Origin of the sequence: Pseudomonas sp. Xaverov 83, from assembly GCF_019352905.1 — a bacterium.
GTDB lineage: Bacteria > Pseudomonadota > Gammaproteobacteria > Pseudomonadales > Pseudomonadaceae > Aquipseudomonas > Aquipseudomonas yamanorum.
The window spans coordinates 186,187-232,247 of sequence record NZ_JAAAFU010000002.1 but is presented as its reverse complement, the minus strand read 5'-3'; the positions used below and the strand labels follow the sequence as shown (position 1 = coordinate 232,247).

The following is a 46,061-nucleotide window of genomic DNA, read 5'->3' as shown; positions in this document are numbered from 1 at the left end:
TGGTTGCGGTCTTATCTGCGGGAGCGGTCGCGTCACCTCCGGGGTTCTTCGCAGAAGCAGGCACATCATCGACATGCGCTTTCTCGCGAACCGCCGTGTTCTGACGCGGCCCCCAGCGCATCTGCACGCCACCTTTTTTCAATCCCTCCACAGCGCCCCGAACCGCCACTGCCTTATAGCGATTCACTGCCCCCATAAAGCGCTGGAGAACGCCGAAAATACCCTTCACAAACTCAATGGCTGCCTCAACAATCCGAGCGCCATACCTGAGCGCACGCGAACTCAGATAAGCGATGCCCGCCGCTGGCAAAACAACCGTCAGCAACGCAGCCACCAACAAATCAATCAGCAACGACACCACAAAACCGGCCACCGCCTCGGCGGTACTCCCGGCAACTTCACTGGGGGGCAACGCCGACAGCCAAATCATCGCCGTGCGCAACATCAGGTACAGCGCCGCCTCATCGCTGGCCAGCAGCATCGCCTGTTCCATCACCTTTGGCGCAGTGCGAGCCAGCTCCATCAATTCGCTGGCTTTCGCCCCGAGGCTTTCAAACAGCTTGCCGGGGTCCTTGAAGATCTCCTGTACCTGCTTGATGGCGTCCCACACCCCGGTGATCGCCGCCCAACTTCCCGTCAGCACGCCATTGCCAATCGCGCTCGAAGTGGACCTTTCCCAATGCGGCCGGAAACCACCCCATTGCTTGCGAAGCCAGCTTTCCAGGTCCGCGGTCAAACCGTCGTATGACGAAAACAGTGCCTCGACGTGCTCGTCCGAAACACCGCCTTGCACCCGTATCCGGTAACGCTGGCCGGCCAGGCAATGGTGAGAGCCTTTTCCCTGTTCATCGAGCATGACGACGGTAGAGCTGCCGTCATCCAGCCCAATTACCTCAATCGGGATACCTCCCAGCGGCACGTCATACACCGACTCGAACTTGCTCTCGATCTCCAGTACGCCACTGGCCTCACAGCGCACCACCGTCGAGAAGTTGTCATCGGTCATGCTCACCGACCTGCTCGAGTCTCCCACCCGAATGATCCGGTCCATTCCCAGCAACGACGGCAAATCTGCCGCATGGCTGACCCTATCCAGCGCTTGCGAATACCAGGCGCCCACCTGCTGGCGATACACCGCCAGGCTCTGATGAAAGCCATCCAGTTCGTGTTCGATATGGGCAATGTGGGACGAAGAAGCAGTCATCCGTGACGTCTCTGCAAAGGGGAGGCGTCGGAGTCTGCAACAGCAAAATGGGGCCTGGACGAGTGGTCCGGAAAATCAGATTGGGCTTACGAGGAGGGCGATTTTTTCCGTACCGAGCGGCTGCCCGGCACTACGTAAAACAGCGATTCAGCTCATTGACGGCAGTGGCGTTTTCAGTGGTGCGCTGCATTGACCCTGAGCGTCCTTGAGGTTTGCTTCAAATTCGACCAATCCCCTGTGCATCTTCTGCAGCGCTTCGATTTGCCTCACCAGTTCCTGCTTCTTGTTGGTGATTGCCTTGTCCGCCAGCTCCCAGGGCAATCCGTCACCTGGATGCTGACCCAGAATCGCCTGCAACTCCTTGAGCTTGAAACTCAACTGCTGAGCGCACTTGATGAACGTCAGCAGCTCGACACTTTGCGTGGAGTAAATGCGATAACGACCTTCCCGCTGCGGCGGCGGCAACAGGCCGATGGCCTCATAGTGACGAATCGCTTTGATGGTTGTGCCCGATAGTTGCGCGGCTTTGCCGATGTACATGAAAAGTCCTTTTCCCAAAGAGTGCGCCAGCCCGTTTCAGCCACTGTTCCCGCTGTGCTGGCGTAGAGCCCAACACCGGCCCGAACTGCAATGTCTTGATCGTCTGGATGCCACAAAACTCCAGCGTCGTCTTGCGCATCTGATGCAGCGCGGGCATGCGGTAGAACCACCTGTAATACCACGCCGGCGTGTCCAGGGTCACCAGCAAATGCGCGGTTCGGCCCTTCAGGAGTTTGTCGGGGAAGGCCTTGCCTTTGCGGTATTTGAAGGCGAAACCGGATAGGAAAACTCGGTCGATAAAACCCTTCATCAATGCCGGAATGCCACCCCACCAGATGGGGAAAACAAATGTCAGATGATTGGCCCACAAGATGTCGGATTGGGCGTTGAGCAGGTCGGGTTCCAGTGGCTGGGCCTGGCTGTAGCCGTTGTGCAGGATAGGGTCGAAAGTCAGGTCGCCCAGGCGTAGGACGCGCACTTCATGGCCGGCGGTTCTGGCAGAGGTGATGTAGGTGTCGGTGAGGGCAGAGCAGAAGCTGGTGCTGGAAGGGTGGCCGAGGATGACCAGGATGCGTTGGCTCATGGCGGTGGAGTCCTGAAAGTTAGGATTTCAGGGTGAGGTGTGACCTTAGGGGGAGAGTCAAGAAGTGGCAGTGATTGGGAATGGCCAGGAAGACTGATCCCTTTCATTTGCAGGACGTTTCCTAGAGAATTCCAGGCGCTTGCGCCAGCAAAATCCCACGACTAGTCTGCGTTCCGTCACTGCATATTCAGTGATCGGGTTTAGTCGCCCGGACAACGCTAGGCGTACAGCGCCATCTCAAAGCCAGGTATTTATCGCCTGCACTTTATGGTGGCTGTGCGCAGGGCATCTTCGGGTGCGCCGGTGCCTAGCGGCCGGTCGACTAACCTGCGTACAGCTGCCACCTTCTGATCGTTTAGTCGCGAGAGGTTAGTGGTTTAACTCACTGCTAGGAGTTCTACCATGGTCAAAGTTACCCCCGATCCACCCACGTTCCGTAAAGCCTTACTCAGCGACAATGACGCCACTCGGCGCGCTATCGATCACTACCTCAAAGCACCTGAAGTACCGCCTTCACCCAACCCTTTTACCGTAGATGACGAACTGAGCTTCGAAGATGCACTGGCCCATGCTGCCGAGTTGCTGCATTGCGCCGTGGCGACCGCCCAGGCGTCGACCGAGCCGCTGAACGGCGCGCAGCGGGCGGTGATGCATTTGGTGGAGATGTCGAAGGTGGTGGTGGATAGGGCGTTGGATTGCTTGCAGCCGAGGTGAGGATCCTAAGCCAACACTGAGGTAACGATGCATTTGGTCAGCAACCTACTGACCAAATGCTAATCATCACGGCTCAGGGGCGCAGATCCCGGCAGACGATTGTCATCGAGTAAAGCTGTCCCCTCAGGCGTATGGCTTGAAGTCGTTGTTGTCGCGAGTGAGTAACTGCATCAGCTTGGGATGGATGAAGAGCTTTTTTCCTTGCCAACCTGAACCTTTTGCAGAACGCCGATGGCGACTAGTTCTTTGAGGTAACGGGAGGCTGCTTGACGCTGGGCAATCTGTTTGTCGACGACGTTGCTGATGCGGCAGTAGGGCTGTTCGAAAATGACGTCTACCAGCTCGCGGGTGTGCACTACGTGTCGCTATATTTTGATTTCTGCGACACGTCTTGATGTCATGTCGTTGGTAACGACAGGTATGCGAAACGTGTTCTTGGAACGGGCTTTTAGCGACGTATCAGGCGAATGTCCTGAGGATGGAAAAGACGGCTTGCGTGCCTTGGAGCGGTTGGCGCGTTCTCAAATAGCTCGATGCCTGGCAGGTGTAGCGCATTTCTTCCAGGCATTAAAAAGCCGGCTTGTGGCCGGCTTCTCGGGGACTGGTTCAGCTTATTTTTGGTAAGCCTCACCAGCCTTCAAATCGTTCACCCAGACTCGCGCCTGAGTGATAAGGGGCATCAGCGGGAACTCCTCCGCATCGCCAGGCAGGGCGGACCGGCTTCACGCCAACCCCCTACCAAATGTGCGGCGGATAATACCCACATTCGCCTCAATTTCCCAGCTCCATATCCGATTTAGAGCCTTCGTAGCCTAATAAATGCTCATCCAGCGGCACCGGCGGGCGGCGGTTATTCAGTGTCGCCCACCAGAATACCCAACCCAGAATCTCAAAGTTCTGCTCGTGCCGCTGTTCGTAGGTCAAAAACTCGTCCGGATGCTCGGCGCTGTTGTGGCTGCGCATCCGCAGGCCGCCTCCGGGGCGGTTGTAGAGGTATTTGATCCTTAGCATTCCATCGTGCTGTACCGCGTAGATTTCGCCGTCGATGATCTGTTTGCGGCCACAGTCGATGGCGAGGGTACTTCCGTCCTGGATGATGTCGATCATGCTGTTGCCGACCATGTAGGCACCGAGTGCCCGCTCCGGGCTTACGCCGATGGTTTCAAGGGCGTGCAGGGAGAGGCGGATGCTTTCGGTTGAGGTGAAGGTGGGGTGGAGGGGAATCTCCACGTCGATTTTTACCGGGCCAGAGACCGGGTGGGTGATGTAGTTGCCAGTGCTTTCCCTAGCGATACGGTGGGAGTGGTCTGCATCGGGGCCGTCCAGTTGGTAGTTGACGGGTGGATGTTTGGGGCCTTCGCCGGTACGCAGCCAACGGCTGGTGACGCACAGCAGTTCTGCGATCTCGTTGAGTCGGCCCATGGGGACGCCGCGTTTGAACCAGTTGTTTACGTGTTGAGGCGTAACATCGCGGTTCTTGGCGAAGTCGGAAGCGGAAAGATGAACTTCCCGTAATAGCACTCTTAAGCGATCACCTGATGTATTCATAAACGCAGAGTTTACTGGCCGTTAAAATAGATCAAATAAACCATGCGTTGAGTTGCCGTATGTAGGTGTTTCCTTATTGCGGGAATGTTCTACTGGTTAACTAAGTTGGTTAAACAGTTGCTGTAAATGCGTTTATTAAAATGCTCGGATGTTTATATTTTTCCCACAAAAAAAGCCCCGATTAATCGGGGCTTTTTTAGAGCGAGTAGCGGTATCAGCCTTTGTAGGCAGCGACCGACTTCATGATCTCGGCGCGGGCGGCGTCTGCGTTGCCCCAACCGTCGATCTTCACCCATTTGCCTTTTTCGAGGTCTTTGTAGTTCTCGAAGAAGTGTTTGATCTGTTCCAGCAGCAGTGGCGGCAGATCGGTGTATTCCTTCACGTCGACATACAGCTGGGACAGCTTGTCGTGTGGTACTGCGATAACTTTGGCATCGCCGCCGCCGTCGTCAGTCATGTTCAGGATGCCGACCGGGCGTGCGCGGATAACCGAGCCTGGAGTAACCGGGTAAGGGGTCACGACCAGCACGTCGAGGGGGTCACCGTCGTCTGCCAGGGTGTTGGGGATGAAACCGTAGTTGGCCGGGTAGAACATCGGGGTGGCCATGAAACGGTCAACGAACAGGCAGTCGCTGTCTTTGTCGATTTCGTATTTGATCGGCGCGTGGTTGGCCGGAATCTCGATGGCGACGTAGATGTCGTTCGGCAGGTCTTTGCCAGCCGGAATCTTGCTGTAGCTCATTGGGCGTTGCCCCCGTAGTTGGCCATGAAACATGGCCGGATTGGCCTAAAAGTGGCGGCGATTATAGGCATATTCTGACGCCGATGCCATGCGTCAGACGTCGTAGGGCGCTTGGCGTTCAGTCTGATACCGCACGTCGGCGGCCTGCAGCTGATGCAGGCGCGCCAGGGGATCCTGGCGGTAGAAGTGGCTCAGTTGTTCGTATACCTGTGGATAACTGCTGACCAGCAAATCCGGGGCACTAAAGAAATATTCGCTGGTGACGGCAAAGAACTCGGCCGGGTTTTCCGCGGCGTAGGGGTCGATGGCAGTCTCTGCGTCTGGGTTGCGGTCGAGCTGGCGGTTGAGGTCGTCGAAGGCGCTTTGCATGACGCTGGCCCATTCCTGCACCCGCATGTCGTGGTGCAACGGCGGCAGGCCGTTGGCGTCTCCGTTGAGCATGTCCAGCTTGTGGGCCAGTTCGTGGATCACCAGGTTGTAGCCTTCCCAGTTGCCGCTGGCCAGCACGCCGGGCCAGGCGAGGATCACCGGACCTTGCTGCCAGGCTTCGCCGCTGTGCTCGCCGTCCCATTCGTGTTCCACGCCGCTGGCGTCCCGATGGCGCTGGGGGCTTAGGAAGTCGTCGGGGTACAGCACGATCTCGTGGAAACCCTGGTACCAGTCGAGGTCGCCAAGGTTCATCAGCGGCAGTTGTGCCTGGGCGGCGAGCAGCAGGCGTTGTTCCTGGTGCAGTTCGACGCCGGGCAGGGCGGTGAGGTGTTTTTCGGCGAGGAACACCACGCAGGCTTCCCGCAGCCACTGGTCTTGCTCGGCAGTGATGCCGTCGAGGAAGGTCAGGTGATGGCGCACCCGTTGCCACGTTTCATCGGCAATCGGGTGCTTGGCCAGCAGGCGCCGGCGACGCCAGGCGCTGAGGGACCACATCGCAGGTTACTGCGGCTTGGCTTCGGTGGAGTTGCGGCCAAAGCGGCTGCGGAACACGCCGATGATCATCGGTACCAGCGACAGCAGGATGATGAACACCACCAGCAGCGACAGGTTTTTCTTGATGAACGGCACGTTGCCGAAGAAGTAGCCCAGGGTTACCAGGCCGCCGACCCAGAGGACGGTGCCGAACACGCTGAAACCGAAGAAGCGCGGGTAAGGCATTTTCGCGATACCGGCGACGAACGGTGCAAACGTGCGCAGGATCGGCAGGAAGCGCGCCAGGGTCACGGTTTTGCCGCCGTGCTTGTCGTAGAAGTCGTGGGTTTTTTGCAGGTAGTCGCGGCGGAAGATCTTCGAGTTGGGGTTGCTGAACAAGCGTTCCCCGGCCGTTCGTCCGATCACGTAGTTGGTACTGTCACCCAGGATGGCCGCGAGCATCAGCAGGCCGCCCAGCAATATCGGGTCCATGCCGCCGCCCGCTGCAACAGCGCCGGCGATGAACAGCAAGGAATCACCCGGCAGGAACGGCATGACCACCAGGCCTGTTTCGCAAAAGATAACCAGGAACAGAATGGCGTAGATCCACACTCCGTAGTTTCTCACCAGCATGTCGAGGTACACGTCGAGATGCAGGATAAGGTCGAGCGGGTTGAAATCCATGGATGGCACCTGTGTGAATGGCCTGGCTCAGCGGGCCTGTGCGGAGGCTTCGGGTAATAAGGGCTACAAGGTTGTGTCTTGTTTCTTACGACCCTGAAAGGTCCGCATTATACGGATAGAGTCGTGAAAAGCGTGTTGGTTTTGTAGCGGGGGATGTCGCGGCATCGATCTTATTGTAGACACAGAGTCAGTGTGGGAGGGGGGCTCCCACAACCGATGCATGAGGTTTGGTTAATAGATGTCAGTCATCGCTGATGGGCAGCACGTAGTTTTTGAACTCGGTGTCTTCCCGGAAACCAATGGATTCGTAGGTTTTCTGCGCCACCTTGTTGTCGCTGCTGGTGGAAACACGCAAGCGCACGGCATGGGTTTCCTTGGCCATCTTCTTCGCAGTACGCATCAGGTTATCGGCCACCAACTGTCGGCGCGCGTCTTCGGCCACGTAAATGTCGTTGAGTATCCATACGCGTTTCAACGATAGAGAGGAGTAGCTCGGATACAGCTGGCAGAAACCGAGCAGCTTCTTGTCGTCATCGTCGGCCAGTGCCAGATAGATCACGGATTCCTTGCGGCGCAGGCGTTTTTCCAGAAAGGCACGGCTCGAATCAGGGAAAGGCAGCGCGCCGTAAAACTCGCGGTATTTGACGAAAAGCGGAGTCAACAGGTCCAGGTGTTCCAGGGTCGCTTGAGTTATCCGCATGCCAGGCCTCAACTTCCAAATGGGGGATGACCACACAAGCGGCCGTGTTTCGATGCTGCCTAAAGCGGAGAAAAAGCGCAATCGTGCAGGGATCAGTCCTTCGGTGGGCTGAGCAGGAAGTTGCCTTTCATCAGGTCGGGATCGTCCGATTCGAGGGTTTGTACCTGGGCTTCATCCTTGAGGTTGACCCCCGACAACTGCCGGCGACAGGCCTCGCGCATCAAGTAAAGCAAGCGGTGAGCGGCCATGCCGTAGCTCAAGCCTTCCAGGCGCACATTGGAGATGCAGTTACGGTACGCATCGGTGAGCCCGACCTTGGGGTTGTAGGTGAAATACAAGCCCAGGCTGTCCGGCGAACTGAGCCCCGGCCGCTCGCCGATCAGGATCACCACCATCTTCGCCCCCAGCAACTGGCCGACTTCATCCGCTACGGCGACGCGGCCCTGTTCCACCAGAATCACTGGCGACAGCGACCAACCCTCCGCGTGGGTTTGTTCCTCCATACGTGTAAGAAACGGCAACGTATGTTTATGCACCGCCAGCGCCGACAAGCCATCGGCCACCACCACCGCCAGGTCCACACCGCCGGGATTGGCTTCGGCATAGTCCCGCAGGGCCTGGGCCGATTCATCACTGAGGCGCCGCCCAAGGTCCGGGCGTTGCAGGTAGCTGTGACGGTCGACGGCGGCGCTGTGCAGCAACAGGCTGTCACGGCCGCGTTCGGCCAGTTGGCTGCTGAGTCCTACATGGTCAAACGGCAGGTGTACGGCGTCCCGCGCCTGGGCGTGGGCGAACTGGAAATCCAGCTGCGCACCGGTAGGAATGCTGGTGCCGGTACGGCCCAAAGCAATCCGCGCCGGGGTCAGGCGGCGCAACTCAAGCCACGGGTTGTCCACGTTGTTTTCCGGGGTGTCGATGTGCACAGACGGTTCCTTCTTCATCCCAGTTGCGCCAAGGCGTGGCGGAATGCCGGTGGCAGGCTGTTGCCGAAGTGCACCTTGCCGTCGGCTTGCGTGAAGATGCCCATTTTTGCCAGCCACTGTTCGAACTCCGGCGCTGGCTTTAAACCCAATGTTTGCCGGGCGTAGAGCGCGTCGTGGAACGAGGTGGTCTGGTAGTTGAGCATGATGTCGTCGGAGCCCGGGATGCCCATGATGAAGTTGATCCCAGCCACGCCCAGCAGGGTGAGCAGGGTGTCCATGTCGTCCTGGTCGGCTTCGGCGTGGTTGGTGTAGCAGATGTCGCACCCCATCGGCACGCCCAGCAGCTTGCCGCAGAAGTGGTCTTCGAGGCCGGCGCGGATGATCTGCTTGCCGTTGTACAGGTATTCGGGGCCGATAAAACCGACCACGGTGTTCACCAAAAACGGTTTGAAGTGCCGGGCCACGGCGTAGGCGCGGGTTTCGCAGGTTTGCTGGTCGACGCCAAAGTGCGCGTTGGCCGACAAGGCGCTGCCCTGGCCGGTTTCGAAATACATCAGGTTTTGCCCGAGGGTGCCGCGATTAAGGCTCAGGCCCGCGTCGTAGCCTTCCTGCAACACGCTCAGGCTGATGCCGAAACTGGCGTTGGCCGCTTCGGTGCCGGCGATCGACTGGAACACCAGGTCCAGCGGCACGCCACGGTTGATGGCTTCGATGGAGGTGGTGACGTGGGTCAGCACGCAGGCCTGGGTCGGAATTTCGTAGCGCTGGATGATCGCGTCGAGCATTTCCAGCATGGCGCAGATTGAAGCGATGCTGTCGGTGGCCGGGTTGATGCCGATCATTGCGTCGCCGTTGCCGTAGAGCAGGCCGTCGAGAATGCTCGCGGCGATGCCCGCCGGTTCATCGGTGGGGTGGTTGGGTTGCAGGCGGGTGGACAGGCGCCCGCGCAGGCCCATCGTGCCGCGAAACTGTGTGACGACGCGGATCTTCTGCGCCACCAGTACCAGGTCCTGCACGCGCATGATCTTCGACACGGCGGCGGCCATTTCCGGTGTCAGTCCGGGCGCCAGGGCGCGCAGGCTTTGTTCGTCGGCCGCGTCGCTGAGCAGCCAATCCCGCAAACCCCCGACGGTCAGATGGCTGACCACGGAAAACGCCTGTTTATCGTGGGTGTCGATAATCAGTCGGGTGACTTCGTCGCTTTCGTACGGGATCAAGACTTCTTCGAGAAAGTGCTTCAACGGAATATTGGCCAGGGCCATTTGCGCGGCCACCCGCTCACCGTCGTTCTGCGCGGCAACACCGGCGAGGAAATCCCCGGAGCGCGCCGGGCTGGCCTTGGCCATCACGTCCTTGAGGCTGTCGAAGCGGTAGGTCAATGCACCGACCGCGTGGGAAAAGCTTGCCATACAGAGTCTCCTTTTCGGCGCGGGCAGAATGTGAGTAAAGCGCCCGCACCGAGGTTTACGGCGTTTAGTGCAAGGCGGCCTCTGCGGCCTGAATCGCCGCAAATTCTTCTTCCGGCGTGCCTGCTACCAAGTGATGCCGACTGTAGAAAGCAAAGTAAGCAATTAATACTCCATAGATGATCGCGGCGCCAATCACCACGCGTGGATCCACCAGAAAGCCCGCCACAACGGCGATGCAGGCCAGTACCAGGGCGACGCCCGAGGTGAAGATGCCGCCCGGTGTGCGGTAAGGGCGATCCATTTTGGGGCGGCGGATGCGCAAGGTGATGTGCGCGGCCATCATCAGCACGTAGGAAATGGTCGCGCCGAACACGGCCACCAGGATCAGCAAATCACCCTGGCCGGTCAGCGACAGACCAAACCCGATAATGCCGGGGATCACCAGGGCCAGGACCGGCGCCTTGCTTTTGTTGGTCTGCGACAGCTTGCGCGGCAGGTAGCCGGCGCGGGACAGGGCGAAGATCTGCCGGGAGTAGGCGTAGATGATCGAGAAGAAACTCGCGATCAGCCCGGCCAGGCCCACCAGATTGACGAAGTGGCCCATCCAGGTGGAACCGCCATAGGCTTTGGACAGCGCCTCCACCAGCGGATTGCCCGACGCCATCAGCGCATAGGCGCCGGCACCGCCCGGGGCGATCACCAGAATCAGCAGGGCGAAGCTGGTCAGCACCACAATGGCGCCAATCAGGCCGCGGGGCAGGTCGCGTTTCGGGTTCTTGGTTTCTTCAGCGGCCAGGGGCACGCCTTCGACGGCCAGGAAGAACCAGATTGCATAGGGAATCGCCGCCCACACGCCGACGTACCCGAACGGCAGGAAGCTACTGGCGCCCTTGGCCTCGGTTACTGGAATATCCAGCAGGTTGGCGACACTGAAGTGCGGCACCATCGACACCAGGAATACACCCAGGGCAATCGCGGCGACGGCAGTAATCACAAACATCAGCTTCAGCGCCTCACCCACCCCGAAGATGTGGATGCCGATAAAGATGATGTAGAACGCCAGGTAGATCATCCAGCCGCCAATGCCGAACAGCGACTCGCAATAGGCACCGATAAACACCGCGATGGCGGCGGGGGCGATGGCGTATTCGATGAGGATCGCGGTGCCGGTGAGGAACCCGCCCCAGGGGCCGAATGCGCTGCGGGCAAAGCCGTAGCCGCCGCCGGCGGTAGGAATCATGGAGGACAGTTCGGCCAGGGAGAAACACATGCACAGGTACATGGTGGCCATCAGCAGTGTGGCGAGGAACATGCCGCCCCAGCCACCCTGGGCGAGGCCGAAGTTCCAGCCGGCGTAGTCGCCGGAGATCACGTACGCAACCCCGAGACCGACCAGAAGCACCCAGCCGGCAGCGCCTTTTTTCAGTTCCCGTTGTTGGAAGTATTCGTTGCCGACCTTTTCAAAGTCGACGGAAGACCCTGTGGGTTCGCTAGGCATAAAAAGTACCTTTAGTTCTTATTGTTTTATCCCGGCTTACTTCAGCCGAATGAGAAGCGGAGGACTTATGAAGATTAACTGTGGGAGCTGGCTTGCCTGCGATGACGCCGGCAGCACAAACATATTGGCTGGATGACACACCGCTATCGCAGGCAAGCCAGCTCCCACACTTGATTGCGTTTCAAATGTGGGAGCGGGTTGTGAGTTAGAAGAAGCCCAGTGGGTTGATGTCGTAGCTCACCAGCAGGTTTTTGGTCTGCTGATAGTGATCAAGCATCATCTTGTGAGTCTCACGGCCCACACCGGACTTCTTGTAACCACCGAACGCGGCGTGCGCCGGGTACAGGTGATAGCAGTTGGTCCACACACGCCCGGCCTTGATCGCCCGGCCCATGCGGTATGCGCGGTTGATGTCGCGGGTCCACAGGCCGGCACCTAGGCCGAACTCGGTGTCGTTGGCGATCGCCAGGGCTTCGGCTTCATCCTTGAACGTGGTGATGCTCACCACCGGGCCAAAGATTTCTTCCTGGAACACCCGCATCTTGTTGGTGCCTTTGAGCAGGGTCGGCTGGATGTAATAGCCGGTGGCCAGATCGCCGGTCAGCTTCTCGACTTTGCCGCCGGTCAGCAGCTCGGCGCCTTCGCCCTTGGCGATTTCGAGGTAGGACAAAATCTTGTCGAACTGCTGCTCGGACGCCTGGGCGCCGACCATGGTGTCGGTGTCCAGCGGGTCGCCACGTTTGATCGACTCGACCTTCTTCATCACCACTTTCATGAAATCGTCGTAGATCGACTCTTCCACCAGCGCGCGGGAAGGGCAGGTGCACACTTCGCCCTGGTTGAAGAACGCCAGCACCAAACCTTCGGCGGCTTTCTCGATGAATTGCGGTTCGGCTTTCATGATGTCGGCGAAGAAGATGTTCGGCGACTTGCCGCCCAGCTCAACGGTGGACGGAATGATGTTCTCGGCGGCCGCATGCATGATGTGCGAGCCCACTGGCGTGGAGCCGGTAAAGGCGATCTTGGCGATGCGCTTGCTGGTGGCCAGGGCTTCGCCGGCTTCTTTGCCGTAGCCGTGCACCACGTTCAGTACGCCCGGCGGCAGCAGGTCGCCGATCAGCTCCATCAGCACGTTGATGCCCAGCGGGGTTTGCTCGGCAGGCTTGAGCACCACGCAGTTCCCGGCGGCCAGTGCTGGCGCGAGTTTCCAGGCGGCCATCAGCAGCGGGAAGTTCCACGGGATGATCTGGCCGACCACGCCCAGCGGCTCGTGGAAGTGATAGGCGGCAGTGTGTTCGTTGATTTCGGCGCTGCTGCCTTCCTGGGCGCGGATGCAGCCGGCGAAGTAGCGGAAGTGGTCAGCGGCCAGCGGGATGTCGGCGTTCAGGGTTTCACGAACGGCCTTGCCGTTGTCCCAGGTTTCGGTGATGGCCAGCAGTTCGAGGTTCTGTTCGATGCGGTCGGCGATTTTCAGCAGCACCAGCGAACGGTCCTGGGCCGAGGTCTTGCCCCAGGCGTCAGCGGCAGCGTGGGCGGCGTCCAGGGCCTTGTCGATATCTTTGGCCGTGGAGCGCGGGAATTCGGCGATGGGCTTGCCGTTGACCGGCGAGGTGTTGGTGAAATAGTTGCCATCGACCGGCGCGACAAATTCACCGCCGATGTAGTTGCCGTACTTGGCCTTGAACGAAACGATAGCGCCTTCAGTACCGGGGTGTGCGTAACGCATGGTGGGTATCTCCTGGCTTTTTTGTGTTTATTGGAGGACGCACGGTTGTGCTTGTTAAAGCGTAGAGCAAAGGTCGGGCCAGTGCCTTGTAGGGCCTGTGAATCAAGGGTTTAGAGGTTGTTGCAAACCGTTGCTGTGGCAGGCTTGGTACAGCCTGGGTGACAGTTTGTGCCATAAGCGGTACAGCCTGTGACCGGTGGGTCTGCCCGGGATTGCAATGGTCGGGAGGCTGGAGGATGCTGGGCACTCGCGCGCGGTAATTCACGCAGGGAGAATAATAAGAACATGCAAAACGATCATTTCAGTCGCCATGCCCAGCAAGTCCTGACGGTCACCCGTGGGCAGGACCCGTTGCACGGGCCCGGCAGCGATCCCTCCATCGCCCGCTCCTGGCTGCGTTGCCTGGAGGACTATCACCTCGACCCTGCGCTGACCATTGCGCCTACGGTGCTCGAACATGGCCGCCTGCTGGAAAGCCGCGAGCGCTTGCAACAAGTGCTGAGCATTGCCGGCAGTGAAATGAACAGCCTGCATCAACAGCTCTCCGGCGCCGGCCATGCCGTGCTGCTGACCGATGCCCGCGGGGTGATCCTCAACTGCGTCACCGCCCCCAGCGAGCGCAAGATTTTCGAGCGTGCCGGCCTGTGGCTGGGCGCCGACTGGAGCGAGGCCTGCGAAGGCACCAACGGCATCGGCACCTGCCTGGTGGAGCGCCAGTCCCTGACGATTCATCGCGATGAACACTTCCGTGGCCGACACACCGGCCTGACCTGCTCGGCCAGCCCGGTGTTCGACCCCCATGGCGAGCTGCTGGCGGTGCTGGATGTGTCTTCGGCCCGGGAGGCGGTGTCGCGCCAGAGCCAGTTCCACACCATGGCGCTGGTCAATCTTTCGGCGAAGATGATCGAGAGCTGTTACTTCCTGCGGCATTTTGAGCACCACTGGTTGCTGCGCTTTCATTTGCAGGCGGAGTCCGTGGGCCTGTTCAGTGAGGGGTTGCTGGCGTTCGATGGCGACGGGCGCATTTGTGCGGTGAACCAGAGTGCGTTGAACCTGCTTGGGCAAATCCGTGGCGGCCTGTTGGGGCAGCCGGTGGAGGCGTTTTTCGATTGCTCCCTGGACGAGTTGCTCGGGCGTGCCAGCGCGAATGCCAGCGCCAGTTGGCCTCTGCGTACCCGCGATGGCCGTGGGTTGTTCGCGGTGTTGCGCGGCCAGCCTCGCAGCGTGCCGGTGCCGATTCCCCAGGCCTTGCCCGAACGGCCTCGGTTGCCGGGCATTTGCCTGGGAGACGCGGCGTTGCAAAACGATTTCCGTAAGGCGTTACGTGTGTTTGAGCGCGACGTGCCGTTGCTGATCAATGGCGAAACCGGCTCCGGTAAGGAGGCGTTTGCCAAGGCGGTGCACCATGCCAGCCTCCGGGCCGACAAAGCCTTTATCGCCCTGAACTGCGCGGCCATCCCGGAAAGCCTGATCGAGAGCGAGCTGTTCGGCTATCGCGGCGGCAGCTTCACCGGCGCCCGCAAGGAAGGCATGCGCGGCAAGCTGCAACAAGCGGATGGTGGCACGTTGTTTCTGGATGAAATCGGCGATATGCCCCTCGCTTTGCAAACGCGCCTGTTAAGGGTTTTGGAGGATCGACTTGTCGTGCCCATCGGCGGCGAACCGCAGGCGGTGAACGTCAGAATCATCAGCGCCACCCACCGTAATTTGCTGGAGCGGGTAGAGGACGGCAGTTTTCGCGAAGACCTGTACTACCGGCTGAACGGTCTGGAAATCGCCCTGCCGCCGTTGCGTGAGCGCAGCGACAAGTCGCAGTTGCTGGACTTTCTGCTGGCGGAGGAGGCTGGCGACCAGCCGGTGTTGCTCGACAGCCCTGCGCGTCAGGCACTGTTGGCATTTGCCTGGCCGGGCAATGTGCGGCAGTTGCGCACGGTATTGCGCACGTTGGCGGCGTTATGTGACGACGGGCGGATTGGGCTCGAGGACCTGCCGGCGGTCATTCGCCAGGCGCGCCCGCAGCCTGCAGTAGTGGAGGACCGTTCGGATTCGCCCTTGGACGACGCAGAGCGCCTGGCGCTGCTCAATGCCTTGGAGCAACAGCGCTGGCACATGAGCCACACGGCGGAGCAACTGGGGGTTAGCCGTAACACCTTGTATAGAAAACTGCGCAAACACGGGATAGCCCGTTAGCTAAAGGGTGCGATTTTTTCCACCCTACGCTAACCTGCCTCGATGTTTTACGAGGTCGACTATGCACATTCATATTCTCGGTATTTGCGGCACGTTCATGGGCTCGATGGCGGTTCTCGCCAAAGAACTGGGCCATCATGTTACTGGCTCCGATGCCAATGTTTATCCACCCATGAGCACGCAACTGCAGGCCCAGGGCATTGAGTTGACCCAAGGCTACGACCCGGCGCAGTTCGACCCGGTCCCGGATCTGGTGGTGATCGGCAATGCCATGAGCCGCGGCAATCCGGCGGTCGAGTATGTACTGAATAAAGGTTTGCCTTACGTGTCTGGCCCGCAATGGCTGGCAGACCACGTGTTGCAAGGCCGTTGGGTGCTGGCGGTTGCCGGAACCCACGGCAAGACCACCACCAGCAGCATGCTGGCCTGGGTGTTGGAGCACGCGGGCATGAGCCCGGGCTTCCTGATCGGCGGTGTACCACAGAATTTTTCGGTGTCGGCGCGCCTCGGCGATACCCCGTTCTTTGTCATCGAAGCCGATGAATATGACAGCGCGTTCTTCGACAAGCGTTCCAAGTTCGTTCACTACCGCCCGCGCACGGCGATCCTGAACAACCTGGAGTTCGATCACGCTGATATCTTCCCCGATCTGGCGGCCATCGAGCGGCAGTTCCACCACTTGGTGCGCACAATCCCAAGCGAAGGCCTGGTGATTCACCCGACCACCGAGCCAGCCCTGCAGCGGGTCATCGAGATGGGCTGCTGGACTCCGGTACAAACCACCGGCGCGGGCGGCCAATGGCAGGTCAAGCTGCTGAGTGAAGACGGTTCAAAATTTGAAGTGCTGTTCGAAGGCGTCGCCCAAGGCATCGTCGATTGGGACATGACGGGCCAGCACAATGTCGCCAACGCCTTGGTCACCCTGGCGGCCGCGCGGCATGTCGGCGTGGTGCCATCCATGGGCATCGCCGCCTTGAGCGCATTCAAGAGCGTCAAGCGCCGTATGGAAAAGGTCGCCGAAGTGAATGGGATTACCATCTACGACGACTTTGCCCACCACCCGACGGCCATCGCCACCACCTTGGATGGCTTGCGCAAGCGCGTGGGTGACGCCCAGGTAATCGCGATTATCGAGCCACGCTCCAACTCCATGAAGCTGGGCGCCCACCGTGATGGTTTGCCGGAAAGCGTGAACGATGCAGACCAGGCTGTGTGGTATGCACCGGCCAACCTCGGCTGGGACTTGCCCGCCATCGCCGCGCTGTGCACGGTGCCGTCGATTTGCTGCGACTCACTGGAAGGCATCATCGAGCACGTGAAACACCAGGCCAAGCCCGGCGCTCACGTGGTGATCATGAGCAACGGCGGCTTCGGCGGCCTGCACGGCAAACTCGCCGAGGCCCTGAAGTGAGCGGCCCGGAACGCGTCACCCTGGCGATGACCGGCGCGTCTGGCGCGCCCTATGGCTTGCGCCTGCTGGATTGCCTGGTGCGCGAAGACCGCGAGGTGCACTTCCTGATTTCCAAGGCGGCGCAATTGGTGCTGGCCACCGAGACCGATGTTGCGTTGCCGCCCAAGGTGCAGATGATGCAGGCCTTCCTCACCGAGTACACCGGTGCGGCGGCGGGGCAGATCAAGGTCTATGGCAAGGAAGACTGGATGTCGCCGGTGGCCTCGGGCTCCGGCGCGCCGGCCGCGATGGTGGTGGTGCCGTGCTCCACCGGGACCTTGTCGGCGATTGCCACCGGGGCCTGCAACAACCTGATCGAGCGCGCGGCGGACGTGACCTTGAAAGAGCGTCGCCAGCTGATTCTGGTGCCGCGCGAAGCGCCGTATTCGAGCATCCACCTGGAGCACATGCTCAAACTGTCGAACATGGGCGTGACCATCTTGCCGGCGTCGCCGGGCTTCTATCACCAGCCGCAGACCATCGATGACCTGGTGGACTTTGTGGTGGCGCGGATTCTCAACCTGCTGAACATTCCCCAGGACATGCTGCCGCGCTGGGGCGAGCACCATTTGAGCAGTGATGAATAAACTACTGATGACCTTGCTGGCGCTGCAACTGACGGGGTGCGCGACGGCGCGCACGCTGGATGCGGCGCAACCTGGTGCGCCGGTGGTGTATGCCGGGACGCGCCTGGATATGTATGCCATTCAGGGTGGGTGTTGTGCGATGGACCGCTTTGGGGCCGAGGCGCCGAGCTATCCCCATGTGGACCTGCCGGCCAGTGCGCTGCTCGACACGCTGCTGTTGCCGCTGTCGGTGCTGACGGTGTTGGGGGTTGGGTTTAACGCGACGGGCGGGCTCTAGGGCCTGAGAGGGGCGGCGCCTACACCGGCCTCATCGCAGGCAAGCCAGCTCCCACATGAGACTGTGTTCGCCATGACAGCGCGGTCAATGTGGGAGCTGGGCTTGCCCGCGAAGAGGCCCGTCGCCTCACTGCAAAATTACTTGCCGAGCTTACGCAACTCATCCGACTCCACAACCCGCACCCCATCCTGCTCTTCCAGCGCCAGCCGCCACATCGCGCGCGCCAGTTCACACACTTCAATGCCGTGATATTTACCCGGAATCAGCCGCGACAATGGCCCGGCCAGTTGCTCGGCCAGGCGTGGCTCCAACCGCTCACCCAGCAACAGTGAAGGTCGGACGATGGTCAACTGCGGCCAATCCTGAGCCTTCAGCGCCTGTTCCATCTCGCCCTTGACCCGGTTGTAGAAGATCGAGGATTTCGGATCGGCACCAATCGCGCTGATCACGATCAGGTGCCGCGCACCCATTTCCCGGGCGCGCTTGGCAAAGGCCACGACCATGTCCAGGTCGACGGCGCGGAAGGCTGCTTCAGACCCGGCCTGTTTGATGGTGGTGCCCAGGCAGCAGAAGGCGATGTCCACTTGGCCGCTCAACTGCGGCAGGAACACCGCCGGGTCGCCCACCGGGTTTTCCAGGTGTGGATGCTCGGCCAGCGGCTTGCGGCTGGGCGCCAGCACCCGGGTCACGGTCGGCTCGTTGAGCAGGCGGTCCAGCAGGTGCTCCCCGGTCAGGCCGGTCGCTCCTGCGAGCAAAATATGCTGAGGCGTCAGGTACATGGTGTTTCCCCCTTTATACAGATTCAGCTTAGTTGCTCTTGGCTTCCTTGCTATTCATTGAGACGCTTTCGAGCGCCTTTCGTGCCTGCTGTTTGCGTAATAATTGCCAATGGGCGATCACGCCTTTGGGGGCCCAGATCTGCGGTTCGGAGGCTTCGAAGTTGTCGGCCTGTTCGCGTTCGGCCACGTGGGTCTGCGCCAGCTTGAAGGCTTGCTGCAAATCGTCGGTCTGGTTGAAGGCCTGGGCGAAGAGGGCGTCGCCGAAATAGGTGAAATCAGCCTCTTCAGAGCAGCCGAACGATACGCGGTCGGCCCGCGACGCGGTCATGATCAGGGTGTGTTCGTCTTTCAGGGCCGGGATGAACCCGCCGGAGTAGCAGGCCGAAATCACGATGATCTTGTCGCGATTTTTCAGCGGTGCCAGCACGGCGGCCAGTTCATCGGCCGGCAGGTCGGCCAGCTCCATGCGCGGCTGGTCGAGCACCAGTTCGTGTTCGTGGGTGCCGTGGCTGGTCAGGTAGATGAACACCAGGTCTTGCGGGCCACTGCGTTCGGCCAGGGTCTGCACCGCACGGCGCAGGCTTTCACGAGTGGCCATCGGGCGGTCGGCGATATGGTCGCGATGGTTCACCAGGCGGATCTGGCCATAGGCGCCGAAGCGGGTGGCGAGCATGTTGCTGACGTAGTCGGCTTCACGCAGGAATACGCTTTGTTTGCCGTCGCCGGCCACCACCAGGCTGTACAGCTCCACGCCCGATTTGGACGCGGGCACGGCGGCGAGGGCCTCATCCAGTAAGCGACCCTGGGCAAACAGGCCGATCTCCAATGGGTCAGGCAATAATTTGCCATCGGCGTCGCGCACGCGCATGCCGTTGACCCAAGTGCCGGCCTGTACGGTACCGTCGGTAAGCACCAGGGTGCCGCGGCCTTGATAGCTGTCGCTGTCGAAGCCGCCAATATAGAAGCTGCCGTCGGTGAGGTTCAGGCGGCCTGGGCCGGTGAAGCGCCAGTCGACGAATTGGCCGACGTAGTGGCTGCCGTCGACGCCGATCAGTTCACCCTTGCCGCTGAGGGCGCCTTCCTTGAATTCGCCGATCCACACGTCGCCGTCGGCGTTTTCATAACGGCCCTTGCCATTGAGCTGGTTCTGTTTGAAGTGGCCGATGTACATGTCGCCTTCGGCGCTGTTGAAGGTGCCGTTGCCCTCCAACTGGCCATCGACGAAGTGGCCGCTGAACTGGTTGCCGCTGTCGTCGTTGCGCTGGCCTTCGCCGTTGGGCTTGCCGTGGGCGAACTGGCCCTGGTACTGGCTGCCGTCGGCCAGTTCGAGACGGCCGAGACCGGAATACTGGTCGTCCTTGAATTCGCCGCGATAGGTCATCTGCCCTTCTTTGAGGGTGCCTTCGCCGTTGCGCTTGCCTTGCTTGAACCCGCCGACGTAGCTGTTGCCCGCGGTGGTCAGGCTGCCCTGGCCGTCAAACAGGCCTTGCTGGAACTGGCCTTTATAGATCTCGCCGTTGCTGCCATGCCATTCGCCCTGGCCGTGCCACTGGCCTTTATCGAACTGGCCGGCGTACCAACTGCCGTTGGGATAGTCCACTCGGCCCTGGCCTTGCAGCAAGCCATTGACCACATCGCCACGGTAACGACCGCCATCGGGCAGCCGCGCATCGGGCGGCAACAGCGATTCGCCGTCGCCGCACGCGGTGAGCAACAGGACAAGAGCAAGGGGAGCGAGTGGGCGCATAGCGGGATCCGGATAATTGAGCGCCGAGTATGCCGCAGCTGCGAGATCTATACATAAATTTACATGAATTGTGGTGAGCAGACGGGCTCACCACAGCCAGGCTCAGACGAAGCAGAGTGACAACGACTCGGCTATATACGCCGGTTTCTCCTGGCCATCGATTTCCAGGGTGCAGGTGGCCTTAAGCAGCCATTGTCCGGGTTTTTTCTCGGTAGCGTCGGTGAGGGTCACGGCCAGGCGCACTTTGGAGTCGACCTTCACCGGCTGAATGAAGCGCACGCTGTCCAGGCCATAGTTGACGGCCATTTTCAGGCCTTCGGGCATGATCAGGATGTCTTCGATCAGCTTGGGTATCAGCGACAGCGACAGGAAACCGTGGGCGATGGTGCTGCCAAACGGCGTCTTGGCGGCTTTCACCGGGTCGACGTGGATGAACTGAAAATCGCCGGTGGCCTCCGCGAACAGGTTGATGCGCTCCTGGTCGATGGTGAGCCATGCGGAACGTCCCAGTTCCTTGCCGACATAATCCTTGAGTTGCTCTACGGGTACTGAGGGCATTGCGACTCTCCTTCTTTGTTCGATTGGCTTCATCGTTTTGTATTTTTGGACAGGTCCAGAGAACCAATGTAGATCATCACGGGGACTTGGCCCGGTCAACCCACCATGCTTTTGGCGAATGCCGTTCCATAGAGGCGGCGTGCTTATAATGCCGACACGCTTTTGGGGGGGAAGAACGGATGCTGTTACGCGGTCTGACATGGCTGGTGCTGTTTCAATTGCTCGGCACGGCGATCAATCATTTGCTTGTCCCGGTGCTGCCGGGGCCGATTATCGGGCTGCTGCTGATGCTGGCCTTCCTGGTGTGGCGCGGCGAAGTCGGTGAACCCCTGAGCCTGGCGGCCAGCAGTCTGCTGCGTTATTTGCCGTTGCTGCTGGTGCCGCCTGCGGTCGGCGTGATGGTGTATGCCAAGGACATCGCCGCCGACTTCTGGGCCATCGTCGGCGCGTTGGTGTTGTCGTTGGTGATCGCCATGGGGTTTGTCGGCGTGCTGATGCAGCACATGGTCAAGCGCAAGGAGAAGGATCAATGATCTTCGACTGGCACGGCGCGTGGTCGGCGGTCATCCATCACCCGCTGTTCGGCATCGGCATCACCCTCGGCGCCTATCAGCTGGTGCTGGCCGGCTTCGAGAAAACCCGCTGGATTTTCCTGCAGCCGGTGCTGGTGTCGATGCTGCTGGTGATCGGCGTGTTGCTCAGCTGTGGCCTGACCTACGTCGAGTACCGCAAGAGCACCGAGATCATGAGCATCCTGCTGGGCCCGGCGACGGTGGCCCTGGCGGTGCCGCTTTACCTGAATCTGCGACGGATTCGCCAATTGTTCTGGCCGATTTTTACTACGCTGGTGGTGGGAGGCGTATTGGCGACCGGCCTGTGCGTGCTGCTGGGCTGGTGGTTTGGCGCTGAACACATGATGCTGATGACCATGGCGCCCAAGTCCGTGACGTCACCGATCGCGATGCTGGTGGCCGAGCAGATCGGCGGCGTGGCGGCATTGGCGGCGGTATTTGTGCTGATCACCGGGGTGATCGGCGCGATGATCGGCCCGGCGTATTTATCGCGCCTGGGCGTGCACAGCCCCGAGGCGCGCGGCATGGCGCTGGGCATGACCGCCCACGCCGTGGGTACCTCGGTGGCCTTGCAGGAAAGCGAAGAGACCGGCGCCTTTGCGGCGTTGGCCATGAGTTTGATGGGCGTGGCCACGGCGGTGTTCTTGCCGTTGGCCGTGTCGCTGGTTATTTAAGTCGGGTTTAAGGAAACCTTTATGAGTCTGGCGCTTTTCCCGCTCAATACCGTGCTGTTTCCCGGGTGCACCCTCGACCTGCAATTGTTCGAGGCCCGCTATCTGGACATGATCAGCCGCTGCATGAAAAAGGGCGAAAGCTTTGGCGTGGTGTGCATCCTCGACGGCAAGGAAGTCGGGCTGGCGCCGGATGGCTATGCGTTGATTGGCTGCGAAGCGCTGATCCGCGACTTCAAGCAGCAGGACAATGGCCTGCTGGGGATTCGGGTCGAGGGCGGTCGGCGCTTCCGTGTGCGTGATGCCGGTGTGCAGAAAGACCAACTGCTGGTGGCTGAGGTGCAATGGCTGGACGAACATCCCGAGCAGCCCCTGGAAGAGGAAGACGCCGACTTGTTGGCGTTGCTCCATGCTCTGGCCGAGCACCCGATGGTGGCGTCCCTGGACATGGGCACCCACGCCGATGGCCAGCAGGCCTTGGCCAATCAGTTGGCCTACCTGCTGCCCTTTACCGAAGCCGACAAGATTGACCTGCTGCAACTCGATGACCCGCAACAGCGTCTGGATGCGATCCAGCTGTTGTTGGATGAGTTGCAGGGTGAACTGTTTACTCAGTAGGCGTACCTGAGCAGTGCGTGGGAGGTGCCGGTAAACGCAATGAATCCGAGCACCGCGCCACACACCGGCAAGATCAGCCACCAGACTTTCGGCGGCATCGGTGGCAGCGGGCTGCGGTGCTGGCTTAGCGTCAGGCTGAAGGCGCAGACCGTCATTGCCAGCAGAGTGCCGGCCAGAATGTCTGTTGGCCAATGCGCGCCCAGGTAGACCCGGGAGATGGCGATGGTGGCGGCGGGGATGCAGCCGAGCACCAGCCAGGTCAGGCGCAGGCGGGTCGGCTGACCACGGCCGGCCAGCACTGCCAATGCCAGGAAGAATGCGAACGAGCCGGACGCATGGCCGCTGGGCATGCTGAAGCTGGTGAGCGGGTCGGTCAGCACTTCAGGGCGCATCCGCGCAAAAAACAGCTTGGTCCCGGTATTGATCAGCGCAGCGCCCAGCAGGGTGGCGCCAACAAAGATTGCCTGGCGCCATTGCCGCGCCACTACCAGCAGGCCGGTCAACACGGCGCTGGCCACAAACATCTTCTTGAACTCGCCGAGCTGGGTCACCATCACCATCGCCCGATCAATCGCCGGGCCGCGGTGTTCCTGCACCAGCGCCATCAAGCCTTGGTCAAAGTCGTTCAGGTAGGGATAGCCGATAAACAGCGCGAGCAGCAATGTGCCGCCGATGCAGCCAATCCACAGGGTGGCGCGCCGGTGGCCGCGCAGGCTGCTGTTGAGGCTCACACCGATCAGCACCGCCAGGCACGCGGCGACAATCCCGGCCTCCGGCCAGAAACCTTCGGGCAGTGGCAGGCGGAAGGCCGCGCCGGTGGCCCAGCCCGGCAGCAGATACGCCACCGACCATCCCGCGCCGGCCAGCAGGCTCACGGCAGCAAAGCGTGGGAAGGGCATGTCACACATGCCCGCAACCATCGGTAACATCGGCCGCAGCGGGCCAATGAAGCGTCCTACCAGCAGGCTCGCAATGCCGTATTTGTGGAAGTAAGTCTCGGCGCCGCTCATCCATTCAGGGTGGTGCCGCAGGCCGGGCAGGCGCCGGATGTTCTGGTGGAAATGGCGACCGAGGAAGTAGGAAGCCACATCGCCCACCACACCACCGAGGAAGCCCAGTAACAGGGTTTCTCCCAGGGACAGTGCGCCGCTGCCGGCCAATGCGGCGATGGCAAACAGCAACACCGTGCCCGGTACGATCAGGCCGGCAATGGCCAGGCACTCCACGCACGCCACGATAAACACCGCTACGGCCAGCCATTGCGGGTTCAGGGTCAGCCAGCCGGTAATGCCATCGAGCCATGGGCCCATACAATCAAACTCCCTTTGTGAATATTGCCCCCTCTGTAGGAGCGAGCTTGCTCGCGAAAGTCGTTAACGCTAACGCGGGCTATCTGGTTTTGCGCGGCGCTCTCGGGTTCTTCGCGAGCAAGCTCGCTCCTACAGGAGGCTAGTGTGTTTCAAATCAAAAAATAGTCGCGGCCTTCGACCTGGCCCCGGCGCAGCGGGTTCCGTGTGCAATACGGTGCATAACCGGCATCCACGAATCGGTACATCAGGTGTTCATCGCGCCCGCCGGGGATGCCCAGGCGGGTGGTCTGGATGATCTGCGCCGGCGCCAGCCCCACGTCTTCCACGTAGAGCCGCTCCTGGTCAAAGCGTTTGGCATCCCACATCGGCACCTTCAAACCCAGCGCCTTGCACAGCAAGGTCTGGCCGGCACACAGCTTTTGCGAGGGGCGCGGCTTGCCGCTGGCGTCCGGGTTGTTCAGCAGCATCTGCGCCAGGCTGGCCGGGCCCGACACTTCGTCGACCCACGGATAGGCCGATTTGATCAGCACCGCATTGCCCGGGCCATGGGCGCTGAAGTTCAGTGAGTCGCCGCCACGGGCGTAGTACATATAGATGTGGCCGCCATCCAGAAACAAAGCCTTACGCTTTTCTGTGTAGCCGAGGGACGCGTGGCTGCCTTTTTCGGCGAGGTAATAGGCTTCGGTTTCGATAATTCGCGCCGACAGCCACAAATCACCGACACGGTGGCGAATGACTTTTCCCAGCAATTCGCGCGCGAGCAGTTGCGCGTCACGGTCGAAAAAGCCGTCGGGCAGGGCACTGGCGGGGATCAATGGCGAAAAACTGGACATGGCGATCAAAGGGAATGCGGCTAAATGTGACAGGATGATAACAACTCCAGCCTTAATTCCCGCTGAACGTCGGGTTTTTACAGTTCATTTCGACCATCCGCCCCTCACCGCTGTCCGTAGGACGGCGTCACAGCTATAATCTGCCGCTTTCCTCTTTGCCAAGACCCCACCAGACCATGACTGAGTCCGTTCTTGACTACATGACCCGCCTGGGTCGCGCTGCCCGTCAGGCTTCGCGGTTGATCGCCCGTGCGAGCACGGCGCAGAAGAACCGCGCCTTGCTGGCGGCTGCCGACGCTCTGGATGCTTCGCGCTCCGAGCTGACCGCCGCCAACGAGCAAGACCTGGCCAACGGCCGGGCAAATGGTCTGGAGCCTGCCTTGCTGGATCGCCTGGCGCTGACGCCGGAACGCATCGACGACATGATCGAAGGTTTGCGCCAGGTGGCGAAGCTGCCTGACCCCATCGGTGAAATCCGCGACATGCGCTACCTGCCATCGGGTATCCAGGTGGGCAAGATGCGCGTGCCCCTGGGCGTGATCGGCATCATCTATGAGTCGCGCCCGAACGTGACCATCGACGCCGCAAGCCTGTGCCTCAAGTCCGGCAATGCCACCATCCTGCGGGGCGGCTCCGAGGCCATCAATTCCAACCGTGCCATCGCCGCGTGCATTCAGCAGGGCCTGGCCGTGGCCGAGCTGCCGGCCGAAGTGGTGCAAGTGGTCGAGACCACCGACCGCGCCGCCGTTGGCGCGCTGATCACCATGCCTGAATTCGTTGACGTGATCGTTCCGCGAGGCGGCAAGAGCCTGATCGAGCGCGTGAGCCGTGATGCCAAGGTGCCGGTTATCAAGCACCTGGATGGCGTCTGCCACGTGTTCATCGACATCGCCGCCGACCTCGACAAGGCGATCCGCATTGCCGACAACGCCAAGACCCATCGCTACGCCCCGTGCAACACCATGGAAACCCTGTTGGTGCACGCCGGCATTGCCGATCGCGTGCTGCCGCCGCTGGCTGCCATCTACCGCGACAAGGGCGTTGAACTGCGTGGCTGCGAACGTACCCGGGCGATCCTCGGCAGCGACGTGATTGAAGCCACCGAGCAAGACTGGTACACCGAATACACGGCGCCGATCCTGTCGATCCGCATTGTCGACGACCTGGATCAGGCCATCGAACACATCAACCAATACGGCTCCAAGCACACCGACGCCATTGTCACCGAGCATTTCAGCGACGCTCGGCGTTTCCTCAACGAAGTGGATTCCGCTTCGGTGATGGTCAACGCTTCGACGCGCTTCGCCGACGGCTTCGAGTATGGCCTGGGGGCGGAGATCGGTATCTCCACCGACAAGCTCCACGCACGCGGCCCGGTTGGCCTGGAAGGGCTGACCAGCGAGAAGTACGTGGTGTTCGGTGACGGTCATGTGCGCACTTGATGGGTAAACGCATCGGGCTGCTCGGCGGCACCTTCGACCCCGTGCACATCGGCCATTTGCGCAGTGCACTGGAAGTCGCGGACGCCCTCGGGCTGGATGAGTTGCGCCTGGCACCGAATGCCCGGCCGCCCCATCGCGACACGCCGCAGGTGTCTGCGCAGCAGCGCCTGGAGATGGTCCGCCTGGCGGTGGCCGGCATCGCACCACTGGTGGTGGACGACCGCGAACTCAAACGCGACAAACCGTCCTACACTGTCGACACCCTGGAACTGATGCGGGCCGAGTTGGCCGCGGATGACCAGTTATTTCTACTTTTGGGCTGGGACGCGTTTTGCGGCCTGCCCACTTGGCACCGCTGGGAAGAGTTGCTCCAGCATTGCCACATCCTGGTGCTGCAACGCCCGGATGCCGACGCAGAATCGCCGGATGCCTTGCGCAACCTGCTGGCAGCGCGGTCGGTAAGTGACCCTTTGGCCCTGACCGGGCCGAGCGGGAATATTGCATTCGTCTGGCAAACCCCGCTTGCGGTGTCTGCCACCCAGATCCGTCAACTGCTGGCCAGCGGGAAGTCGGTACGTTTCCTGGTGCCTGACGCGGTCCTGGCCTACATCGATGCGCACGGGCTTTACCGTGCGTCGAACTGAAAAGGCGCGCTTGAACGCACGAACAGTCGTGCAGCGAGCGCCCGAACATACGAGCAAAACGAGTTTTATATGACGAACAAAGACGTAAGCAAAGTTAAGCGCAAAGGCACGTTCAAGAGCGCTCCTCTGCCAGTAGAAGCCCACACCGGCCCTGAGCTTGCCGGCGAAGAGCTGGTCAAGGTTGCCGTGGCTGCCCTGGAAGACGTGAAGGCCCAGGACATTCAAGTCCTGGACGTGCGCGACAAGCAGAGCATCACCGACTTCATGATCATCGCCACCGGTACCTCCAACCGCCAGATCGGCGCGATGCTGGACAAGGTTCGCGAAGCGGTCAAAGCCCAGGGCGTCAAGCCATTGGGTGAAGAAGGCAAGGGCGACAGCGACTGGGTCCTGTTGGACATGGACGACGTGATCGTTCACATGATGACCAGCAACGCCCGTCAGTTCTACGACCTTGAGCGTCTGTGGAAAGGCGCCGAGCAGAGCCGTGCTGCGGATGGCAAGCACCACAGCCCTGAAGTCGGCCACGCGCACTTCGACAAGCTCAACAAAGACCAGGAATAAGGAACGGCTGTGCGCCTGCGTCTGATCGCTGTCGGTTCACGCATGCCCAAGTGGGTGGAAGAAGGCTGGCATGAATATGCCAAGCGCCTGCCATCCGAATTGGCGCTGGAACTGGTGGAAATACCGCTTAACACCCGGGGCAAGAATGCCGACGTGGCCCGCTTTATCCGTCAGGAAGGCGAAGCCATGCTGGCCAAGGTCGGGCCCAACGAGCGGATCGTGACCCTCGAAGTGCACGGCAAGCCCTGGAGCACCGAGCAGTTGGCGGTGGAACTGGATCGCTGGCGCCTGGATTCGCGCACGGTCAACTTCATGGTCGGCGGCCCCGAGGGGCTGGCGCCGGAAGTGTGCGCGCGGGCGGATCAGCGCTGGTCGCTGTCGCCCCTGACACTGCCGCACCCGCTGGTAAGAATTCTGATCGGTGAACAGCTGTATCGCGCCTGGACAGTTCTGTCCGGGCACCCTTACCACAAATAATCTGCGCCCTGCCTGATGACCCAGCCGATCCGCATCAAGGACCACGAGAAAGACGCACGTCTTGTACGCGCGCGGGTGGTGTTTGGCGCGATTTTGGTGGTGGCATTGCTGGGGGTGCTGATTGCGCGCCTGTATTTCCTGCAGGTGATCCAGTACGACTATCACTCCACGCTGTCGGAAAACAACCGGGTGCACGTGCAGCCGATTCCGCCGACCCGTGGGCTGATTTTCGACCGCAATGGCGTGGTGGTCGCGGATAACCGGCCCAGCTTCAGCCTGAGCATGACCCGCGAACGTTCCGGCGATTGGCAGCAGATCCTCGATGTGATCGTCGAGGTGCTGCAACTGACACCGGAAGACCGGGTGATCTTCGAGAAGCGCATGAAGCAGGGGCGCCGGCCGTTTGAGCCAGTGCCGATCCTGTTCGAGCTGACCGAAGAGCAGATCGCCCGGATCGCGGTGAACCAGTTCCGACTGCCGGGTGTGGAAGTGGTGGCGCAGTTGGTGCGGCACTACCCGCAAGGGGCGCACTTCGCGCATTCGGTCGGCTACATGGGCCGGATCAACGAGAAAGAGCTGAAGACCCTCGATCCGGTCAACTACAGCGGCACCCACCATATCGGCAAGACCGGCATCGAGCGTTTTTACGAGCCGGAACTGCATGGCCAGGTGGGTTACGAGGAAGTCGAGACCAACGCCCGTGGACGCGTGCTGCGGGTGCTCAAGCGTACCGATCCGGTGCCCGGCAAGGACATCGTGCTGAGCCTGGACATCAAGTTGCAGGAAGCGGCGGAGATGGCCCTGGGCGGGCGTCGGGGGGCCGTGGTGGCGCTGGACCCGAGCACGGGCGAAGTGTTGGCGATGGTCAGTCAGCCGAGTTTTGACCCGAACCTGTTTGTCACCGGGATCAGCTTCAAGGCCTACGCCGAGCTGCGCGATTCCATTGATCGGCCGCTGTTCAACCGCGTGCTGCGCGGCCTGTATCCACCGGGTTCGACCATCAAGCCGGCGGTAGCCATTGCCGGCCTGGACTCGGGTGTGGTCACGGCGTCGAGCCGCGTGTTCGACCCCGGCTACTACATGCTGCCCAATTACGATCACAAATACCGTAACTGGAACCGTACCGGCGACGGCTATGTGGACCTGGACACGGCGATCATGCGGTCCAACGACACCTACTTCTATGACCTGGCCCACAAGCTGGGGATTGATCGGCTGTCGGAGTACATGGGCAAGTTCGGCCTCGGTCAGAAAGTCTCCCTGGACATGTTCGAAGAATCCCCGGGCCTGATGCCGTCCCGCGAGTGGAAGCGAGCAACCCGTCGACAGGCGTGGTTCCCAGGTGAAACCCTGATTCTGGGGATCGGCCAGGGCTATATGCAGGCCACGCCGCTGCAACTGGCCCAGGCCACCGCGCTGGTGGCCAACAAGGGTGTATGGAACCGTCCGCACCTGGCCAAGACCATCGAGGGCGAACGCCCGGTGGATGAAAACCCGATTCCCGACATTGTGCTGCGCGACCCGTCCGACTGGACCAAGGTCAACCACGGCATGCAGCAAGTGATGCACGGCGCCCGGGGTACCGCGCGTAAAGCGGCGGCCGGCGCGCAATACCGGATTGCCGGCAAGAGCGGTACGGCCCAGGTGGTCGCGATCAAGCAGGGTGAGAAGTACGACCGCTCCAAGGTTCAGGAGCGCCACCGTGACCACGCCTTGTTCGTCGGCTTTGCCCCGGCCGACAACCCGAAGATCGCCGTGGCGGTGATGGTCGAGAACGGTGAATCCGGTTCCGGCGTGGCAGCACCCGTGGTGCGTCAAGTCATGGATGCCTGGCTGTTGACCGAAGACGGCAAGCTCAAGCCCGAATATGGCGGCACCCCATCCAGCGTGGAGGCTACGGCCCGTGAAGAGTAATTTTGACCGCATCCTCTCCAGCGAGGATGTGATGCGCCGTCGCGCCACCTTGCTGCAGCGCATGCACATTGATGGCCCGTTGCTGATCCTGCTGCTGACCCTCGCGGCCGGCAGCTTGTTTGTTTTGTATTCGGCCAGTGGCAAAAACTGGGACCTGCTGATCAAGCAGGCGTCTTCGTTTGGCCTGGGCCTGTTGTCGATGGTGGTGATCGCTCAGCTGGAGCCGCGCTTCATGGCGCGCTGGGTGCCGCTGGGGTACGTCGCCGGGGTGTTGCTGCTGGTGGTGGTGGATGTCATGGGGCACAACGCCATGGGTGCCACCCGCTGGATCAACATCCCGGGGGTGATTCGCTTCCAGCCGTCGGAATTCATGAAGATCCTGATGCCGGCGACCATCGCCTGGTACCTGTCAAAACGCACATTGCCGCCGCAGCTCAAGCACGTGGGCATCAGCCTGATATTGATCGGCGTGCCGTTTATCCTGATCGTGCGCCAGCCCGACCTCGGCACCTCGCTGCTGATCCTCGCGGGCGGCGCGTTCGTGCTGTTCATGGGGGGGCTGCGCTGGCGCTGGATCCTCAGCGTGCTGGCCGCCGCCGTGCCGGTGGCCGTGGCCATGTGGTTCTTTTTCATGCACGACTATCAGAAGCAGCGAATCCTCACGTTCCTCGATCCGGAGAGCGATCCGCTGGGCACCGGCTGGAACATCATCCAGTCCAAGGCTGCCATCGGTTCCGGCGGCGTATTCGGCAAGGGCTGGCTGCTGGGCACCCAGTCGCACCTGGACTTTTTGCCGGAAAGCCACACCGACTTTATTATCGCGGTGATGGGCGAGGAGTTCGGCCTGGTGGGCATCTGCGCACTGTTGCTGATTTACTTGCTGCTGATCGGTCGTGGCCTGGTGATTACTGCCCAGGCGCAAACGCTGTTCGGCAAATTGCTCGCCGGCAGCCTCACCATGACGTTTTTTGTTTACGTTTTCGTCAACATCGGTATGGTCAGTGGCCTGTTGCCGGTGGTTGGGGTGCCGTTGCCGTTCATTAGCTACGGCGGAACTTCGCTGGTGACATTGATGTCAGCGTTTGGGGTTTTGATGTCGATCCATACCCATCGTAAGTGGATCGCACAGGTTTGAATAAGGTGAAGATGTCAATGCAAGTAATGCGCGGCTGGGCTGCTCGGCACGTGTCCTGGATGGGCCTGTTGGGCCTGCTGGGGGCCGCTGTGCAGGAAGCGCAGGCCGGCGACTACGACGGCTCGCCTCAGGTCGCCGAATTTGTCGGTGAGATGACCCGTGACTATGGTTTCGCCGGTGAACAGCTGATGGGCGTGTTCCGCGAGGCCCAGCGCAAGCAGGCAATTCTCGACGCCATCTCCCGGCCCGCCGAACGCGTGAAGCAGTGGAAGGAATATCGCCCGATGTTCCTGACCGACGCCCGCGTGGCGCGTGGTGTGGACTTCTGGCGCCAGCACGAAGCCGTACTGGCCCGCGCCGAGCAGGAATACGGGGTTCCGGCCCAAGTGATCGTAGCCATCATCGGCATCGAAACCTTCTACGGCCGCAACACCGGCAGCTACCGGGTGATCGACGCCTTGTCGACCCTGGGCTTTGATTACCCGCCGCGCGCCGAATTCTTCCGCAAAGAGCTGCGCGAATTCCTGTTGTTGGCCCGTGAAGAGCAGGTCGACCCGTTGACCCTCAAGGGTTCCTACGCCGGGGCCATGGGCTTGCCGCAGTTCATGCCGAGCAGCTTTCGCGCCTACGCCGTGGATTTCGACGGCGACGGCCATATCAATATCTGGAGCAACCCCGATGACGCCATCGGCAGCGTCGCCAGCTACTTCAAGCGTCACGGTTGGGTAGCCGGCGAGCCGGTGGTGATTCGCGCCGATGTGACCGGTGACCGCGCCGACGAAGGCCTGACCCAGGGTATCGAGCCCGTCAAGACAGTGGGGGAGTTGCGGGCGCTGGGCTGGTCGAGTCAGAATGCGCCACGCGATGATATGCCGGTGACGGCGTTCCGCCTCGAAGGCGAAAATGGCCCGGAATATTGGATGGGCCTGAAGAATTTCTACGCAATCACGCGTTATAACCGCAGTGTGATGTACGCCATGGCCGTGCATCAGCTGTCAGACATGCTGGTCCAAGCACGGGGCGTCAAGTAATGCCGGTATCACCGATGTACAAACCCCTGAAGCTGGTGGCTTACGCCGCATTGTCGTTATTGGTGGTCAGTTGCTCCACCAGTCGTGCACCGGTGCAAAAGTCCGGTGGCACGGCCATCCGCTCTCAACCGGGGCTGGATATCAACCGCGCCCACAAAGACGGCGCGCCGTGGTGGGATGTGGATGTGTCGAAAATCCCGGATGCCACGCCGACCCTGCACACCGGTCCTTACAAGGCCAACCCTTACACCGTGCTGGGCAAAAACTACTTCCCGCTGCAAGACTCCAAGACCTACGTGCAATCGGGTACGGCGTCCTGGTACGGGACCAAATTCCATGGCCAGAACACCGCCAACGGCGAAGTGTATGACCTGTACGGCATGAGCGCGGCGCACAAGACCCTGCCACTGCCCAGCTATGTACGCGTGACCAACCTGGACAACAACCGCTCGGTGATCCTGCGGGTCAATGACCGTGGGCCGTTCTATTCGGACCGGATCATCGACTTGTCCTACGCCGCCGCGAAGAAGCTCGGTTATGCCGAGATCGGCACGGCGCGGGTGAAGGTTGAAGGTATCGACCCTGCCCAGTATTGGGCCCAGCGTGGCAAGCCGGCGCCGTTGATGCTCAACGAACCGCAAACCCCGCAACCACAAGTTACCGCCTCGGCCGGCAAGATCGAGCAGTGGACACCGCCACCGGCGCAGCATGCCCCGGACACGGTCGTCATCCCCCATGCAGCGCCGGGAGCCTCTACCGTGGGCGGCCAGTACCTGCAAGTGGGCGCTTTCGCCAACCCTGACGCGGCAGAGCTGTTAAGGTCCAAGCTCAGCGGAATGGTCAGTGCGCCGGTGTTTATCAGCTCTATTGTGCGTAACCAGCAAACCTTGCACCGTGTGCGCATGGGGCCGATCGGCTCGCCGAGCGAAGTTGCACAAGTGCAGAACAGTGTGCGCATGGCCAACCTGGGGCAACCCAGCGTGGTCACCGCCGAATAAGCAGTACAAAGGATTGATGGCTCAGGCTCGCATGCGGGTTTGAGCCTTGGTTGTTGGCTCGTTGAACAATAAAAACCCAGGGGCAAGGGGTGGGCGTACAACCGAACACGCGACAGTCTGGCGACGGGCTGTCTGAATAGTTTTGCCCGCGAGGGCAAGTTTCCATAAGCAATTTCGAGAGACGGATGAACATCACCACCTTAGCCAAACGCACGTGCCTGCTTCTTTCGCTGATCATCACCCCGGCCGCCTGGGCGGTTGAAATGGTGCCAGCTTCCCCGCAACTGGCTGCCAAGGCCTGGGTCCTGATGGACGCCGCCAGCGGCAACGTGCTGGTGGAGAACAACGGTGACCAGCGCCTGCCCCCAGCCAGCCTGACCAAGCTGATGACTGCCTACATCGCGACCCTGGAAATCCGTCGCGGCCAGATCGGTGAAAACGATCCGGTGACCGTCAGCGAAAACGCCTGGCGCACCGGCGGTTCGCGGATGTTCATCAAGGTCGGTTCGCAGGTGACTGTCAGCGACCTGCTGCACGGCATCATCATCCAGTCCGGTAACGATGCCAGCGTGGCCTTGGCCGAGCACATCGCCGGCAGCGAAGACGCGTTCGCCGACATGATGAACAAAACCGTGGCCGACCTGGGCATGACCAACAGCCACTTCATGAACCCGACCGGCCTGCCGAATCCGGAGCACTACTCGTCGGCTCACGACATGGCCATCCTGGCCCGCGCGATCATTCGTGTCGACCCGGTGCACTACGCGATCTACTCCCAGAAAGAGTTCTTCTGGAACAACATCAAGCAACCTAACCGCAACCTGTTGCTGTGGCGTGACAAGACCGTCGATGGTCTGAAAACCGGTCACACCGACGAAGCGGGCTACTGCATGGTGTCGTCCGCTGTCCGTGACGGCCAGCGCCTGATTGCCGTGGTATTCGGTACCAACAGCGAGCAGGCCCGTGCGGCCGAGACGCAGAAGCTGCTGACCTATGGCTTCCGTTTCTTCGAAACCCAGACCTTCTACCAGAAAGGCACCGAGCTAGCTCAAGCCCCTGTGTGGAAAGGCGCGACCCATCAAGTCAAGGCCGGCCTGGCTGAAGACCTGACCCTGACCATGCCTAAAGGCCAGCTCAAGAAGCTGGTGGCCAGCATGACCATGAACCCGCAGCTGGTCGCACCGATCGCCAAGGGCGATGTCATCGGTAAGGTCGAAGTGAAGCTGGACGACAAGGTGGTGCACAGCGCCGACCTGATCGCTCTGGACGCCGTCGACGAAGGTGGTATCTTCCGACGCGTGTGGGATAGCATCCGTCTATTCTTCTACAGCTTGTTCAACTGATAGTGTGCACCTGCATGACCCCGCGCTGATCCGGCGCGGGGTTATGCCCGTCGCCACGGCTTACGCTTACGAGGCCGTTACGCCATGACCGATACCGAAGTAAAGGCGCCAAAGATCGAATTCCCAAACGTGGACTATCCCGTCAAGGTGATCAGCGATACGGGTGTGGGCAACAAAGACAAGATCATCGAGATCGTCAAGAAACACGCAACGATCAACCATGACCGTGTGGATGAGCGTCAAAGCACCAACGGCAAGTACACCACCATTCAGTTGCACATCGTTGCGACTGACCAGGACCAGCTCTACAACATCAACAGCGAACTGCGGGCCACCGGCTTCGTGCACATGGTGTTGTGATGTCACAGACCCTGGGCTTTCGCGAGCTCGGCCAAATGGCATATGAACCGGTGTGGCACGCCATGCAGCGGTTCACCAACGAGCGCGGCACCGAAGCCCCGGATGAAATCTGGCTGGTGGAACACCCGCCGGTTTTCACCCAGGGCCAGGCCGGCAAGGCCGAGCATTTGTTGCTGCCGGGAGAAATCCCGGTGGTGCAGGTCGACCGCGGCGGGCAGGTGACTTACCATGGCCCAGGCCAATTGGTGGCTTATCTGTTGCTGGACGTGCGCAGGCTGGGTTTTGGCGTACGTGAGCTGGTCAGTCGCATGGAGTCATGCCTGATCGAGTTGCTGGCCAGCTACGGTGTGACCGCAGCGGCCAAGCCGGATGCTCCGGGGGTTTACGTAGAGGGCGCGAAAATCGCCTCCCTGGGCCTGCGGATTCGCCACGGCTGTTCCTTTCACGGCCTGGCCTTGAACGTGGACATGGACCTGGCGCCGTTTCGACGGATCAATCCCTGCGGTTACGCCGGTTTGGCGATGACCCAGTTGAGCGATCACGCAACACCACTAGAATTTGCCGAGGTAAGTGCCCGGCTGCGCGCGCAGCTCGTCAAACACCTCGACTATGCTGAGCAGACGACCCTAACGGGCGGAATCGACTGATTATGACTACTGATGCAGTGCAAACCATGATCCCGACGCTGGATGTTACCGAGCGTCCGGCCCCGCGTGCCAAGGTAGAAGCCGGCGTCAAGCTGCGCGGCGCCGAGAAGGTTGCACGCATCCCGGTGAAGATCATTCCGACCACCGAACTGCCGAAAAAGCCTGACTGGATTCGCGTGCGTATCCCGGTTTCGCCGGAAGTCGACCGCATCAAGGCCCTGCTGCGCAAACACAAGCTGCACAGCGTCTGCGAAGAGGCGTCTTGCCCGAACCTGGGCGAGTGCTTCTCCGGCGGCACTGCGACCTTCATGATCATGGGTGACATCTGCACCCGTCGTTGCCCGTTCTGCGACGTTGGCCACGGCCGGCCGAAACCGCTGGACGTCAACGAGCCGGAAAGCCTGGCCATCGCCATCGCCGACCTCAAACTCAAGTACGTCGTGATCACCTCGGTAGACCGTGACGACCTGCGCGACGGCGGTGCCCAGCACTTTGCCGACTGCATCCGCGAGATCCGCAAGCTGTCGCCGAACGTGATGCTCGAGACCCTCGTCCCGGACTACCGTGGCCGTATGGACGTGGCGCTGGAAATCACCGCCGCCGAGCCGCCGGATGTGTTCAACCACAACCTGGAAACCGTACCGCGTCTGTACAAGGCTGCGCGTCCGGGTTCGGACTACCAGTGGTCGCTGACCCTGCTGCAGAAATTCAAGCAGATGATGCCGCACATTCCGACCAAATCCGGTCTGATGCTGGGCCTGGGCGAAACCGACGAAGAAGTGATCGAAGTCATGAAGCGCATGCGCGAACACGACATCGACATGCTGACCCTCGGCCAGTACCTGCAACCGTCCCGTAGCCACTTGCCAGTACAGCGCTTCGTTCACCCGGACGTGTTCGCCTGGTTTGCCGAAGAAGGCTACAAGATGGGCTTCAAGAACGTCGCTTCCGGCCCGCTGGTACGTTCCTCGTACCACGCCGACGAGCAGGCGAAACTGGTCAAGGCCAGCCTGGTGTCCTGATACGCGGAACGCCGGACACTTCAGGACCCTTGTGGGAGCAGCGGGCTTGGATGGGAGCGGGCTTGCTCGCGAATGCGTTGGATCAGTTGACCTATTCGGTGACTGACTGACCGCTTTCGCGAGCAAGCCCGCTCCCACCCAAGCCCGCTCCCACATTTGCTACTGACTCTTCCTCTTCTGTTTGCAACCATTGCTGTTTAGAGTGCCTTGGGCAATCCACACGAGGAGAACCATGGATGACGACTCAATTGACCACTTGTGCGGTACCTGCGCTGCGCGCCGAAGGCGTGATCGGGCTGATTGCCCCTGCCGGGCCGGCCGAGCTGGATATCGACAAGGCCACGCAATGGATGCGCGCCCGGGGCTACACACTGCGGATTTTCCCGGGTGTAGGCGAGCGGGATGGTTACCTGGCCGGCAGCGATGACGTACGCCTTAATGACCTGCACGCGGCGTTCGCCGACCCGTCCATCGACGCGATTTTCTGCCTGCGCGGCGGCTACGGCACCCCACGCCTGCTGGACCGCCTGGACTTTGACCTGCTGCGGGCCAATCCCAAGCCATTTGTCGGCTACAGCGATATCACCGCCTTACACCTGGCGATCAACCGCTATGCCGGTTTCGTCACCTTCCACGGGCCGATGTACAACGCTGACCTGTTGGGCGAAAAGCAACAACCTACCGAGTCGTCGCTGTTCAGCATGCTGCGGGGGCAGGTGAAAGCCGGTAGCCAGCTGACTCACCCGGTGGCCTACCCGTTGACCACCGTCGAGCCGGGCATCGCCTGTGGGCGTCTGCTGGGCGGCAATCTATCGATGATCGCAGCGGTGATGGGCACGGCGTATGAGATTGATGCCGAGGGCATCATTCTGTTTATCGAAGATGTTAACGAGCCGTTGTACCGCATTGATCGGTTGCTCACCCATTTGCGCCTGGCCGGCAAGTTGGCTCAGGTGGCGGGTGTGGTGGTGGGGGATGTGGCTGGGGTTGATAGCCTTGCGCTTGAGCGCTTGCTGAAGCAGACCTTCGAGCCGTTGTGCATTCCGGTGCTGTCCGGCTGGCGCAGTGGGCACTGCAATCCGAACCTGACCTTGCCGATGGGCGCGAGGGTGCGGTTGGATGCGGGGGAGAGGCGGTTGGTGTTGGAGCAGGATGTGGTGTTTAAGGTTTAAGATTTCTGTTGCTTCTTAAGGCCTCATCGCAGGCAAGCCAGCTCCCACATTGACCGCGTACATCATGAACGACGCGGTCAAAGGTGGGAGCTGGCTTGCCTGCGATGGCGGTAGTCGCCATACGCCGATCTATCGGCTTTGCAGCGACTCCAGCAACTTCACCGTCGGATACCCATCCGCCGGCCAGCCCAGGGATTGCTGTGCCGCACGAATCGCCTTGCGGGTATTGGCGCCAATGATCCCGTCCGGGTTGCCCGCATCGTAACCATGGGCACTGAGCACCGTCTGCAAATCAATCCGCTGTGAGCGGGTCAACGGCAGCTCATCTTTCGGCCAGCTCCCACGAATCAAGCCACCCCCGCCGAACCGTTCCGACAGCAAACCGACCGCCAACGCATAGGACGAAGAGTTGTTGTACTTGAGGATCGCGCGGAAGTTATCCAGCACCAGGAACGCCGGGCCACGATAGCCGGCGGGCAGCAGCAGGGCCGCGGAAAGCTGGTCCACGTTGGCCGGCACACTGGCGCCAGGCGGCACCTGGATTCCCAGTTTCAACCATTCGCCTACAGTTTTACGCACGCTGCCATCGGCCAGGGCGTAATCGAAGTTCAACGGCAGTTGCTGCACCTCAAAACCCCACGGCTGGCCTTTCTGCCAACCGGAGCTTTGCAGGTAGTGCGCGGTGGAGGCGAGGGCGTCGGCCGGGCTGTTCCAGATATCCCGGCGACCGTCACCGTCGAAGTCCACGGCGTGGGTGTTGTAGGTGGTCGGAATGAACTGGGTCTGGCCCATGGCCCCGGCCCAGGAGCCTTTCATCTGGTCAGCAGAGATATCGCCGTGCTGGATGATTTGCAGTGCTGCCAGCAATTGGGCCTGGGCGAATGCTGGGCGACGGCCTTCATATGCCAGGGTCGCCAAGGAGCGAATCACCGAGTTGTTGCCCTGGAACTGGCCGAAGTTACTTTCCATGCCCCACACCGAGACCAGTGCCTGGCGGTCGACGCCATAACGGTCCTCTATGCGTTGCAGAGTGTCAGCGTATTTCACCAGCAGCGACTGGCCATTGCGCACGCGCAGCGGCGACAGGGCGCCATCGAGGTATTCCCACACCGGGCGCGAGAACTCCGGCTGGCTGCGGTCGGCACGGATCACCGCCATATCGGGGACGACATTGGCAAAGGCTGTGTCGAAAACCTGGGGCGTGATCCCGGCCTTCAGGGCTTCCACGCGAAAGCCTGCCTGCCATTCGGCAAAGGTCTGGGTCGGCTGGATATCAAGGTTGTCCACCGCCAGTGGCGCAACGACGGCAGGCGCGGCTACCGGTGCAGTCTGGAGCGGGGGCAGGGGTTGAGCATCGGCGGCGGTGGGTTTTTCCGCGCAGGCGACTAACAGAATGAGGCTGGAGGCAGCGATCAGTTGGCGAAGGTGCCAACGACGGGAAAGACTAGAGGGCATGCACAGGTCCAGGGAGTACGAATCAGGTACAGACCTTATCATGCCAGAGGGGCGCTTGCCTTCAGGCAGCCAGAAAGTAAGAAGCCTCCCAGCTATTAGACTGGAAGGCTTCGCGGCGGTAGCTGCCTTTGCCTTTGCCGGCTCGTTCCTGGCGACTGCGGAACAACGGCTGGGCGATGATGGATTTGGCCTTGTTGGGGCCATGCTTGGATGGCTTTTTGCTCATGATAGGTACTCTTTGGCGGGTTGGTGATGCGGTGCGAATCATCGGCCGAAGTTTGGATTCTGTCCAGCCCGGCGAGACGTAGGACTATTCAGCAGGCAGCGCCAAGCGCTGTCCTGACATCAAAAGTGACAAACGACTCAAGCTCATCCAGGGCGATCCCGCCGCCTGGCCCTTGATCTGCGCGTCAATGCGCTGGGCTTCCAGCAGCAATTGCGCCCAGCGTTGCGCCGAGTGCCGTTGCAGGGCTTTGCTGATCAGCGGTTTGCGTTTGTCCCATACCGGTGGCCGTGCTTGGCTGAAGGCCTTGTCCAGCGGGATGCCTTGGCTGTATTGCAGGGCAATATTGGCCAGCAGGCGTAATTCCCGGGCCAGGGCCCAGAGAATCACCGGTGGCTCGACGCCTTCGCCGCGCAGCCCTTCGAGCATGCGCAGGGCGTGGGCGGGTTCGCCGTTGAGGATCGCATCCACCAGACCAAACACGTCAAAGCGCGCGCTGTCAGCCACGGCGCCTTGTACGGTTTCGACAGTGATCTGGCCGCCTTCTGCCATCAGCTTGAGCTTTTCGATTTCCTGGGCGGCGGCCAGCAGGTTGCCTTCCACTCGCGCCGCGATCAGCTCTACGGCGTCCTGGCTGGCACTCAGCCCGGATTGCGACAGGCGCTGACGGATCCACTGCGGCAGCTGACTGCTGTCCACTGGCCAGATCTGTATGAATTGGGTCTGGCCGCCTTCCACCAGCGCCTTGCCCCACTTGGTTTTCTGCGCGCTGCCATCCAGCTTGGGCAGGCTGATCAGCAGCAACGTGTCTTCGGCAGGGCGTGCGCAGTATTCCATCAATGCCGCCGCGCCTTTGTCGCCGGGCTTGCCCGAAGGCAGGCGCAGTTCCAGCAGGCGTTTCTCGGCAAACAGCGACATGCTCGCCCCGGCTTGCAGCAGCGTCCCCCAGTCGAAACTGGCATCGGCGCTGAACACCTGGCGTTCATCGAAGCCCTGTTGACGGGCGGCCGTGCGGATCGCGTCCGCAGCTTCCTGGCAGAGCAGCGGGTCATCACCGCTGACGATGTAGACGGGCGCGAGGCTGCCTTGCAGGTGCTTGGCGAGTTGGGCGGGGGCAAGTTTCATAGGCAGGGCGAACGGGGCGCCAGGGGCGCCCCGTCTGGCTTACTCAGCTGGGACTTCGACAGGCGATTGTTTCGGCTGGCTGTTTTCATACTCTTGCGCCGCTTTCAGCGCATCGGCATCTGCCTTGGCCTTGTTATCTGCCGTTTGCTGCAGTTGATCCAGTTTTTCCGGGGTGATCAGCTGCAGGCGCAGAAGCATGCGCTGTACCAGCTCACGACGCATTTCCTTGCGCACCTGGATGGTTTCGGAGTCCGAGCCCACCAGGTTGTTGCCGTCGTGGCTCACGACTTTCTGTACCTGGATTTTGTCGCCCATCAACGGCAGGTGGTCGTGGCCCTGGATTTCGAAGAAGAGCGTGGTGCTCAGCTCGATGTCCGAAGCACGCCCGGCACTGGCATAGCTGAGGTTGCGCTGCTCTTCTTTCTCATCCAGCAGGTTCAGTTTGTAAGCCGCGCCTGAATAGACTTTGACACCACTGTTTTCCAGGACCTGGCGCAGCTGTTGAACGGTCTCGCCGTAGGAGTTACGGGCGGTGACGTCCAGTTCCTTGATCGCCAGTTCGGTGTGGCCGGTGCCGCGCAGCTGGAAGCCGCAAGCGCTCAGTAGCACGGCAAGGCCCATAACCAGCAGATTGCGTTTGATCATTTTGATGCTCCCCTTGAAACCATGTGGGCCTTATCGAGGCCCTGGAGGTTTTGTTCGGCGCCAAGGTAATGCCCTGGCGCCCGATCCGATTAGCTAGCGACGATATTGACCAGTTTGCCGGGCACCACGATCACTTTGCGGATCGTCAGGCCTTCGGTGAAGCGCAGCACGTTCTCATTGGCACGGGCGGCGGCTTCGACTTCTTCACGGCTGGCGCTGGCTGGCATGTCGATCTGGCCACGCAGCTTGCCGTTGACCTGAATCACCAGTTGCAGCGTGTCCTGTACCAGGGCGCTGTCATCCTGTACCGGCCAGCCGGCATCGATGACTGCGCCGCTGTGGCCCAAACGGCTCCACAGGTCGTGGCAGATGTGTGGCGTGATCGGTGCCAGCAGCAGGGTGACCGTTTCCAGGCCTTCCTGTACCAGCGCGCGGTCCTGTTCGGTGACCTGCGGTGCTTTTTCCAGCACGTTCATCAGCGTCATCACCTGGGCGATGGCGGTGTTGAATTTGTGGTGCTGGCCCACGTCCTGGCTGGCGTGCTTGATAGCCAGGTGGGTGCTGCGGCGAATGGCTTTTTGCTCATCGCTCAAGGCTGCAACGTCCAGTTTGCCCGGCAAGCCCTGGCTGACATGGGCGTGCGCCAGGCGCCAGACGCGCTTGAGGAAACGGTGCGAACCCTCTACGCCGGAGTCGGACCATTCCGCGCTCATGTCGGGCGGCGAGGCGAACATCATGAACAGGCGGCAGGTATCTGCGCCGAACTGGTCGATCATCGACTGTGGGTCGACGCCGTTGTTCTTCGACTTGGCCATCTTCTCGGTGCCGCCGATTTCCACCGGCAGGCCGTCGGAGATCAACTTGGCACTGATCACTTTGGCCTTGCTGTCACGCACCAACTCGACGTCCGCCGGGTTGAACCAGGTGTAGGCACCATTGGCTTCGCGACGGTAGTAAGTCTCGGCAATCACCATACCTTGGGTCAGCAGGTTCTTGAACGGCTCGTCGGAGCTCACCAGGCCTTCGTCACGCATCAGCTTGTGGAAGAAGCGCGCGTACAGCAGGTGAAGGATGGCGTGTTCGATGCCGCCGATGTACTGGTCTACCGGCAACCAATGGTCGGCCGCGGATTTTTCCACCAGGCCGCCTTCATAGTGCGGCGAGGCGTAGCGGGCGTAGTACCACGAGGACTCCACGAAGGTGTCCATGGTGTCGGTTTCACGCTTGGCCGGGGCGCCGCAGTTCGGGCAGGTGCACTCGTAGAATTCTGGCATGCGCGCCAAGGGCGAACCGGCGCCGTCCGGCACTACATCTTCCGGTAACACGACGGGCAGTTGGTCTTCCGGCACCGGCACGTCACCGCAGGTTTCGCAGTGGATGATCGGGATCGGGCAGCCCCAGTAGCGCTGGCGGCTGATGCCCCAGTCACGCAGGCGGAACTGGGTGCGCGAGGCACCGAGGTTTTTCTTGATCAGCGCGACTTCGATAGCGTCGAAGGCGCCTTCGAAATCCAGGCCGTCGAACTCGCCGGAGTTGATCAGGGTGCCATGCTCGCCGTAGGCGTCTTGCCACGGGGCCGGGTTGGTATCACCGGAGCTGGTGCGCACCACGGACTTGATGGGCAGGCTGTACTTGGTGGCGAATTCGAAATCGCGTTCGTCGTGGGCTGGCACGGCCATTACCGCGCCATCGCCGTAGTGCATCAACACGTAGTTGGCGACCCACACCGGCAGCTTCTCGCCGGTCAACGGGTGCTCGACGAACAGCCCGGTCGGCAAGCCTTTTTTCTCTTGAGTGGCGACGTCGGCTTCGGCCACGCTGCCGCCTTTGCATTCGGCGATGAACGCCTGCAGCTCGGGGTTGTTCTGTGCAGCCTGAGTGGCCAGCGGGTGTTCAGCGGCCACGGCGACGTAGGTCGCGCCCATCAGGGTGTCCGGACGGGTGGTGAAGACTTTCAGTACGCCTTCTGCGCCGATGGAGTCGACGTTGTAGGGGAACTGCACTTCCATGCCCTTGGACTTGCCGATCCAGTTGCGTTGCATGGTCTTGACCTGCTCGGGCCAGCCCGGCAAATCGTCGAGGCTCGACAAGAGTTCATCCGCGTAGGCGGTGATCTTGAAGTAGTACATCGGGATTTCGCGCTTCTCGATCAGCGCGCCGGAGCGCCAGCCGCGGCCGTCGATCACTTGTTCGTTGGCCAGTACGGTCTGGTCCACCGGGTCCCAGTTCACGGTGCCGCTCTTCTTGTAGATCACACCTTTTTCGAACAGGCGAGTGAACAGCCATTGTTCCCAGCGGTAGTAATCAGGCTTGCAGGTGGTCACCTCGCGGGACCAGTCCACCGCCAGGCCCAGGCTGCGCAGCTGGGTCTTCATGTAGGCGATGTTTTCGTAGGTCCACTTGGCGGGTGCTACGTTGTTCTTCATCGCGGCGTTTTCCGCCGGCATGCCGAAGGCGTCCCAACCCATGGGTTGCAGGACGTTCTTGCCCAGCATGCGCTGGTAGCGAGAAATGACGTCGCCGATGGTGTAGTTGCGCACATGCCCCATGTGTAGCTTGCCGCTGGGGTAAGGGAACATCGATAGGCAATAGAAAGTCTCCTTGCCTGGCTGTTCACTGACTTCAAAGGACTTTTGCTCATCCCAGAACGACTGGGCGGCATTTTCTATTTCACGGGGCTGATATTGTTCGTGCATGGCTACTTTTGAACTGAATAGGGGTGGCCTAATCCTCTTCGGTGCAACGTTCAGGTTGATCGACACCAAAAAGCGGCGCGTCCGTGCCCAAACCCTGCGGGAAGTGGAGTTACAGGAAGCGCCGTAGCATACATGACCCCACTCTATCGAGGGAAACCCTGATTGCGCGGCCGAGGCCGTTGGTCGCGGCGTCAGGCAGGCGGGGCCAGCAGGACTACGCTGTTTATTGGGGAGTGAGTCTTATCTTCAATGAGGTGAGGGATGGTTGATTTGCAGAGAACTTTAACGAAACCGCAGGTGTACGAAGGACTGATCGACCGTTTGGGTCGAGCACTGGATGCAGCAAAAACCGCAGGCCGATTGTGTGATGAGCGGCCTCTGGAGTTGGAACTGCGTGGCTTGAGCCAGGCAGAGCTGGACGTGATCAAGGTGTATCTGGAGTTAAATGAGCATCGCGCGCCCCATGGCATGGCCTCCCCGCCAGCCCAGGAGGTTTCGCGCTCGGCCAAGGTGGTATGGCTCAAGGATCTGTCGGCCGGTCGCGGCCCGGAAAAACTCCGGTCCGTGCGTTTCAAGTGAAGTACCGCGTTAGTGATCTGTAGCCTTCTCAACGTTTGTTCTTGTAAAGATTGTCGCTAAACCTCGTTACACCTTAGGCTTCGGGCATCTTTGGAGATGCCCGATGCCTATTCGTTATTTCATTAAACAATTGCTGTTGCCGCCCGGCATTCTGTTGCTGTTGCTGGCGCTTGCCTGGTGGTTTCGTCGCAGCCGGCCGCGACTGGCGGCGGTGTGTTTTGCCTTGGGGTTCGGCGGGATGTGGTTGATGAGCCTGCCGGTGGCGGTGCAGTGGGGGGCCAAGGCCCTGGAGACCGAGCCGCCTTTGGCCCGTGACGAATGGGCAACCCTGGCGCAGCGGGCTGATGCCATTGTGGTATTGGGGTCCGGGCGTGAACGCGGGGATCCGGCGTGGGGCTCCGATCAGCCGACGGGTATCGGTCTTGAGCGCCAGCGCTATGCGGCCCGCTTGGCCAAGGCTTCGGGCTTGCCGGTGCTGACCAGCGGTGGTTTGCACTACGGCACGCCACCGAGTGAGGCGGAGTTGATGGCGGTGTCGATGCAGGATGACTTTGGCGTGAGCGTACGCTGGAAGGAAGAACGCAGCCGTACCACTTGGGAAAACGCGCAGATGAGTGCAGAGATTCTGCTGCCCCAGGGGATCAAACGTGTGGTAGTCGTAACCCAGGCCTGGCACATGCCGCGTTCGCGCTGGAGCTTCGAAAAGGCCGGGTTTACGGTGGTTCCGGCGCCGGTGGGGTTTCTCGGTTTAGACAATGCCCGGCCACTGGGTGGCTGGATGCCGGAATTCAAGTCAATTTGGCAGAGCGGGCAGTTGCTGAATGAAGCAGTGGGGCAGGTGGGCTACCGGATGTTTTACAGGTAACACCGCCGGTCAAATGTGGGAGCGGGCTTCTGTGGGAGCCGGGCTTGCCCGCGATGCAGGCACCTCGGTGTGTCAGTTACACCGAGGTGATGCTATCGCAGGCAAGCCAGCTCCCACATTTATTCGAGTATTTCTATTAAACCGTTTTCGACATCCGGCCCGCCAACAGCGCCCAGCCAAACAGGCCAAGGCACAGGATGATCAACGGCCACGAGCGCCATTCCAGATACGGCGTGAGGTTGTGCATCGGCACCACTTCACCGTAGAGAATCCCGCGTTCAAACTGCGGGATCTGCACGGTAATCTGCCCGTACGGGTTGATCAGGCCGGTCACGCCGTTGTTGGTGGCGCGGATCATCCAGCGACCGGCTTCCAGGGCGCGCATCTGGGCCATCTGCAAATGTTGCAGCGGGCCGATGGAGCGGCCGAACCAGGTGTCGTTGCTGATGGTCAGCAACAAGTCGCTGCGGGCCGACAGGCCAGCGGCGAACTCCGGGTACACCACTTCATAGCAAATGAAGGGCGCAATCTGATAGCCCTTGGCTTGCAGCAGGGCCTGGTCGGACGGCCCACGGGCGAAGTCCGACATCGGCAGGTCAAAGAACGCGATCAAGCCGCGTAGCATGTCTTGCAGCGGCACGTACTCGCCAAATGGCACCAGCTTCTGCTTCAGGTAGGTACCGTCGCCTTCACCCACCACGGTGATGCCGTTGAAGAAGCGCTTGTGGTGGTGCACTTCCTGGCGAATCGGCACGCCGGTGATCAGCGCGGTGTGCCGGTCGGCAGCGAACTTGCCCATCATGCCCAGGTAGCCTTCAACAGACTCCTTGAGCACCGGCACGGCGGTTTCTGGCCATACCAGCAGGTCAACAGGCTTGGAACTGAAGCTCATGTCGCGGTACAGGGCGAGCTGTGCATTGAGCTGCTCGGGGTCCCACTTCATGCTTTGCTCGACGTT

Annotated in this window: 45 protein-coding genes and 2 pseudogenes; 23 read left to right on the top strand and 24 right to left on the bottom strand. The window is 60.9% G+C overall.

Features of this window, described 5'->3' with window-relative positions:
- The 3 genes and pseudogenes from K0H47_RS30955 to K0H47_RS01230 form a co-directional block, all read right to left on the bottom strand.
- Window positions 1-1,204, bottom strand: a pseudogene (locus tag K0H47_RS30955) (type IV secretion protein Rhs); the annotation flags it as partial.
- A 147-nt stretch (window positions 1,205-1,351) separates the two neighbouring features.
- Window positions 1,352-1,744 carry a MerR family transcriptional regulator gene (locus K0H47_RS01235; RefSeq protein WP_219271780.1) on the bottom strand — a complete coding sequence of 131 codons (393 nt, stop codon included), beginning with the start codon at window positions 1,742-1,744 and terminating at the stop codon, window positions 1,352-1,354.
- The gene (locus K0H47_RS01230; protein ID WP_219271778.1) at window positions 1,683-2,327 is read right to left on the bottom strand and encodes an NAD(P)H-dependent oxidoreductase; all 645 of its coding nucleotides are present in this window, start codon (window positions 2,325-2,327) and stop codon (window positions 1,683-1,685) included. Before K0H47_RS01230 ends, K0H47_RS01235 begins: the two co-directional genes overlap by 62 nt.
- 402 nt (window positions 2,328-2,729) lie before the next feature.
- Between K0H47_RS01230 and K0H47_RS01225 the strand changes: the two genes are divergently transcribed.
- Window positions 2,730-3,041: a DUF6124 family protein gene (locus K0H47_RS01225; RefSeq protein ID WP_102369971.1), complete on the top strand. Its 312-nt coding sequence runs from the start codon at window positions 2,730-2,732 to the stop codon at window positions 3,039-3,041.
- A gap of 123 nt (window positions 3,042-3,164) precedes the next feature.
- Here K0H47_RS01225 and K0H47_RS01220 read toward each other — a convergent pair.
- The 10 genes and pseudogenes from K0H47_RS01220 to K0H47_RS01175 all read right to left on the bottom strand — a co-directional run.
- Window positions 3,165-3,394: pseudogene (locus K0H47_RS01220) on the bottom strand (Fic family protein); the annotation flags it as partial.
- 418 nt (window positions 3,395-3,812) lie between these two features.
- Window positions 3,813-4,589 carry an XRE family transcriptional regulator gene (locus K0H47_RS01215; RefSeq protein WP_219271776.1) on the bottom strand — a complete coding sequence of 259 codons (777 nt, stop codon included), beginning with the start codon at window positions 4,587-4,589 and terminating at the stop codon, window positions 3,813-3,815.
- 214 nt (window positions 4,590-4,803) lie between these two features.
- Window positions 4,804-5,331, bottom strand: coding sequence for an inorganic diphosphatase (gene ppa / locus K0H47_RS01210; protein ID WP_003176323.1), 528 nt, complete (start codon window positions 5,329-5,331; stop codon window positions 4,804-4,806).
- A 93-nt stretch (window positions 5,332-5,424) separates the two neighbouring features.
- A complete protein-coding gene (locus K0H47_RS01205; protein ID WP_017476272.1) occupies window positions 5,425-6,255 on the bottom strand; it encodes a zinc-dependent peptidase in 831 nt (276 codons plus the stop codon).
- Between the two features lie 6 nt (window positions 6,256-6,261).
- Complete coding sequence (locus K0H47_RS01200) at window positions 6,262-6,918, bottom strand: DedA family protein (RefSeq protein WP_008436520.1); 657 nt, start codon at window positions 6,916-6,918, stop codon at window positions 6,262-6,264.
- Between the two features lie 241 nt (window positions 6,919-7,159).
- Complete coding sequence (locus K0H47_RS01195) at window positions 7,160-7,618, bottom strand: N-acetyltransferase (protein WP_093204712.1); 459 nt, start codon at window positions 7,616-7,618, stop codon at window positions 7,160-7,162.
- A 92-nt stretch (window positions 7,619-7,710) separates the two neighbouring features.
- Window positions 7,711-8,559, bottom strand: coding sequence for an ethanolamine ammonia-lyase subunit EutC (gene eutC, locus K0H47_RS01190; RefSeq protein ID WP_219271774.1), 849 nt, complete (start codon window positions 8,557-8,559; stop codon window positions 7,711-7,713).
- Entirely contained in the window at window positions 8,556-9,950 is a 1,395-nt protein-coding gene (locus K0H47_RS01185; protein WP_003219393.1) for an ethanolamine ammonia-lyase subunit EutB, read from the bottom strand. Before K0H47_RS01185 ends, eutC begins: the two co-directional genes overlap by 4 nt.
- 64 nt (window positions 9,951-10,014) lie before the next feature.
- Entirely contained in the window at window positions 10,015-11,448 is a 1,434-nt protein-coding gene (gene eat, locus K0H47_RS01180) for an ethanolamine permease (RefSeq protein ID WP_063026890.1), read from the bottom strand.
- Window positions 11,449-11,653: 205 nt separating this feature from the next.
- Window positions 11,654-13,174, bottom strand: a complete 1,521-nt coding sequence (locus K0H47_RS01175) for an aldehyde dehydrogenase family protein (protein ID WP_003219398.1) — start codon at window positions 13,172-13,174, stop codon at window positions 11,654-11,656.
- Window positions 13,175-13,459: 285 nt separating this feature from the next.
- Between K0H47_RS01175 and K0H47_RS01170 the strand changes: the two genes are divergently transcribed.
- The 4 genes from K0H47_RS01170 (at window position 13,460) to K0H47_RS01155 (ending at window position 17,678) form a co-directional block, all read left to right on the top strand.
- Window positions 13,460-15,364, top strand: coding sequence for a sigma-54-dependent Fis family transcriptional regulator (locus K0H47_RS01170; RefSeq protein ID WP_219271773.1), 1,905 nt, complete (start codon window positions 13,460-13,462; stop codon window positions 15,362-15,364).
- A gap of 61 nt (window positions 15,365-15,425) precedes the next feature.
- Window positions 15,426-16,775, top strand: coding sequence for a UDP-N-acetylmuramate:L-alanyl-gamma-D-glutamyl-meso-diaminopimelate ligase (mpl, locus tag K0H47_RS01165; protein ID WP_177026234.1), 1,350 nt, complete (start codon window positions 15,426-15,428; stop codon window positions 16,773-16,775).
- Window positions 16,772-17,401, top strand: coding sequence for a flavin prenyltransferase UbiX (gene ubiX / locus K0H47_RS01160; protein ID WP_003219402.1), 630 nt, complete (start codon window positions 16,772-16,774; stop codon window positions 17,399-17,401). Before mpl ends, ubiX begins: the two co-directional genes overlap by 4 nt.
- A complete protein-coding gene (locus K0H47_RS01155) occupies window positions 17,394-17,678 on the top strand; it encodes a YceK/YidQ family lipoprotein (protein WP_063026896.1) in 285 nt (94 codons plus the stop codon). The genes ubiX and K0H47_RS01155 overlap by 8 nt, the downstream gene beginning before the upstream one ends.
- Before the next feature lie 137 nt (window positions 17,679-17,815).
- Here K0H47_RS01155 and K0H47_RS01150 read toward each other — a convergent pair whose 3' ends face one another.
- The 3 genes from K0H47_RS01150 to K0H47_RS01140 all read right to left on the bottom strand — a co-directional run bounded on the left by K0H47_RS01150 (window position 17,816) and on the right by K0H47_RS01140 (window position 20,762).
- Entirely contained in the window at window positions 17,816-18,457 is a 642-nt protein-coding gene (locus K0H47_RS01150; protein WP_063026898.1) for an oxidoreductase, read from the bottom strand.
- 28 nt (window positions 18,458-18,485) lie between these two features.
- Entirely contained in the window at window positions 18,486-20,204 is a 1,719-nt protein-coding gene (locus tag K0H47_RS01145; protein ID WP_219271771.1) for a C13 family peptidase, read from the bottom strand.
- Window positions 20,205-20,306: 102 nt separating this feature from the next.
- Window positions 20,307-20,762 (bottom strand): MaoC family dehydratase, encoded by a 456-nt coding sequence (locus K0H47_RS01140; protein ID WP_017476262.1) that lies wholly within the window; start codon window positions 20,760-20,762, stop codon window positions 20,307-20,309.
- 179 nt (window positions 20,763-20,941) lie between these two features.
- On the opposite strand from K0H47_RS01140, the gene K0H47_RS01135 reads away from it, so the two are divergent.
- From K0H47_RS01135 to K0H47_RS01125, 3 genes are read left to right on the top strand one after another with little or no spacing between them, the layout of a single operon-like run.
- Window positions 20,942-21,295, top strand: coding sequence for a CidA/LrgA family protein (locus tag K0H47_RS01135; RefSeq protein ID WP_219271769.1), 354 nt, complete (start codon window positions 20,942-20,944; stop codon window positions 21,293-21,295).
- Entirely contained in the window at window positions 21,292-22,008 is a 717-nt protein-coding gene (locus K0H47_RS01130) for an LrgB family protein (protein ID WP_076014097.1), read from the top strand. Before K0H47_RS01135 ends, K0H47_RS01130 begins: the two co-directional genes overlap by 4 nt.
- Before the next feature lie 21 nt (window positions 22,009-22,029).
- Window positions 22,030-22,623, top strand: a complete 594-nt coding sequence (locus tag K0H47_RS01125) for an LON peptidase substrate-binding domain-containing protein (RefSeq protein WP_017476259.1) — start codon at window positions 22,030-22,032, stop codon at window positions 22,621-22,623.
- Here the strand turns inward: K0H47_RS01125 and K0H47_RS01120 are convergent.
- Together K0H47_RS01120 and K0H47_RS01115 are read right to left on the bottom strand one after the other, a co-directional pair.
- Window positions 22,617-23,933: a bifunctional DedA family/phosphatase PAP2 family protein gene (locus K0H47_RS01120; protein WP_063026901.1), complete on the bottom strand. Its 1,317-nt coding sequence runs from the start codon at window positions 23,931-23,933 to the stop codon at window positions 22,617-22,619. The two genes, K0H47_RS01125 and K0H47_RS01120, sit on opposite strands and share 7 nt — an antisense overlap.
- A 149-nt stretch (window positions 23,934-24,082) precedes the next feature.
- A complete protein-coding gene (locus tag K0H47_RS01115) occupies window positions 24,083-24,766 on the bottom strand; it encodes a DNA-3-methyladenine glycosylase (RefSeq protein WP_177071852.1) in 684 nt (227 codons plus the stop codon).
- A gap of 176 nt (window positions 24,767-24,942) precedes the next feature.
- Here K0H47_RS01115 and K0H47_RS01110 point away from each other — a divergent pair, with 176 nt between their 5' ends.
- From K0H47_RS01110 to K0H47_RS01050, 13 genes are all read left to right on the top strand, one after another.
- Window positions 24,943-26,208, top strand: coding sequence for a glutamate-5-semialdehyde dehydrogenase (locus K0H47_RS01110; protein ID WP_063026903.1), 1,266 nt, complete (start codon window positions 24,943-24,945; stop codon window positions 26,206-26,208).
- The gene (nadD, locus tag K0H47_RS01105; RefSeq protein WP_003215431.1) at window positions 26,208-26,852 is read left to right on the top strand and encodes a nicotinate-nucleotide adenylyltransferase; all 645 of its coding nucleotides are present in this window, start codon (window positions 26,208-26,210) and stop codon (window positions 26,850-26,852) included. Before K0H47_RS01110 ends, nadD begins: the two co-directional genes overlap by 1 nt.
- Window positions 26,853-26,921: 69 nt before the next feature.
- Window positions 26,922-27,416: a ribosome silencing factor gene (gene rsfS / locus K0H47_RS01100; protein WP_003215432.1), complete on the top strand. Its 495-nt coding sequence runs from the start codon at window positions 26,922-26,924 to the stop codon at window positions 27,414-27,416.
- A 9-nt stretch (window positions 27,417-27,425) separates the two neighbouring features.
- The gene (rlmH, locus tag K0H47_RS01095) at window positions 27,426-27,893 is read left to right on the top strand and encodes a 23S rRNA (pseudouridine(1915)-N(3))-methyltransferase RlmH (RefSeq protein ID WP_003185785.1); all 468 of its coding nucleotides are present in this window, start codon (window positions 27,426-27,428) and stop codon (window positions 27,891-27,893) included.
- 15 nt (window positions 27,894-27,908) lie between these two features.
- Complete coding sequence (gene mrdA / locus K0H47_RS01090; RefSeq protein WP_063026904.1) at window positions 27,909-29,807, top strand: penicillin-binding protein 2; 1,899 nt, start codon at window positions 27,909-27,911, stop codon at window positions 29,805-29,807.
- 31 nt (window positions 29,808-29,838) lie between these two features.
- Complete coding sequence (gene rodA, locus K0H47_RS01085; protein ID WP_050543221.1) at window positions 29,839-30,942, top strand: rod shape-determining protein RodA; 1,104 nt, start codon at window positions 29,839-29,841, stop codon at window positions 30,940-30,942.
- Window positions 30,943-30,959: 17 nt separating this feature from the next.
- Entirely contained in the window at window positions 30,960-31,973 is a 1,014-nt protein-coding gene (gene mltB / locus K0H47_RS01080) for a lytic murein transglycosylase B (protein ID WP_063026905.1), read from the top strand.
- Window positions 31,973-32,971 (top strand): septal ring lytic transglycosylase RlpA family protein, encoded by a 999-nt coding sequence (locus K0H47_RS01075; protein ID WP_063026906.1) that lies wholly within the window; start codon window positions 31,973-31,975, stop codon window positions 32,969-32,971. The genes mltB and K0H47_RS01075 overlap by 1 nt, the downstream gene beginning before the upstream one ends.
- A 185-nt stretch (window positions 32,972-33,156) precedes the next feature.
- The gene (locus K0H47_RS01070; RefSeq protein ID WP_017476252.1) at window positions 33,157-34,314 is read left to right on the top strand and encodes a D-alanyl-D-alanine carboxypeptidase family protein; all 1,158 of its coding nucleotides are present in this window, start codon (window positions 33,157-33,159) and stop codon (window positions 34,312-34,314) included.
- Window positions 34,315-34,398: 84 nt separating this feature from the next.
- Window positions 34,399-34,674, top strand: coding sequence for a DUF493 domain-containing protein (locus K0H47_RS01065; RefSeq protein ID WP_003215438.1), 276 nt, complete (start codon window positions 34,399-34,401; stop codon window positions 34,672-34,674).
- Entirely contained in the window at window positions 34,674-35,321 is a 648-nt protein-coding gene (lipB, locus tag K0H47_RS01060) for a lipoyl(octanoyl) transferase LipB (RefSeq protein ID WP_017476251.1), read from the top strand. Before K0H47_RS01065 ends, lipB begins: the two co-directional genes overlap by 1 nt.
- 2 nt (window positions 35,322-35,323) lie before the next feature.
- Window positions 35,324-36,343 (top strand): lipoyl synthase, encoded by a 1,020-nt coding sequence (lipA, locus tag K0H47_RS01055; protein WP_003215441.1) that lies wholly within the window; start codon window positions 35,324-35,326, stop codon window positions 36,341-36,343.
- A gap of 236 nt (window positions 36,344-36,579) precedes the next feature.
- A complete protein-coding gene (locus tag K0H47_RS01050) occupies window positions 36,580-37,515 on the top strand; it encodes an LD-carboxypeptidase (RefSeq protein WP_219271767.1) in 936 nt (311 codons plus the stop codon).
- A gap of 129 nt (window positions 37,516-37,644) precedes the next feature.
- On the opposite strand, the gene K0H47_RS01045 is transcribed toward K0H47_RS01050, so the two are convergent.
- From K0H47_RS01045 to leuS, 5 genes are all read right to left on the bottom strand, one after another.
- Window positions 37,645-38,970, bottom strand: coding sequence for a lytic murein transglycosylase (locus tag K0H47_RS01045; RefSeq protein WP_093204755.1), 1,326 nt, complete (start codon window positions 38,968-38,970; stop codon window positions 37,645-37,647).
- A gap of 61 nt (window positions 38,971-39,031) precedes the next feature.
- Complete coding sequence (arfA, locus tag K0H47_RS01040; protein ID WP_003176285.1) at window positions 39,032-39,196, bottom strand: alternative ribosome rescue factor ArfA; 165 nt, start codon at window positions 39,194-39,196, stop codon at window positions 39,032-39,034.
- A gap of 84 nt (window positions 39,197-39,280) precedes the next feature.
- Window positions 39,281-40,318, bottom strand: a complete 1,038-nt coding sequence (gene holA, locus K0H47_RS01035; protein WP_008436560.1) for a DNA polymerase III subunit delta — start codon at window positions 40,316-40,318, stop codon at window positions 39,281-39,283.
- Between the two features lie 39 nt (window positions 40,319-40,357).
- Window positions 40,358-40,963: an LPS assembly lipoprotein LptE gene (gene lptE / locus K0H47_RS01030; RefSeq protein ID WP_017476246.1), complete on the bottom strand. Its 606-nt coding sequence runs from the start codon at window positions 40,961-40,963 to the stop codon at window positions 40,358-40,360.
- Between the two features lie 89 nt (window positions 40,964-41,052).
- Window positions 41,053-43,659 carry a leucine--tRNA ligase gene (leuS, locus tag K0H47_RS01025; RefSeq protein ID WP_063026913.1) on the bottom strand — a complete coding sequence of 869 codons (2,607 nt, stop codon included), beginning with the start codon at window positions 43,657-43,659 and terminating at the stop codon, window positions 41,053-41,055.
- Window positions 43,660-43,920: 261 nt separating this feature from the next.
- On the opposite strand from leuS, the gene K0H47_RS01020 reads away from it, so the two are divergent.
- A complete protein-coding gene (locus K0H47_RS01020; RefSeq protein WP_063026915.1) occupies window positions 43,921-44,238 on the top strand; it encodes a hypothetical protein in 318 nt (105 codons plus the stop codon).
- A gap of 103 nt (window positions 44,239-44,341) precedes the next feature.
- The gene (locus tag K0H47_RS01015) at window positions 44,342-45,103 is read left to right on the top strand and encodes a YdcF family protein (protein ID WP_177071846.1); all 762 of its coding nucleotides are present in this window, start codon (window positions 44,342-44,344) and stop codon (window positions 45,101-45,103) included.
- Between the two features lie 136 nt (window positions 45,104-45,239).
- Here the strand turns inward: K0H47_RS01015 and lnt are convergent.
- On the bottom strand, window positions 45,240-46,061 hold an 822-nt coding region (gene lnt, locus K0H47_RS30950), incomplete at its 5' end, for an apolipoprotein N-acyltransferase (RefSeq protein ID WP_257626603.1).

Coding starts and splice junctions, on each gene's coding strand:
- K0H47_RS01235 (WP_219271780.1), bottom strand. CDS start 1,744: ATGTACATCGGCAAAGCCGCGCAACTATCGGGCACAACCATCAAAGCG.
- K0H47_RS01230 (WP_219271778.1), bottom strand. CDS start 2,327: ATGAGCCAACGCATCCTGGTCATCCTCGGCCACCCTTCCAGCACCAGC.
- K0H47_RS01225 (WP_102369971.1), top strand. CDS start 2,730: ATGGTCAAAGTTACCCCCGATCCACCCACGTTCCGTAAAGCCTTACTC.
- K0H47_RS01215 (WP_219271776.1), bottom strand. CDS start 4,589: ATGAATACATCAGGTGATCGCTTAAGAGTGCTATTACGGGAAGTTCAT.
- ppa (WP_003176323.1), bottom strand. CDS start 5,331: ATGAGCTACAGCAAGATTCCGGCTGGCAAAGACCTGCCGAACGACATC.
- K0H47_RS01205 (WP_017476272.1), bottom strand. CDS start 6,255: ATGTGGTCCCTCAGCGCCTGGCGTCGCCGGCGCCTGCTGGCCAAGCAC.
- K0H47_RS01200 (WP_008436520.1), bottom strand. CDS start 6,918: ATGGATTTCAACCCGCTCGACCTTATCCTGCATCTCGACGTGTACCTC.
- K0H47_RS01195 (WP_093204712.1), bottom strand. CDS start 7,618: ATGCGGATAACTCAAGCGACCCTGGAACACCTGGACCTGTTGACTCCG.
- eutC (WP_219271774.1), bottom strand. CDS start 8,559: ATGAAGAAGGAACCGTCTGTGCACATCGACACCCCGGAAAACAACGTG.
- K0H47_RS01185 (WP_003219393.1), bottom strand. CDS start 9,950: ATGGCAAGCTTTTCCCACGCGGTCGGTGCATTGACCTACCGCTTCGAC.
- eat (WP_063026890.1), bottom strand. CDS start 11,448: ATGCCTAGCGAACCCACAGGGTCTTCCGTCGACTTTGAAAAGGTCGGC.
- K0H47_RS01175 (WP_003219398.1), bottom strand. CDS start 13,174: ATGCGTTACGCACACCCCGGTACTGAAGGCGCTATCGTTTCGTTCAAG.
- K0H47_RS01170 (WP_219271773.1), top strand. CDS start 13,460: ATGCAAAACGATCATTTCAGTCGCCATGCCCAGCAAGTCCTGACGGTC.
- mpl (WP_177026234.1), top strand. CDS start 15,426: ATGCACATTCATATTCTCGGTATTTGCGGCACGTTCATGGGCTCGATG.
- K0H47_RS01155 (WP_063026896.1), top strand. CDS start 17,394: ATGAATAAACTACTGATGACCTTGCTGGCGCTGCAACTGACGGGGTGC.
- K0H47_RS01150 (WP_063026898.1), bottom strand. CDS start 18,457: ATGTACCTGACGCCTCAGCATATTTTGCTCGCAGGAGCGACCGGCCTG.
- K0H47_RS01145 (WP_219271771.1), bottom strand. CDS start 20,204: ATGCGCCCACTCGCTCCCCTTGCTCTTGTCCTGTTGCTCACCGCGTGC.
- K0H47_RS01140 (WP_017476262.1), bottom strand. CDS start 20,762: ATGCCCTCAGTACCCGTAGAGCAACTCAAGGATTATGTCGGCAAGGAA.
- K0H47_RS01135 (WP_219271769.1), top strand. CDS start 20,942: ATGCTGTTACGCGGTCTGACATGGCTGGTGCTGTTTCAATTGCTCGGC.
- K0H47_RS01130 (WP_076014097.1), top strand. CDS start 21,292: ATGATCTTCGACTGGCACGGCGCGTGGTCGGCGGTCATCCATCACCCG.
- K0H47_RS01125 (WP_017476259.1), top strand. CDS start 22,030: ATGAGTCTGGCGCTTTTCCCGCTCAATACCGTGCTGTTTCCCGGGTGC.
- K0H47_RS01120 (WP_063026901.1), bottom strand. CDS start 23,933: ATGGGCCCATGGCTCGATGGCATTACCGGCTGGCTGACCCTGAACCCG.
- K0H47_RS01115 (WP_177071852.1), bottom strand. CDS start 24,766: ATGTCCAGTTTTTCGCCATTGATCCCCGCCAGTGCCCTGCCCGACGGC.
- K0H47_RS01110 (WP_063026903.1), top strand. CDS start 24,943: ATGACTGAGTCCGTTCTTGACTACATGACCCGCCTGGGTCGCGCTGCC.
- nadD (WP_003215431.1), top strand. CDS start 26,208: ATGGGTAAACGCATCGGGCTGCTCGGCGGCACCTTCGACCCCGTGCAC.
- rsfS (WP_003215432.1), top strand. CDS start 26,922: ATGACGAACAAAGACGTAAGCAAAGTTAAGCGCAAAGGCACGTTCAAG.
- mrdA (WP_063026904.1), top strand. CDS start 27,909: ATGACCCAGCCGATCCGCATCAAGGACCACGAGAAAGACGCACGTCTT.
- rodA (WP_050543221.1), top strand. CDS start 29,839: ATGCGCCGTCGCGCCACCTTGCTGCAGCGCATGCACATTGATGGCCCG.
- mltB (WP_063026905.1), top strand. CDS start 30,960: ATGCAAGTAATGCGCGGCTGGGCTGCTCGGCACGTGTCCTGGATGGGC.
- K0H47_RS01075 (WP_063026906.1), top strand. CDS start 31,973: ATGCCGGTATCACCGATGTACAAACCCCTGAAGCTGGTGGCTTACGCC.
- K0H47_RS01070 (WP_017476252.1), top strand. CDS start 33,157: ATGAACATCACCACCTTAGCCAAACGCACGTGCCTGCTTCTTTCGCTG.
- K0H47_RS01065 (WP_003215438.1), top strand. CDS start 34,399: ATGACCGATACCGAAGTAAAGGCGCCAAAGATCGAATTCCCAAACGTG.
- lipB (WP_017476251.1), top strand. CDS start 34,674: ATGTCACAGACCCTGGGCTTTCGCGAGCTCGGCCAAATGGCATATGAA.
- lipA (WP_003215441.1), top strand. CDS start 35,324: ATGACTACTGATGCAGTGCAAACCATGATCCCGACGCTGGATGTTACC.
- K0H47_RS01050 (WP_219271767.1), top strand. CDS start 36,580: ATGACGACTCAATTGACCACTTGTGCGGTACCTGCGCTGCGCGCCGAA.
- K0H47_RS01045 (WP_093204755.1), bottom strand. CDS start 38,970: ATGCCCTCTAGTCTTTCCCGTCGTTGGCACCTTCGCCAACTGATCGCT.
- arfA (WP_003176285.1), bottom strand. CDS start 39,196: ATGAGCAAAAAGCCATCCAAGCATGGCCCCAACAAGGCCAAATCCATC.
- holA (WP_008436560.1), bottom strand. CDS start 40,318: ATGAAACTTGCCCCCGCCCAACTCGCCAAGCACCTGCAAGGCAGCCTC.
- lptE (WP_017476246.1), bottom strand. CDS start 40,963: ATGATCAAACGCAATCTGCTGGTTATGGGCCTTGCCGTGCTACTGAGC.
- leuS (WP_063026913.1), bottom strand. CDS start 43,659: ATGCACGAACAATATCAGCCCCGTGAAATAGAAAATGCCGCCCAGTCG.
- K0H47_RS01020 (WP_063026915.1), top strand. CDS start 43,921: ATGGTTGATTTGCAGAGAACTTTAACGAAACCGCAGGTGTACGAAGGA.
- K0H47_RS01015 (WP_177071846.1), top strand. CDS start 44,342: ATGCCTATTCGTTATTTCATTAAACAATTGCTGTTGCCGCCCGGCATT.